At 74.0% G+C, this 54027-nt stretch carries 57 protein-coding genes and 1 pseudogene; 34 read left to right on the top strand and 24 right to left on the bottom strand.

Features of this window, described 5'->3' with window-relative positions:
• Positions 1 to 392: catalase (locus ACIP93_RS35485; RefSeq protein WP_401766132.1), on the bottom strand; the 392-nt coding region annotated here is incomplete at its 3' end.
• 280 nt (positions 393 to 672) lie between these two features.
• Here ACIP93_RS35485 and ACIP93_RS35490 point away from each other — a divergent pair.
• From ACIP93_RS35490 to ACIP93_RS35510, 5 genes are all read left to right on the top strand, one after another.
• Positions 673 to 1350, top strand: coding sequence for a DUF6328 family protein (locus ACIP93_RS35490; RefSeq protein WP_401766135.1), 678 nt, complete (start codon positions 673 to 675; stop codon positions 1348 to 1350).
• A complete protein-coding gene (locus tag ACIP93_RS35495) occupies positions 1347 to 1916 on the top strand; it encodes a TspO/MBR family protein (protein WP_401766138.1) in 570 nt (189 codons plus the stop codon). Before ACIP93_RS35490 ends, ACIP93_RS35495 begins: the two co-directional genes overlap by 4 nt.
• A gap of 56 nt (positions 1917 to 1972) precedes the next feature.
• Entirely contained in the window at positions 1973 to 2971 is a 999-nt protein-coding gene (locus tag ACIP93_RS35500; RefSeq protein WP_401766141.1) for an iron-containing redox enzyme family protein, read from the top strand.
• Between the two features lie 98 nt (positions 2972 to 3069).
• Positions 3070 to 3723: a HemK2/MTQ2 family protein methyltransferase gene (locus ACIP93_RS35505; RefSeq protein WP_401766144.1), complete on the top strand. Its 654-nt coding sequence runs from the start codon at positions 3070 to 3072 to the stop codon at positions 3721 to 3723.
• Complete coding sequence (locus tag ACIP93_RS35510) at positions 3704 to 3937, top strand: CDGSH iron-sulfur domain-containing protein (RefSeq protein WP_345227425.1); 234 nt, start codon at positions 3704 to 3706, stop codon at positions 3935 to 3937. The genes ACIP93_RS35505 and ACIP93_RS35510 overlap by 20 nt, the downstream gene beginning before the upstream one ends.
• 22 nt (positions 3938 to 3959) lie before the next feature.
• On the opposite strand, the gene gap is transcribed toward ACIP93_RS35510, so the two are convergent.
• Complete coding sequence (gap, locus tag ACIP93_RS35515; protein ID WP_401766147.1) at positions 3960 to 4955, bottom strand: type I glyceraldehyde-3-phosphate dehydrogenase; 996 nt, start codon at positions 4953 to 4955, stop codon at positions 3960 to 3962.
• Between the two features lie 107 nt (positions 4956 to 5062).
• Positions 5063 to 6028 carry a GlxA family transcriptional regulator gene (locus ACIP93_RS35520; protein ID WP_401766150.1) on the bottom strand — a complete coding sequence of 322 codons (966 nt, stop codon included), beginning with the start codon at positions 6026 to 6028 and terminating at the stop codon, positions 5063 to 5065.
• 375 nt (positions 6029 to 6403) lie between these two features.
• On the opposite strand from ACIP93_RS35520, the gene ACIP93_RS35525 reads away from it, so the two are divergent.
• Together ACIP93_RS35525 and ACIP93_RS35530 are read left to right on the top strand one after the other, a co-directional pair.
• A complete protein-coding gene (locus ACIP93_RS35525; protein WP_401766153.1) occupies positions 6404 to 6859 on the top strand; it encodes an OsmC family protein in 456 nt (151 codons plus the stop codon).
• 340 nt (positions 6860 to 7199) lie between these two features.
• Positions 7200 to 8270 carry a hypothetical protein gene (locus ACIP93_RS35530; protein WP_401766156.1) on the top strand — a complete coding sequence of 357 codons (1071 nt, stop codon included), beginning with the start codon at positions 7200 to 7202 and terminating at the stop codon, positions 8268 to 8270.
• Between the two features lie 152 nt (positions 8271 to 8422).
• Here ACIP93_RS35530 and ACIP93_RS35535 read toward each other — a convergent pair whose 3' ends face one another.
• The 3 genes from ACIP93_RS35535 to ACIP93_RS35545 form a co-directional block, all read right to left on the bottom strand.
• Positions 8423 to 8836, bottom strand: a complete 414-nt coding sequence (locus tag ACIP93_RS35535; RefSeq protein WP_401766157.1) for a DUF4190 domain-containing protein — start codon at positions 8834 to 8836, stop codon at positions 8423 to 8425.
• Between the two features lie 187 nt (positions 8837 to 9023).
• Positions 9024 to 9599: an aminoglycoside phosphotransferase family protein gene (locus ACIP93_RS35540; RefSeq protein ID WP_401766160.1), complete on the bottom strand. Its 576-nt coding sequence runs from the start codon at positions 9597 to 9599 to the stop codon at positions 9024 to 9026.
• A gap of 466 nt (positions 9600 to 10065) precedes the next feature.
• Positions 10066 to 10239, bottom strand: a complete 174-nt coding sequence (locus tag ACIP93_RS35545; protein ID WP_401766163.1) for a hypothetical protein — start codon at positions 10237 to 10239, stop codon at positions 10066 to 10068.
• Positions 10240 to 10428: 189 nt separating this feature from the next.
• On the opposite strand from ACIP93_RS35545, the gene ACIP93_RS35550 reads away from it, so the two are divergent.
• Together ACIP93_RS35550 and ACIP93_RS35555 are read left to right on the top strand one after the other, a co-directional pair.
• Positions 10429 to 11835 carry a tetratricopeptide repeat protein gene (locus ACIP93_RS35550; protein ID WP_401766165.1) on the top strand — a complete coding sequence of 469 codons (1407 nt, stop codon included), beginning with the start codon at positions 10429 to 10431 and terminating at the stop codon, positions 11833 to 11835.
• Positions 11829 to 12881 carry an aminoglycoside phosphotransferase family protein gene (locus ACIP93_RS35555; protein ID WP_401766167.1) on the top strand — a complete coding sequence of 351 codons (1053 nt, stop codon included), beginning with the start codon at positions 11829 to 11831 and terminating at the stop codon, positions 12879 to 12881. Before ACIP93_RS35550 ends, ACIP93_RS35555 begins: the two co-directional genes overlap by 7 nt.
• A 44-nt stretch (positions 12882 to 12925) precedes the next feature.
• Here the strand turns inward: ACIP93_RS35555 and ACIP93_RS35560 are convergent, their stop codons facing one another.
• The gene (locus ACIP93_RS35560) at positions 12926 to 13246 is read right to left on the bottom strand and encodes a hypothetical protein (RefSeq protein WP_345227446.1); all 321 of its coding nucleotides are present in this window, start codon (positions 13244 to 13246) and stop codon (positions 12926 to 12928) included.
• A 157-nt stretch (positions 13247 to 13403) separates the two neighbouring features.
• Here ACIP93_RS35560 and ACIP93_RS35565 point away from each other — a divergent pair, with 157 nt between their 5' ends.
• From ACIP93_RS35565 to ACIP93_RS35595, 7 genes are all read left to right on the top strand, one after another.
• A complete protein-coding gene (locus ACIP93_RS35565; RefSeq protein WP_401766169.1) occupies positions 13404 to 14966 on the top strand; it encodes a N,N-dimethylformamidase beta subunit family domain-containing protein in 1563 nt (520 codons plus the stop codon).
• 80 nt (positions 14967 to 15046) lie between these two features.
• Complete coding sequence (gvpJ, locus tag ACIP93_RS35570) at positions 15047 to 15451, top strand: gas vesicle protein GvpJ (RefSeq protein WP_401766319.1); 405 nt, start codon at positions 15047 to 15049, stop codon at positions 15449 to 15451.
• 151 nt (positions 15452 to 15602) lie between these two features.
• Positions 15603 to 17201: a hypothetical protein gene (locus ACIP93_RS35575; RefSeq protein WP_401766170.1), complete on the top strand. Its 1599-nt coding sequence runs from the start codon at positions 15603 to 15605 to the stop codon at positions 17199 to 17201.
• A 164-nt stretch (positions 17202 to 17365) separates the two neighbouring features.
• The gene (locus tag ACIP93_RS35580; protein ID WP_345227984.1) at positions 17366 to 17761 is read left to right on the top strand and encodes a RidA family protein; all 396 of its coding nucleotides are present in this window, start codon (positions 17366 to 17368) and stop codon (positions 17759 to 17761) included.
• A gap of 232 nt (positions 17762 to 17993) precedes the next feature.
• The gene (locus ACIP93_RS35585) at positions 17994 to 18767 is read left to right on the top strand and encodes a polysaccharide deacetylase family protein (protein ID WP_401766172.1); all 774 of its coding nucleotides are present in this window, start codon (positions 17994 to 17996) and stop codon (positions 18765 to 18767) included.
• A 44-nt stretch (positions 18768 to 18811) separates the two neighbouring features.
• Positions 18812 to 19339: a GNAT family N-acetyltransferase gene (locus ACIP93_RS35590; RefSeq protein ID WP_401766175.1), complete on the top strand. Its 528-nt coding sequence runs from the start codon at positions 18812 to 18814 to the stop codon at positions 19337 to 19339.
• An 83-nt stretch (positions 19340 to 19422) separates the two neighbouring features.
• Positions 19423 to 19731, top strand: a complete 309-nt coding sequence (locus ACIP93_RS35595) for a hypothetical protein (RefSeq protein ID WP_401766178.1) — start codon at positions 19423 to 19425, stop codon at positions 19729 to 19731.
• 20 nt (positions 19732 to 19751) lie between these two features.
• Here the strand turns inward: ACIP93_RS35595 and ACIP93_RS35600 are convergent, their stop codons facing one another.
• The 3 genes from ACIP93_RS35600 to ACIP93_RS35610 all read right to left on the bottom strand — a co-directional run bounded on the left by ACIP93_RS35600 (position 19752) and on the right by ACIP93_RS35610 (position 21609).
• A complete protein-coding gene (locus tag ACIP93_RS35600) occupies positions 19752 to 20855 on the bottom strand; it encodes a winged helix DNA-binding domain-containing protein (protein ID WP_401766181.1) in 1104 nt (367 codons plus the stop codon).
• A 73-nt stretch (positions 20856 to 20928) separates the two neighbouring features.
• Positions 20929 to 21198, bottom strand: a complete 270-nt coding sequence (locus tag ACIP93_RS35605) for a hypothetical protein (protein WP_380836853.1) — start codon at positions 21196 to 21198, stop codon at positions 20929 to 20931.
• Positions 21199 to 21300: 102 nt separating this feature from the next.
• Positions 21301 to 21609, bottom strand: coding sequence for an SCO0607 family lipoprotein (locus ACIP93_RS35610; RefSeq protein WP_401766184.1), 309 nt, complete (start codon positions 21607 to 21609; stop codon positions 21301 to 21303).
• 200 nt (positions 21610 to 21809) lie between these two features.
• Between ACIP93_RS35610 and ACIP93_RS35615 the strand changes: the two genes are divergently transcribed.
• Positions 21810 to 22307 carry an NUDIX hydrolase gene (locus tag ACIP93_RS35615; protein WP_345227469.1) on the top strand — a complete coding sequence of 166 codons (498 nt, stop codon included), beginning with the start codon at positions 21810 to 21812 and terminating at the stop codon, positions 22305 to 22307.
• 19 nt (positions 22308 to 22326) lie between these two features.
• Positions 22327 to 22887: a GNAT family N-acetyltransferase gene (locus ACIP93_RS35620; protein ID WP_401766187.1), complete on the top strand. Its 561-nt coding sequence runs from the start codon at positions 22327 to 22329 to the stop codon at positions 22885 to 22887.
• Positions 22888 to 22919: 32 nt separating this feature from the next.
• Here the strand turns inward: ACIP93_RS35620 and ACIP93_RS35625 are convergent, their stop codons facing one another.
• A complete protein-coding gene (locus ACIP93_RS35625; protein ID WP_345227474.1) occupies positions 22920 to 23492 on the bottom strand; it encodes a cupin domain-containing protein in 573 nt (190 codons plus the stop codon).
• A 225-nt stretch (positions 23493 to 23717) separates the two neighbouring features.
• Between ACIP93_RS35625 and ACIP93_RS35630 the strand changes: the two genes are divergently transcribed.
• Positions 23718 to 24872, top strand: a complete 1155-nt coding sequence (locus tag ACIP93_RS35630; protein WP_345227476.1) for an aryl-sulfate sulfotransferase — start codon at positions 23718 to 23720, stop codon at positions 24870 to 24872.
• On the top strand, positions 24869 to 26242 hold the full coding sequence (locus ACIP93_RS35635; protein ID WP_401766190.1) for a uracil-xanthine permease family protein: 1374 nt from the start codon (positions 24869 to 24871) through the stop codon (positions 26240 to 26242). The genes ACIP93_RS35630 and ACIP93_RS35635 overlap by 4 nt, the downstream gene beginning before the upstream one ends.
• A gap of 102 nt (positions 26243 to 26344) precedes the next feature.
• On the opposite strand, the gene ACIP93_RS35640 is transcribed toward ACIP93_RS35635, so the two are convergent.
• Complete coding sequence (locus ACIP93_RS35640) at positions 26345 to 26956, bottom strand: DoxX family protein (protein ID WP_345227481.1); 612 nt, start codon at positions 26954 to 26956, stop codon at positions 26345 to 26347.
• Positions 26957 to 27108: 152 nt separating this feature from the next.
• Between ACIP93_RS35640 and ACIP93_RS35645 the strand changes: the two genes are divergently transcribed.
• Together ACIP93_RS35645 and rph are read left to right on the top strand one after the other, a co-directional pair.
• Positions 27109 to 28101 (top strand): NAD-dependent epimerase/dehydratase family protein, encoded by a 993-nt coding sequence (locus ACIP93_RS35645; protein ID WP_401766193.1) that lies wholly within the window; start codon positions 27109 to 27111, stop codon positions 28099 to 28101.
• 162 nt (positions 28102 to 28263) lie between these two features.
• Positions 28264 to 30939 (top strand): rifamycin-inactivating phosphotransferase, encoded by a 2676-nt coding sequence (gene rph, locus ACIP93_RS35650; protein ID WP_401766196.1) that lies wholly within the window; start codon positions 28264 to 28266, stop codon positions 30937 to 30939.
• Positions 30940 to 30985: 46 nt separating this feature from the next.
• Here the strand turns inward: rph and ACIP93_RS35655 are convergent, their stop codons facing one another.
• Positions 30986 to 31504, bottom strand: coding sequence for a dihydrofolate reductase (locus tag ACIP93_RS35655; RefSeq protein WP_401766198.1), 519 nt, complete (start codon positions 31502 to 31504; stop codon positions 30986 to 30988).
• Positions 31501 to 32298 (bottom strand): thymidylate synthase, encoded by a 798-nt coding sequence (locus ACIP93_RS35660; protein ID WP_345227491.1) that lies wholly within the window; start codon positions 32296 to 32298, stop codon positions 31501 to 31503. Before ACIP93_RS35660 ends, ACIP93_RS35655 begins: the two co-directional genes overlap by 4 nt.
• A 276-nt stretch (positions 32299 to 32574) precedes the next feature.
• Between ACIP93_RS35660 and ACIP93_RS35665 the strand changes: the two genes are divergently transcribed.
• The 3 genes from ACIP93_RS35665 to ACIP93_RS35675 all read left to right on the top strand — a co-directional run bounded on the left by ACIP93_RS35665 (position 32575) and on the right by ACIP93_RS35675 (position 35463).
• Positions 32575 to 33624 carry an aldo/keto reductase gene (locus ACIP93_RS35665; RefSeq protein WP_345227493.1) on the top strand — a complete coding sequence of 350 codons (1050 nt, stop codon included), beginning with the start codon at positions 32575 to 32577 and terminating at the stop codon, positions 33622 to 33624.
• A gap of 101 nt (positions 33625 to 33725) precedes the next feature.
• Positions 33726 to 34457, top strand: a complete 732-nt coding sequence (locus tag ACIP93_RS35670; protein WP_401766202.1) for a PaaI family thioesterase — start codon at positions 33726 to 33728, stop codon at positions 34455 to 34457.
• Positions 34458 to 34776: 319 nt separating this feature from the next.
• Complete coding sequence (locus ACIP93_RS35675; RefSeq protein ID WP_401766204.1) at positions 34777 to 35463, top strand: 2-phosphosulfolactate phosphatase; 687 nt, start codon at positions 34777 to 34779, stop codon at positions 35461 to 35463.
• Between the two features lie 41 nt (positions 35464 to 35504).
• Here the strand turns inward: ACIP93_RS35675 and ACIP93_RS35680 are convergent, their stop codons facing one another.
• Complete coding sequence (locus ACIP93_RS35680; protein ID WP_401766207.1) at positions 35505 to 36626, bottom strand: alpha/beta fold hydrolase; 1122 nt, start codon at positions 36624 to 36626, stop codon at positions 35505 to 35507.
• Positions 36627 to 36737: 111 nt separating this feature from the next.
• On the opposite strand from ACIP93_RS35680, the gene ACIP93_RS35685 reads away from it, so the two are divergent.
• Positions 36738 to 37799 (top strand): ArsR/SmtB family transcription factor, encoded by a 1062-nt coding sequence (locus ACIP93_RS35685; protein WP_401766323.1) that lies wholly within the window; start codon positions 36738 to 36740, stop codon positions 37797 to 37799.
• Here the strand turns inward: ACIP93_RS35685 and ACIP93_RS35690 are convergent.
• On the bottom strand, positions 37796 to 39016 hold the full coding sequence (locus ACIP93_RS35690; RefSeq protein ID WP_401766210.1) for an MFS transporter: 1221 nt from the start codon (positions 39014 to 39016) through the stop codon (positions 37796 to 37798). The two genes, ACIP93_RS35685 and ACIP93_RS35690, sit on opposite strands and share 4 nt — an antisense overlap.
• Positions 39017 to 39132: 116 nt before the next feature.
• Here ACIP93_RS35690 and ACIP93_RS35695 point away from each other — a divergent pair, with 116 nt between their 5' ends.
• Complete coding sequence (locus ACIP93_RS35695) at positions 39133 to 39696, top strand: MarR family winged helix-turn-helix transcriptional regulator (protein WP_401766213.1); 564 nt, start codon at positions 39133 to 39135, stop codon at positions 39694 to 39696.
• Between the two features lie 476 nt (positions 39697 to 40172).
• Here the strand turns inward: ACIP93_RS35695 and ACIP93_RS35700 are convergent, their stop codons facing one another.
• A complete protein-coding gene (locus ACIP93_RS35700; RefSeq protein ID WP_401766214.1) occupies positions 40173 to 40886 on the bottom strand; it encodes a TetR/AcrR family transcriptional regulator in 714 nt (237 codons plus the stop codon).
• Between the two features lie 123 nt (positions 40887 to 41009).
• Here ACIP93_RS35700 and ACIP93_RS35705 point away from each other — a divergent pair, with 123 nt between their 5' ends.
• The 3 genes from ACIP93_RS35705 (at position 41010) to ACIP93_RS35715 (ending at position 44224) form a co-directional block, all read left to right on the top strand.
• Entirely contained in the window at positions 41010 to 41999 is a 990-nt protein-coding gene (locus ACIP93_RS35705; protein WP_401766217.1) for an alpha/beta fold hydrolase, read from the top strand.
• 57 nt (positions 42000 to 42056) lie between these two features.
• The gene (locus tag ACIP93_RS35710) at positions 42057 to 43154 is read left to right on the top strand and encodes an amidinotransferase (RefSeq protein ID WP_401766219.1); all 1098 of its coding nucleotides are present in this window, start codon (positions 42057 to 42059) and stop codon (positions 43152 to 43154) included.
• A gap of 83 nt (positions 43155 to 43237) precedes the next feature.
• Complete coding sequence (locus ACIP93_RS35715; RefSeq protein WP_401766222.1) at positions 43238 to 44224, top strand: DUF72 domain-containing protein; 987 nt, start codon at positions 43238 to 43240, stop codon at positions 44222 to 44224.
• A 113-nt stretch (positions 44225 to 44337) separates the two neighbouring features.
• Here the strand turns inward: ACIP93_RS35715 and ACIP93_RS35720 are convergent, their stop codons facing one another.
• Both ACIP93_RS35720 and ACIP93_RS35725 read right to left on the bottom strand, forming a co-directional pair.
• On the bottom strand, positions 44338 to 45600 hold the full coding sequence (locus ACIP93_RS35720) for an aromatic acid exporter family protein (RefSeq protein ID WP_401766224.1): 1263 nt from the start codon (positions 45598 to 45600) through the stop codon (positions 44338 to 44340).
• 249 nt (positions 45601 to 45849) lie between these two features.
• Positions 45850 to 46749 (bottom strand): LysR family transcriptional regulator, encoded by a 900-nt coding sequence (locus tag ACIP93_RS35725; protein ID WP_401766226.1) that lies wholly within the window; start codon positions 46747 to 46749, stop codon positions 45850 to 45852.
• A 142-nt stretch (positions 46750 to 46891) separates the two neighbouring features.
• On the opposite strand from ACIP93_RS35725, the gene ACIP93_RS35730 reads away from it, so the two are divergent.
• Positions 46892 to 47284 (top strand): VOC family protein, encoded by a 393-nt coding sequence (locus ACIP93_RS35730; RefSeq protein WP_401766229.1) that lies wholly within the window; start codon positions 46892 to 46894, stop codon positions 47282 to 47284.
• Between the two features lie 6 nt (positions 47285 to 47290).
• Here the strand turns inward: ACIP93_RS35730 and ACIP93_RS35735 are convergent, their stop codons facing one another.
• The 3 genes from ACIP93_RS35735 to ACIP93_RS35745 all read right to left on the bottom strand — a co-directional run bounded on the left by ACIP93_RS35735 (position 47291) and on the right by ACIP93_RS35745 (position 49981).
• A complete protein-coding gene (locus ACIP93_RS35735) occupies positions 47291 to 47842 on the bottom strand; it encodes a hemerythrin domain-containing protein (protein WP_401766232.1) in 552 nt (183 codons plus the stop codon).
• A 238-nt stretch (positions 47843 to 48080) separates the two neighbouring features.
• The gene (locus tag ACIP93_RS35740) at positions 48081 to 48542 is read right to left on the bottom strand and encodes a peptidylprolyl isomerase (protein WP_345227987.1); all 462 of its coding nucleotides are present in this window, start codon (positions 48540 to 48542) and stop codon (positions 48081 to 48083) included.
• A 1100-nt stretch (positions 48543 to 49642) separates the two neighbouring features.
• Complete coding sequence (locus ACIP93_RS35745) at positions 49643 to 49981, bottom strand: hypothetical protein (RefSeq protein ID WP_401766234.1); 339 nt, start codon at positions 49979 to 49981, stop codon at positions 49643 to 49645.
• Between the two features lie 137 nt (positions 49982 to 50118).
• Here ACIP93_RS35745 and ACIP93_RS35750 point away from each other — a divergent pair, with 137 nt between their 5' ends.
• Positions 50119 to 51231, top strand: coding sequence for an agmatine deiminase family protein (locus ACIP93_RS35750; RefSeq protein ID WP_401766326.1), 1113 nt, complete (start codon positions 50119 to 50121; stop codon positions 51229 to 51231).
• Positions 51232 to 51307: 76 nt separating this feature from the next.
• Here the strand turns inward: ACIP93_RS35750 and ACIP93_RS35755 are convergent, their stop codons facing one another.
• Positions 51308 to 51946 (bottom strand): nucleotidyltransferase domain-containing protein, encoded by a 639-nt coding sequence (locus ACIP93_RS35755; RefSeq protein WP_401766237.1) that lies wholly within the window; start codon positions 51944 to 51946, stop codon positions 51308 to 51310.
• A gap of 67 nt (positions 51947 to 52013) precedes the next feature.
• On the opposite strand from ACIP93_RS35755, the gene ACIP93_RS35760 reads away from it, so the two are divergent.
• A complete protein-coding gene (locus ACIP93_RS35760; protein ID WP_401766240.1) occupies positions 52014 to 52454 on the top strand; it encodes a hypothetical protein in 441 nt (146 codons plus the stop codon).
• Between the two features lie 231 nt (positions 52455 to 52685).
• A pseudogene (locus tag ACIP93_RS35765) lies at positions 52686 to 52847 on the top strand (IS5/IS1182 family transposase); the annotation flags it as partial.
• A 37-nt stretch (positions 52848 to 52884) separates the two neighbouring features.
• Here ACIP93_RS35765 and ACIP93_RS35770 read toward each other — a convergent pair.
• Positions 52885 to 53550 carry an MSMEG_1061 family FMN-dependent PPOX-type flavoprotein gene (locus ACIP93_RS35770; protein ID WP_401766242.1) on the bottom strand — a complete coding sequence of 222 codons (666 nt, stop codon included), beginning with the start codon at positions 53548 to 53550 and terminating at the stop codon, positions 52885 to 52887.
• Positions 53551 to 54027 lie beyond the last annotated feature (477 nt).

Consider the following 54027-nt stretch of genomic DNA (forward strand, 5'->3'; position numbering starts at 1 on the left):
TGCGCGGCCGCACCACGCGCATGCACCACACGCTCGGGGATGCGCTCGTGGTCGAAGTGGGTGATCTTCTCCCGCAGGTGGTGGTCCTGGAGCAGCACCGGGCCCCGCTCGCCCGCCTTCAGGGAGTGATCGGTGTCGTAGAGCCGGGCGCCCTGCGCGGTCGTCAGGTACGCCTCACGCTGCGCCACCACCTCCTGGTCGACCCCGGTCGCCTCACCCGTCGGGCTGACCGTCGCGGGACCCCGCTGGTCCGGCTTCGGCGGCAACGGCCCACGCACCTGCGTCGGCTCCTCCACCGGCACCGGCACCGGCGCCGGACGACCCGGAACGTCGGGACCGCCGCCCGTTCCGGGCCGCAGCGCGTCGACGATCTTCTCTGCGGTTTCCTTCACCGGATTGCCACGCGAGTGCTCATGGGGGCGGGACTCTTCCACTGCGATTCCTCCGGTCGTCTGGCTCCAGGTCCGGCGGCGGGGCGGAACCGGAATCCGGAACCGCCGCTCCCGGCCGCCGTGCGTGTCGCAGAGCCGAGTGCCCCGGGAGCGATACATAAACCGGATAGGCCGGTACGAAACCTCGGCCGCCCGGCGCCGCCACCGCCCTGCCACACCCACCGACCTGCATGAAAGCGCCCGGCCAGGGCATCCGGTCCCCCTGGATCGGGAGGGAACCATGACCATCACGGAGCAGTCGGCGGAGCGCGCCCGGGAGGACGCCCGGGACGCCCGGACCCCCCAGGCGGACGCCCGGGACACTCAGCCGGACGCGGCACGGTGCGGGTGCCGGCACCCTGCGGGACCGCAGCCCGCACAGCCGGCCGCGGCAGCCGGACCCGCCGAAGCCGCCGAACCGCCCGAGTCCGCCCGTGAACGCGTCAACCGGCGCTGGCACGAGATCCTCCAGGAGACCCGGGTGGCGCAGACCGGGGTGCAGATCCTGTTCGGGTTCCTGCTCAGCGTCGCGTTCACCCCGCTCTTCCGGGAGCTGGACACCTTCGACCGGGTCGTCTACGTCCTGACCGTGGTCCTGGGGGCGTCCGCCACCGGTTCCCTGATCGCGCCCGTGTCGATCCACCGCTTCCTGTCCGGCCAGCGTATGAAGGACGAAGTCGTCGAGGCGGCGGCCCGGTTGATGATCCTGGGCATGGTGCTGCTGGCTCTCACCATCGGCTGCACGCTCCTGCTGATACTGCGGCTCGTGGTTCCCGGCGTGCTCGCCGAGATCCTGGTCGGCGCGGTGATGCTCTGGTTCGGCTTCTGCTGGTTCGTGCTGCCGGTCCGGCTGCGCCGCAAGGCCGCCCGCCGCGTCCTGCGGGCCGAGAAGGCCCACCGTACGGAGGAAACCGGATGACCACAGCTGATGAGAGCGGACCGACCGCACCCACCGGGAGCGGAACGGCGCCGCCCGCCGGGACGCGCTCCCGCGCCTGGCCGGCCTACGCCATGACCGCGGCGGCGGTCACCGCGTGCGCCGTCGTCGGCGCGCGGGCGGTGGACGCCGACAGCGGCTGGTACCGGCGGCTCGACAAGCCGTCCTGGCAGCCGCCGTCCTGGACGTTCGGCGCGGTGTGGACGCCGCTGTACGCGTCGCTGGCCTGGGCGGGCGGCCGCGCCCTGCACCGGACGCAGGGTGCCGAACGCCGGCGCACCGCGCTGAGCCTGGGTGCCAACCTGATGCTGAACGCGGCCTGGAACCAGCTCTTCTTCCGCCGCCGCAGCCCCCGGGCCGGTCTGCTGGGCACGCTCGCCCTGGACCTGAGCAACGTGGAGCTGATCCGCCGCACCGCCCGCACGGACCCGGCCGCCGCCCGCGCCCTGCTGCCGTACGCGGCCTGGTGCGGTTTCGCGACCGCCCTGAACGCCTCGCTGGCCCGGCGCAATCCCGCCGGGGCCCGCCGGAATTCCGCCACGGACTGACCCGGACGCAGCAACCGCCGCGTTCCCCTCCGAGATCACGGGGTACTTCCACTCCCATGCCCATCGACTTCACCGGCCCCACCCTTCCCCCGGCCCGGGGGCCGCTCTCCGAAACCGTCCTCGGCCTGCTCCGGGGGGCGCCCCGGGCGCTCCCCCCGGTCGAGGAGGCCGACCCGTACGGCGACGACCTGCAACTCGCCCTCTACCTCTGCTACGAGCTCCACTACCGCGGGTTCGCGGGCGTCGACAGCGCCCTGGAGTGGGACCCGGACCTGCTGCGCCTGCGCGCCCTGCTGGAGGACCGCTTCCTGACGGCGCTGCGCACGGACGCGACCCGCGTCCGCGGCGTCGACGAGGCGGTCGGGGAACTCCTCGTCGAGCCCGTCAACGGCACCGGCGTCTCCCACCGCCTCCGCGAGAAGGGCGAGTTGTGGCAGCTGCGGGAGTACGCGGCGCAGCGCTCGCTCTACCACCTCAAGGAGGCCGACCCGCACGCCTGGGTGCTGCCCCGGCTGTGGGGGCGGGCGAAGGCGGGCATGGCGGCGGTGGAGTTCGACGAGTTCGGCGGCGGACGCGGTGAGCGCGTGCACGCCAAGCTGTTCGCCGACCTGATGGCCGACCTCGGTCTGAACACCGAGTACGGCCACTACCTGGACGCCGGGTGCGCGCAGGTGCTCGCCACCGTCAACCTGATGTCCCTCTTCGGCCTGCACCGGGCCCTGCGGGGTGCGCTCGTCGGGCACTTCGCCGCCGTGGAGATCACCTCTTCGCCGGGCTCGCGCCGCCTCGCGGAGGCCATGGCGCGCACGGGGGCGGGACCCGCGGCCGAGCACTTCTACTCCGAGCACGTGGAGGCGGACGCGGTGCACGAGCAGGTGGTGCGGCACGACGTGATCGCGGGGCTGCTGGAGGAGGAGCCGCACCTCGCGCCGGACGTCGTCTTCGGGATCGACGCGACCGGGTTCCTGGAGGACCGGCTCGGGGAGCACCTGCTGGCGTGCTGGGAAGCGGGCAGGTCGTCGCTCCGGGTGCCGCTGGAAGAGGCGCGCGGATGAGGCGGGCCGGGGAGATCGGGGGAGCCGGGGAGATCGGGGGAGCCGGGGGAATCGGGGAAACCACGGCAACCGGGAAAACCAGAAACAGAGGACCGCGCGTGAAGCTGCTCGCGCTGCCCGGGGTGTACGCCCCGCAGGCGGACACCGCCCTGCTGGCCGCCGCGCTGCGCCGGGAGGCCCTGCCGGCCGGGGCGCGGGTGCTCGACGTGTGCACCGGGACGGGCGCGTTGGCGCTGGCCGCGGCGCGGCTGGGGGCCGAGGTCACCGCCGTGGACGTGTCGCGGCGGGCGGCGTTCAATGCCCGGCTGAACGCCCGCCTGGCCGGGCTGCCGGTGCGGGTGCTGCGGGGCGACCTGCTGGCTCCGGCCGCCGACCGCACGTACGACCTGATCCTGAACAATCCGCCCTACGTTCCCGCGCCCCGGCCCGGGCTGCCCGCCCGCGGCAGGGCGCGGGCGTGGGACGCGGGCCTGGACGGGCGGCTGATCCTGGACCGCATGTGCCGGGAGGCTCCGACGCTGCTGAGGCCCGGCGGGGTGCTGCTGGTGGTGCAGAGCGCGCTCAGCGCCCCGGAGCGGACGCTCGGGATGCTGCGCGACGCCGGGCTGAAGGCGGCCACGGTGGAGCGGTCGTTCATCGGCTTCGGGCCCGTGCTGCGCGGCCGACGCGGGTACTTGACGGCCCAGGGGCTGGTCGGCCCCACGGACAACGAGGAAGAGCTGGTGGTCATCCGTGCCGAACGAACGCCCTGAGCCGAGCGGTGCCTCCTGCGGTACGGAGTCCTGCGCGGCCCGTGTCGCCGTCCAGCGGGTGGGCCCGTTGATGGTGGACGGGCCGGTGGAGGTCACCCTGGAGGACGGCAGCACGGTGCGCTCGGACCGCTTCCGGGTGGCGCTGTGCGTGTGCCACCGCAGCCGCCGCTATCCGTGGTGCGACACGAGCCACCGGCAGCGGACCCGGGAGTGAGCCCTGCCGCCGTTCCCCCGCGTCAGGCGGTGAGGAGTTCGAGCGTGTCGATGACGCGGTTCGAGAAGCCCCACTCGTTGTCGTACCAGGCGACCACCTTGACGTGCCGGCCGTCGACGCGGGTGAGGGCCGAGTCGAAGACGGACGAGGCGGGGTTGCCGGTGATGTCGGAGGAGACGAGCGGGTCCTCGGAGTACTCGAGCACCCCCGCCAACGGCCCCTGTGCGGCGGCGCGGTAGGCCTCCAGCACGTCGTCCCGCGTCACCTCGCGCGCCACCGTCGTATTCAGCTCCACGATCGAGCCGACCGGCACGGGCACGCGGATGGAGTCCCCCGACAGCTTCCCGTCGAGGTTCGGCAGCACCAGGCCGATCGCCTTGGCGGCGCCGGTCGTGGTCGGCACGATGTTGACGCCGGCGGCGCGGGCGCGGCGGGCGTCGCGGTGCGGGCCGTCCTGGAGGTTCTGCTCCTGGGTGTAGGCGTGCACGGTGGTCATGAACCCGTGCTCGATACCGGCGAGCCGGTCCAGTACGGAGGCGAGCGGCGCGAGCGCGTTGGTGGTGCAGGACGCGCTGGAGACGACCGTGTGGCGGGCGGGATCGTACGCGTCGGTGTTGACGCCGAACGCGAGCGTGACGTCCGCCCCCTCGGAGGGCGCGCTGACCAGCACCTTCTTGGCTCCGGCTGCGAGGTGGGCGCGGGCGGCCCCGGCGGAGGTGAACCGTCCGGTGGACTCCAGGACGACGTCCACACCGAGTTCGGCCCAGGGCAGCCGGGCCGGCTCGCGCTCGGCCAGCACCCTGATGCGCCGGCCGTCGACGACGAGGGTGTCGCCCTCGACGGTCACGGGCCGCCCGAGCCGCCCGGAGGTGCTGTCGAAGGCGAGCAGGCGGGCGAGGGCGGCGGGCTCGGTGAGGTCGTTGACGGCGACGATCTCCAGCGCGCTCTCCCGCTCCAGCAGGGCGCGCAGCACGTTGCGTCCGATGCGGCCGAATCCGTTGACGGCGATGCGGGTCATGGGTGAAGCCCCTTCTGGTCGCGGTTCTTTCGCCATCAGGTTCGCGCGCGACGCGCGGGGCGGACAGTGGCGCGGGCGCCATGGTTCGCGAGGATCCCGCCAGGGGTTCAGGTGCCGTGGGTGAAGGTGCGGCGGTACTCGCTCGGGGTGGTGCCGAGGATGCGCTGGAAGTGGAGGCGGAGGTTGGCTCCGGTGCCGAGGCCGGTGTCGGCGGCGATCTGCTCGACGGCGAGCTGGGAGCGTTCCAGCAGTTCGCGGGCGAGGTCGACGCGGGCGCGCAGCACCCACTGCATGGGGGTGCAGCCGGTCTCCTCGACGAAGCGGCGGGAGAAGGTGCGGGCCGAGACGCCCGCCCGCCGGGCGAGCGCGTCGAGGGTGAGGGGCTCGCCGAGATGGCGCAGCGCCCACTCCCGGGTGGCGGCGAACCGCTCGCCCAGCGGCTCCGGAACACCGCGCGGTACGTACTGGGCCTGGCCGCCGCTGCGATAGGGGGCGGCGACCAGGCGCCGGGCGGCGTGGTGGGAGGCGGCGACGCCGAGGTCGCCGCGCAGGACGTGCAGGCAGAGGTCGATGCCGGAGGCGGCGCCCGCCGACGTCAGCACGCTGCCCTCGTCCACGAACAGCACGTTCGGGTCGACCCGCACGAGGGGGTGCCGGGCCGCGAGGGCGCGGGTGTAGTGCCAGTGGGTGGTGGCGCGCCTGCCGTCCAGGAGGCCGGTGGCGGCGAGGGCGAAGGCGCCGGTGGAGATGGCGGCCAGCCGGGCCCCCCGCCCGTGGGCGGCGACCAGCGCGTCGACGACGTTCCCCGGCGGGTCCGCCCGGTCCGGCTGCCGGTACCCGGGAACGAAGACGAGATCGGCCCAGTCGAGCGCCTCCAGCCCGTGCGCGACGTGGTACGCGAGCCCGTCCCCGCCGGCTACGAGCCCCGGCGCGGCCCCGCAGACGCGCACCTCGTACGGCATGCTGGCACGGGTGGTGAAGACCTGGGCCGGAATGCCGACGTCGAGGGGCTTGGCCCCTTCGAGCACGAGGACGGCGACACGGTGCAGCACGGTCCGAGGGTACGGGGGCACGGGCGGGCCGCCGCCGAGGGGGGCGCGGCGCCCCGCCGCACGGGAATCCGCCGCCGCCCCTGCGGGGCGAAGGCGAACTCGGCGTACGGCGAGGCGGCGCCGTACGCGTAGTGGCACCCCGGCACCAGGTCGCGGAACACCCCGCGGGAAGCGGTCACCCGGTCGCTCCCCCCGCACACGCGGCGGGGCGTGGCACTCCCGTGGCCGGCGCCGGAGCAGATCCCTCCCCCCGCCGACACACGGCGAACCGGGCGCGCCTTAGCGGTACTTGTCCCGCCCGCCCCAGGTGTGCCCGTGTGACGCAGTCCTCGGACACACCCGGGGCGGCCGCGGCCCGGCGGGGACCGGGGGCGGGGTGGGGTTACCGTCAGCAGCATGACCGACAACGACAAGACCCTGCGTTCCGTCACCATCGAGCGCTCCGGCCCCGGCCGCTTCACCGTCACCAACGCGCGCGGCGGCAGCCTCAGCTTCGGCACCGGCGGGGACGCGGACTTCACACCCGTCGAGCTCTTCCTCGCCGCGCTCGGCGGCTGCACGGCCGTCGACGTGGAGTCCGCCACCGGGCGGCACACGGAGGCGACCGTCTTCTCCGTGGAGACCAGCGGCCACAAGGTCGCCGACGAGAGCGGCAACAGCATGCGGGACCTCCGGGTGGCCTTCGAGGTGGCGTTCCCGGAGGGGCCCGAGGGCGACCGCGCGCGGACGATCCTGCCCCGGGCGGTGAAGAGCTCGCACGACCGGCTCTGCACGGTCAGCCGCACCGTGGAGGCGGGCACCCCGGTCCGTACGAGCGTGAACGAGGACGGGGACGAAGGCGGGAACGCCTGAGGGCTGCCGCACGGGCGAGCCGACTTCCTTGCGCCTGGACCGACCTGACGTGCCGTCAGCCAGCGGTACGGTCCGTGGAGCGTTCCACCGATGCCCTCGCGGAGGCCGCGATGACCTCTGGACGTATCGCGGGACTTTCTTCCTGAATGTGACGTAAAGCACGGGTAATGGGCTGTACGCACTTTCCCAAAGGGGCGGGAGGGCGCAAGGAATTCGGCTCGGGACCTTTGGCTCAGGGCCTTCTTGCGGCGAATGCGCGCTTCGTTCCGGCCGGTGCACGATGAATTCCGGAAAGACCGTGCCGGGGAAAAGGCCCCGGCCGTGCAAGGAGGTTCCGCTCATGCGCAAGGCATTCACCGCTTCGGCCATCACCGTCGTCACGGCTGCGGCACTCGCCGTGCCCGTGGCCGCGTTCGCCGACGCTCCGGCCCCGTCGCCCGCGCCGGCCGTCACGGTGTCCTCGTCGCCGGACGACAGCCGGTCGGGCCGGCAGCAGGACGGGGACCAGAACGCCGTCCAGGCCGACAAGGCGCAGGTGACCCTCCGGCTCTCCTCCCCCCGGGACCGTGCCGGATTCCGCGCCGGGGAGAGCGTCACCATCACGGCGACCACCTCCGCCAACGCCTCCCGCGGCGTCACCGTGTCCTCCCCCGCCTTCGGCACCGCCCACCTCGCCGCGACCGACGCCTCGGGCACGTCCTGGTCCGGCACCGCCGTCGTCTCCCGGGACGCCGGCACAGGCACCCTCCCCGTGAAGTCCGTCGCGGACTTCGGCGACACGGGCGCGCAGACCTCCGCCCGCATCCTGGTGAACACGGTCGCGGCCCCCGCCCCCCGCCGGGCCTCCCTGAGCCTGTCGACGGACGGGGCCGGGCCGGGCGACCGGGTCCGCGTCACCATCGACAGCGGCGACCTGAAGGGCTCCGCCCGCGTCCGGTCCGGTGCCTTCGGCGGCACGGTGAACCTCACCCGCGACGCGGACTCCTCCCTCTGGCACGGCACGGCCACCGTCGCCGCGAACGCCAAGCCCGGCTACGACCGGGTGGACGGGTACGTCGGCGACCGGAAGATCGACTCGGTGAAGTTCGGCATCGCCGACGCCCCGCACCCGCGCACGACCCCGAACAAGCACCACGCCGTGGCCCCCGTGGACCACCGTGCCGGGACGCCCGTGCAGCACCACGCCGGGGCTCCCGTGCAGCGCCACGCCGTGGCCCCCGTGCACCGCTCCGCCGGAACGTCCGCCCGGGTCGAGGACCGCGCGGTCCCCCGGGGCGCCGTCAACGCGGGCGCCACGATCGCCCCCGCCCCGGGCGCCGACACGGGCCTCGTCGCGGGCGCGGCCGGCCTCTCCGCCGTCGTCCTGCTCGGCGGTACGGTCCTGTGGCGCCGGCGCGGCACCCAGAGCTGAGACCGGACCGGGCCCACGACCGCCGGAGCCGGCCGTCCGCAGTCGAGCGGGACCGTCGCGCACCGCGGCCGCCGAAAAAGGCCCTGCGCCGAGTCCCCCTGTACGTCGAGGCGTTCAGGGGGTACGAAGCGCAGGGCCTCCGGCGGCCTGGGTCAGTTGCCCACGTCCTTGTTGAACTTGTCCGCGCACGCGTCCTTCTCGCTCTGCGTGTCCGCCTGCTGCACACAGTCGTTGAGGTTCTTGAACTCCTCCGAGTTGAGGAGCGAGGCGCCGACCGCGATGATCACGCCGGAGGCGATGATGCCCAGGCCGCCGAGCACGGCGCCGATGATGGCCATCACGCCGTTCGGGGCGCGCCCGCCGCGTGCCTTCCGGGCGGCGATGATGCCGAAGATCACCGCGAGCAGACCCAGCAGGATTCCGCCGATGAGGGTGATGGAGGCGAAGAGGGACAGGATGCCGAGGACCAGGGCGGCGATGGCCAGCCCGTTCTTCTGCTGAGCCGGGGCGCCGTGGTGCGGCTGGCCGTAATCGTTGTTCTGCGGGGGGTGGTTGGGATAGGACATGCCGTCACTCGCTTCTGTTGTCAGGGAACATTTGTTATGTATGGCAACATTCCAGCAGAAAAGGGGCCTCCAAGGAAACCCGCCCGCCTTCGGCTCGCCTTCAGGACCGCACGTCTACCCCCGACGAGTACGGATAGACGCGAGCCGGCCCGTGGATTCCCCGGCGGGGGTCCCGCTTCGGGAGGAATCAGCGGGACAGGGCCAGGAGTTCGTCGAGTGCCGCCGGCGGGCCGCCGTGCGTGAGGTGGGCGACGGCCGCCATGGGTGCCACCACCCGGCTCCAGGCGTACAGCCGTTCACCGTCCAGGCCGCAGGCACTCGCCACCCGTCGGCAGCGGGCCTCGACGCCCTCGTCACCCGCCCCGGCGACCACGTAGTCGACGGCGTCGAAACAGGGGTCGCCCACACAGGCCTTGGGGTCGATCGCGACCAGGCCGCGCGAGGGGCCGCCGTCGAGCGCGTTGCCGAGGTGCAGGTCGCCGTGGAGCAGCACGGGCTCCTCCTGGCTGTCCAGCAGGGTTTCGCAGCGCCGTATCGCCCGCCGCCACGCGGTCCGGCCGACGCGGGCGCCGATCAGCGGCTCGGACAGCCGGCGTCCGATCCGGGCGAAGGACTCCTCGAACCGGCCCCGCAGGTCCAGCGGCCAGTGCGCGGGCGGCGCGACGGCGTGCAGATCGGCGAGCAACGCGGCCCACAGATCCGGGAGTTGATCCTGCGGCAGGTGTGCGGCCTCGGTGCCGGGCCGGACCTCCTCCAGCACCATGGCCCCGGCGGCGGCGTCGACGGCCAGGACGCCGGGCCACGCGGCCCGACGGGGCGAACAGGCGGAGCATGTCGGCCTGTCGGGTCAGCAGGGCGCGGTCCGGGCTGAGTTTGAGGACGGCGGGTGTTCCGTCGGTCCAGCGGCAGCGCAGCACGACCGAGGAGGCCCCGGCGGCGAACACCTCCCCCGGCACGAGTCCCCACCGCGAGGCCAGCCGGGCGGTCAGGGCCGGGACCGCGCCGGCCCAGCCCTCGGCCCCGGGGCCGTACCGCCCGACCAGGAGGGCGTCCACCTCGGCCATGTCCACGTTCGCGTCCGGTCGCATCCCGGCAGCTTGCACCGGTGGGGGCCGTCCGTCACCTGCTTTACCAGCGGTGGGCACAGGGGGCACGGGCGCGCGAAAGGGCGGGCCCCCGGGTGGTTGCCGGGGACCCGCCCTGCCCGTGGAAGGGGCGTACGCCGGGGGTCAGCGCGTGAAGGTGTCCTTGGCCTTCTCCTTGGCCTCCCGGGCCTCGCCCCGTGCCTCCAGAGCGGCGCCCTTGGCGGCCGTGGTGTCCTGGCCGGCCGCGTGGGCGGTCTTCTTGACGGCCTTGCCGACGACCTGTTCGGCCTTGGCCTTGGCCTTCTCTCCAGCGCTCATGATGTGGTCCTTCCTTCGTCGTTCGAACAACCGCCTGCCCTTGGCGTCCGGCGGGAAACGGGGCCCCGGCCGAAAAGAATTCCCCGGGCGAGCCGGCTCGCGGTGCCCGCGGTCCGGGCGGACGAGCCGCCTTGGGCGGCGCCCGGTCCGGGCAGGATTACCCCGCAGACCCACCCCCTGGGAGTTCCGATGACCCGCGACCGGCACCGCCACCGCCTCACCCACACCACCCCGGAGGCCGCCGAACACCTCGAACAGGCCCTGGACGCCCTCCTCTTCTTCCGCCCGGAGGTCGTCGGCCACACCGCCGACGCCCTCCGGGCGTCGCCCCGCTCCCCCGTCGCCCACGCCCTGAGCGCCTACCTCGCGGCCCTCGGCACCGAGGAGAAGGACGCCGCCGCGGCCCGCGGCCCGTACGCCCGGTTCCGTGCCGCCCTGGACGCGTCCGCCCTCACCCCGCGCGAGCGCCTGCACCTCGCCGCCGCCGGAGCCTGCCTCGACGGGGACCTGCACGGCGCCGCCCGCGTCCTGGACGAGCTGTCGGTCGGCTGGCCGTGCGACGCCCTGGCCCTGCTGGCGGGCCACCAGCTCGACTTCCTCATCGGCGACGCGGGCCGCCTGCGCGACCGGATCGGCGGGGCGCTGAGCGCCTGGGACGAGGAGGACCCCCACTACGGGCCCCTGCGCGGCATGTACGCCTTCGGCCTGGAGGAGTCCGGCCACTACGAACAGGCCGAGGAGGCCGGCCTGGACGCCCTCGCCCGCAACCCGCGGGACGTCTGGGGCGTGCACGGCGTGGCCCACACCTTCGAGATGCGCGGCAGGTTCGCCGAGGGCATCGGCTTCCTCGACGCGCGCGCCGCCGACTGGACGACCGGCAACTTCCTGACCGTGCACAACTGGTGGCACTACGCCCTGTTCGCACTGGAGGCGGACGACACCGCCCGCGTCCTGGACGTCTACGACAGCTCCGTCCACCCGCCGGACGCCCCGCCCCTGGCCATGCAACTCCTGGACGCCTCGGCCCTGTTGTGGCGCCTGCTGCTCGCGGGGCACGACGTGTCGGCCCGCTGGGAGCGCCTCGCGGGGGGCTGGGCGGGACGTGCGGACGGCCCGCACTACGCCTTCAACGACATGCACGTCGTGATGGCGTACGTGGGCGCGGGCCGCGTCGGCGACGCCGAGCGGCTGGTCGCCGACCGCCGCCGCTGGCTCGCCACCGCCCCCTCGTCCTCCAACCGCGCCATGACCGCCGCCGTCGGCCTCCCCGTGTGCGAGGCGCTCGTCGCGTACGGGACGGGCCGCGACCAGCGGGCGATCGACCTGCTCCTCCCCCTGCGCCACCGCCTGGCCTCCTTCGGCGGCAGCCACGCCCAGCGGGACGCCGTCCACAAGACCCTGCTGGAGGCGGCCCTGCGGGCCGGCCGCCACGACCTGGCCCGCACCCTGCTCAGCGAACGCATCGCGCTGCGTCCGTCCAGCCCGTACAACTGGCTCGCCCAGGCCCGCCTCGCCGACCGGCTCGGCCACCACGCGCAGGCGGCGACCGCCCGGCACCGGGCGCGGACGGGCTCCCGGGGCGTGCCGGGATGCTGAGCGACGAGGTCACCGAGGTCCTGCTCGCCGCCGTGGGCGCTCCCCGGCGGGCCGAGCTCCTGGACAGCAGCCCGCGTTCGCGCGTGTGGCGGGTGCGGCTGGCCGGCCGGCGGCTCGTGGTCGTCAAGCAGATCACCGACGGCGGGGACCCGGGCGCGGACGCGGACACGCGGTTCGCCCGGGAGGCCGCCGGGCTGCGCCTCGCGGGGCGGGCCGCCGCGCCCGCCGTGGCCCCGGCGGTGCTCGCGACGGACCCGGCCGCGCGCGTGCTGGTGCTGGAGCACGTGGCGGACCTCGGCAGGACCGACGACTGGCTGCCGGGGTACGCCGAGGCGCTGGCCCGGCTGCACGCCCTGACCGCTCCCGCCGACGCGGGCGCGCTCCCGGCCTGGTCGGGGCCCACGGCCACCGACGCGGAGTCCTTCCTCGCGCTGGCCAGGGCGCTCGACGTGCCGGTGCCGGACGCGGCGCCCGAGCAGCTCGCCGGTCTCCTGGACCGGCTGGACCCCGCTCCGTACCACGCGCTGCTGCACGGCGACCCCTGCCCCGGCAACGATCTGCGCACCGCCGACGGGGTCCGCTTCGTGGACTTCGAGCGGGCCGCGCTCGGCAACGGCCTGACCGAGCTCGCCTACTTCCGCATCGGGTTCCCCACCTGCTGGTGCGCCCTGTCGGTCACCGGGGCCCCGCTCGCGGAGGCGGAGGACGTCTACCGGTCCACCTGGCGCGACCGCACCGGGAAGGACGTGCCGGGGGACCTCGCCGACGCGTGCGCGGGCTGGCTGATCCAGGGCGACGCGCTCGTCGAGCGGGCTCAGCGCGGGACCGCCGACCAGCTCGCCCGGGTACCGGTCCAGGACTTCACCTGGGGCTGCGTCTCCGCGCGTGAGCGGCTCGTGCACCGGCTGGGCGCGGTCGCCGCCATGACCCGCGACCACGACCGCCTGCACGCCGTCGGCCGGCTCGGCTCCGCCCTGGCCGACCGGCTGCTGGAACTCCGGCCGCGCCCGCGTCCGCTTCCCGCCTGGGACGCCCGCCCCTGGTGAGGCGACGCGGTGTGCTCGCGGCGGCCCCGCCCGGCGGCGACGGCTCAGCCGTTCTCCCGTCCCGGCAGCGGCGCGCCGTCCAGGAAGGCGCGGTAGGCGTCGGCGGCGTCCGGTTCGATCCGCGTGGTGCGGGGGCCGTAGCGGGTGTCGGTGCGGTCGCGCTTCGGGCCGGACACCCAGAACTCCTCGCCGCTGACCGTGTCGTAGAAGTTCGCGCCGGACCCGCCTGCGGCCCGGCGCAGTGTCCTCCCGTGGAAGGAGGCCGTGCGCCAGGTCGTGGAGAAGTCGGCCCACCCGATCCAGGAGGGCCCGCGGTCGGTGTCGTGACCCGTCTTCAGCTGTACGAACACGATCCGTCGAGGCATACGGCCAGGGTCGCAGGGGCCGCGGCACCGCGCATCCGGATATCCGCGCGCCTCCCGGGCGGAGCCCTCCCGCGCCTCCCGCATGTCACGGCGGCCCCCGGCGCCCCGGTGGGTTAGAACTTGCCCTACCAATACGGACATTCGGGACGGTGTGGCAGTGCGGCACAACACGGAGGACAGCGGCGGCGGGCCCGGGCGGCGGGCGGTACTGGGGCTGGGCGCGGCAGCGCTCGCCGCCCTGCCGGGGACGGTGGCGCGCGCGGCGGCACGCGACGCACCGCCGCATCACCGGCAGGCGCTGGACGTGGCGGCCGAGAACGCCCTGCCGGGCGCGGCGGACTGGCGGATCACCCGGGCGGGGCCCGCGCGTGCCGTGGAGGGCTTCGCCGAGCGGGTCAGCGTGCTCGCGGGCGAGCCGCTGGGGCTGCGGGTCTCGACGACGGCGGCGGCGTACACCGTGTCCGCGTACCGGATGGGCTGGTACGGGGGACGGCGGGCCCGGCTCGTCCACCGCTCGGGGCCGCTGCCCGGCCTGCGCCAGCCCGCCGCGGCCATGGACGCCGCGACCCGCATGGCCCGCGCCCCCTGGCGGCGGACCGCCGAGCTCGACACCTCGGGCTGGCCCGAGGGCAGTTACCTGCTGCGCCTGGACACCACGGACGGACGGGCCCAGCGCTTCGTGCCCGTGACGGTCCGTTCGCCGGACGCGGCCGGCCGTACCGTGCTGGTGAGCGCGGTGGCGACCTGGCAGGCGTACAACCGGTGGGGCGGCGCGGACCTCTACCGGGGGAAGAGCGGCACGGCGGCGTCACGGGCGCTGCAGGTGTCCTTCGACCGCCCGTACGCGAACGCGCGGGGGGCCGGCCAGTTCCTCGTCTACGAGGCTCCGCTCGTCGCCCTCGCCGAGGAGCTGGGCCTGCCCCTGGCGTACACGACGGGCGTCGACCTGGCCCGCGACCCGCACGCCCTCGACGGGGCGGCGGCGGTGGTCTCGCTCGGCCACGACGAGTACTGGAGCCCCGAGCAGCGCCTGCACGTCACCCGCGCCCGCGACTCCGGGACCAACCTCGCCGTGCTCGGGGCGAACTGCTGCTACCGGCGGACCCGCTTCGAGGGCTCGCCGGTCGGCCCCGACCGGGTGGCCGTCTGCTACAAGGAGGACTACGCGCGGGACCCCGGCTTCCGGCGCGGCCTCCCCGCCACGAACGACTTCCGGCGCCTCCCGGACCCCGATCCGGAGAGCACGCTGCTCGGGGTGATCTACGCGGGTTATCCGGTGGACGCCCCGTACGTGGTGACCCGCCCGGAGCACTGGCTGCTGGCAGGCACGGGGGCCCGGGCGGGCGACGCGTTCCCGCACCTCGTCGGGGTGGAGTTCGACCGGGTGAACCTGGCCCATCCGACCCCGCGGCCGCTGGAGATCCTGTCCCGCTCCCCCGTGGTGTGCAAGGGCCGCCCCTCGTACGCGGACACCGCCTATCTGACGCTGCCCGGCGGGGCGGCCGTCTTCGCGACCGGCACCATGCGCTGGGTCGAGGCCCTGGACGCCACCGGCCCCGCCGGCGGCCGCGCCAACCACGGCCTGGACGCCCGCGCCGGACATTTCACCCGCACGGTCACCGCCAACGTCCTGCGCGCCTTCGCCCGGGGCCCGGCGGGGCGGGACCGGCCCGCCGAGGACAACGTGGCCGACCCGGTCCCGGGCGGCCCGACCCCGTAGCGGGGCGGCGCGGGCGCGGTGAACGCGCGAACCGCGGGCACATGAACCCGTACGAGGTCGAGGAGCAGGAGGCACGGGTCATGACGACGGCGATGACACCGCGGCAGGGCGGCGGCGGGGGCACGAGCGGGCTGTACGACGTACTGGAACTGATCCTGGACCGGGGGGTGGTGATCGACGCGTTCATCCGGGTGTCGCTGGTCGGCATCGAGATCCTGAAGATCGACATCCGGATCGTCGTGGCCAGTGTGGACACTTATCTGCGGTTCGCCGAGGCCTGCAACCGCCTCGATCTGGAGACCGGCGCCAAGAAGCCCGCGGGGCTGACCGAGCTCCTGGGTGGCACGTCCGGGTCGGGCGGCGGCAAGGGCACGTCCGGACCGCGCAGCGCGAAGGAGGGGGCCATGACGGGGGTCGCCAAGGGGTTCTCCGAGGTCCTCGGGCAGGTCCGGGAGAACCTGGAGAACGCCAACCCCCGCCGCTGAGGCGGATTCCGCTCCCGGCGGGTTGACGCTGCGTGGTCGGTTCGTCGCACGGTGCGGTCGCGAATGTTGGATGATGTCCCCCAGCGGTTCCGGATCCGCGTCTTCCGGGTTCCGGACCTTCGGTCAAGAAGCACGCAGGGAGGGGCAGTTCGTGGCGCAGGCCCATGTGGAGAGCGAGCGGGTGGCGGGACGGTCGTGGACCGTACGCCTGGATGCCGTGGGGCGCGACGTGGCGGCGGTGAAGGTGGCCTGCAGCCGTCCGGCCTGTGCGCCGCGGCAGTTGCCCTCGGCGGCCGAGGGGCGCGCCTACGCGAACGCGCACCTCACCGCGCACCTGCGGGCGGCGGGCGGCCCGCGCGCCCGGGCGGCCTGCGCGTGCCGCGCCGAGGGGTGCCAGGCGCACGCCGAGACCGGGCGGAACGCACTGGCTCCGCAGTGCGGCGGGGCGGTGGTGCTGGCGGTGGCGGTGGATCCGATGGGGCGCTGGTGGCGGGCCTGGGAGTGCTGCGCGCGGTGCGCGGCGGCGCATCCGACGGCGCGGGTGGTGGCGTCGGCCCAGGAACAGGCGCAGGGGCCGGGCCGGCAGCGGACGCGGGGACCGGGCGAGGCGCAGGCCGCCGCGCCCGGTGGCGCGGCGCCGATCGCGGGCGGGGTGGGCGCGCCGCTGTTCTCCGCCGCGGGGGCGTCCGTGCCGGGGGCGGGGCCGGCTCCGGGCGCGGGCCCCGGTGGGCCCGCGTACCGGGCGACCGCGCCGCGGCCGCGGCGGCCCCGGCGGCAGGGGAAGATCGCGCAGCGGCTGGTGCCGCACGACCTGCGGCCGGTGACCCTGCGGGACGAACTCATCGAGCTGGGCGACGCGTTCCGCGCCTACCAGAAGTCCGGCGAGCCCGACCTCGCCGCCCTGGCCGGGCTGCACGAGCGCAAGGCGCTCGCCTTCGTCGCCTGGGCGGACAGCACGGGCGACGGGAGCCTGCGCGCCGAGGCGCGGCGCGCGGAGCAGGCCGCGGCCACCGCCCGCACCCAGCACGCGCACCGCACCGGCGAGGGCCTCTCGGACGGCGTCGAGCGCCTGCTGAGCAGCCCGAACCACTGGACCCACGCACGGACGGTGCTCGCCCACGTACGGGACCACGCGCCGGTGCCGGGCCCGGAGGCCCGCCTGCTGACGCTGCTGCTCACCCTGCGCTCGGCCCGCACCGGCCACGGCAACGTCACCGGCCAGGACGTGACCGGCTGGCCGCTGGGCGACCCCGCGCGGGCCCTCCAGGACCTCGTCGACGCCGGGTGGATGCGGCTGCCCTCCACCGTGGAGGACTTGCTGACGTCCGCGCCGGAGAACCCCACCGGCATCCTGGTGCCGTCGCTGGTGCCCGCCGAGGGCGCGGCCGGGCCGTTCGGCTTCGGCAAGCTGGCGCGTACGAAGCTGTCCGGCTGGGCGCAGAAGGGCGTCGGCGACCGCAAGCTCCGCAAGAAGAAGACCCCGGCGGCGACGCGGCTGCTCGCGCTGGCCTGCGCGGCGCACAGCACCGCCGACGGGGGCCTGGGGGCGGATGGGGAGGGGCTGGAGGCGGCGGAGCTCGCGTCGCTGTGCGGCGTGGACGCCGGGCAACTGGGCGAGTTCCTGGACCAGTTGACCGCGTACGACTGGCTGGCGGAGGCGTCCCTGACCGAGGACCGGGTCCTGGGCCGGCTGTCCGAGCGGGTGCTCCCGTTCGGCTGCCCGCTGCTCCGGGAGGACGACGGGCTGTAGCCGCCGCCTCGTTCCACGTCGGCCGGAATACCTGACCAAGGATGTCGTACATGGGTTGAGAGGGTCATGACCGCGACGTCGACGGACGTACGCACTCCCGTGTTCCCCGTGGGGGCTTCCGCACGCCGGATGTCCGCACGCGTCGAAATGGAGCCGTCATGGCAATCGAGCGCACCCCCGTCAACCCGGTGGACTGGTCCCTGGAGCTGGGCTTCCACCAGGGCGAACTCGTCTCCGGCGAGACCCGCACCCTGTACGTGTCCGGGCAGACCGCGATGGACGCCGACGGCAGACCGCAGCACGAGGGCGACGTCGCGGCGCAGCTCGCCCTGAGCGTCGACAACCTGGAGGCGGTGCTCGCCGAGGCGGGCATGACCCTCGCGCATCTGGTCCGGCTGAACGTCTACAGCACCGACATCGACCGGCTCTTCCCGCACTACGGCGCGCTGGCGGGGCGGCTCGGGGCCGCCGGGGCGGCCCCGACGACCACGATGCTGGAGGTACGCCGACTGGCGGTCCCCGGGCAGGTGGTGGAGCTGGAGGGCACGGCCGTCGCGTAGCGCACGCCCCCCGTCAGCCACGGCTTTCCCGTCAGCCACGGCCCTCGCGTCGTCCACGGCCGTCCCGTTCAGCCACAGCCGCCCCTCGGGGACGGAACTCGTCCGCGGGTTGTCCCCGAACATCGGCGGAATTGTCCGTAATCCGTAACGGACGGATCCCTTAGCCGCCGCGCCTCGTCCTGCCCAGTGATCGCACGGCACGGACGAGGAACAGCGCGGACAAGGGGCGGACATGGGACGACACGACAGTGGACGGGGCTGGTACGGCAAGGCCGTCGGGGCGGCGCTCGGCGTGGCCCTGCTGGCGGGCGGCGCCTCGGTGTGGACGGCACAGGCCGGCACCGGGGCGCCGCCCGCGGCGAAGGCGCCGGCCACCGCCGCTCCCCGCACCCCCGCCCGGCCGGTCGACGCGAGCATCGCGCACGCCTCCGACGCGGGCCCGCGCGGCCTCAACCTCACCATCGACGACGGCCCCGACCCCACCTGGACCCCGCAGGTCCTGGAGCTGCTGCGCAAGCACCGGGTGAAGGCCACGTTCTGCATGGTCGGACCGCAGGCGAAGGCGTACCCCGACCTCGTGAAGAAGGTCGTGGCGGCCGGGCACCGGCTGTGCGACCACTCGGTGTCGCACGACACGGCCATGGACAAGAAGTCCCCGGCGTACCAGAAGCAGCAGATCCTCGACGCGGAACGCATGATCACCGAGGCGTCCGGCGGCGTGCGGCCGATGTACTACCGGGCGCCGGGCGGGGCGTTCACCCCGTACAGCCGGGGGCTGGCGGCCGACCGGGGCATGCGTCCCCTCGGCTGGAACGTGGACAGCAAGGACTTCCAGCGGCCGGGTGCGGCCACGATGGTGGAGACCGTCGGGCGCGAACTCCGCAACGGCCCGACGATCCTCTTCCACGACGCGGGCGGCGACCGTACCCAGACCGTCGCGGCACTGCGCAGGCTGCTGCCCCAACTCCTCTCCCAGGGTTACGAGTTCGGCTTCCCGGTCCGATGAGGCGGGTGCTCGCGCGCGCATGACCGAACGGTAGGTTGCCCGGCATGAACACACCGGACCCCTGGCTCCCCGAGCCCCTGCGGACCGAACGCCTGGTGCTCCGCGCGCCGCAGGCGCGGGACCGCGGAGCCTTCGTCGACCTGTTCTCCTCCCCGGAGGTGAACGCGTACGTCGGCGGCCCGCAGCCGCGCGAGGAGCTCGAACGCGCGATGCCCGAGGTGCCGGGCCGGCGCCCGGGCTGCTTCGTGGTCGAGCGCGACGGGGCGATGATCGGCCGACTCACCCTCCAACGGGACACGGGGCTCCTCCCGCAGGCCGCCGGGAGGACCGAACTCGGCTATCTATTCCTGCCGCGGGCGTGGGGACACGGGTACGCCGCCGAGGCGTGCCGGGCCGCACTCGACCGGTTCACCGCGGCGCACCCCGGCGAACCGGTGGTACTCGCCACCCAAACCGCCAACGTCCCCTCGATGCGCCTCGCCCGGAAACTGGGCTTCGTCGAGGCGGAACGGTTCGAGGCGTGGGGCGCCGAGCAGTGGTTCGGCGTCCGCCCCGCCCCCACGCCGCGCTGAGCCCCGGCCGCCGCCGGGGGCCCGGTGCGGGCGGATGTCCGTACCCGGGAACTTCCTTGCCCACCGCGCCCGTTCAGCCTCACATGACGAACGCGGTGTGGCAGGTGGCCGTTCTCGCCGGGCTCGCCGCGGCGATCTTCCTGGCGGACCGTGCCCTGCTCTGGATGGAGGGCCGGGGCTGGGTCCACTGGCGCAGGCGCAGGGGCCTGTCCGCGATGGGCGCGGACCTGCTGCGGGACCTGTCCCCCGCCGCGCAGACGCAGCGGCGCGAGCTGGAGCAGGAGCGCGTCCGCAAGAACGTGCGTCCGGCGGAGGAGCCGCCGTTCCAGGTGGACCTGGACGCGAAGGTGGTCCGCATCCGCGCCCGAGGGCCCGAGCGGCCACGGCGCTGAGGAGCAGTCGTCCGCCCGCGTCAGGGCGGCGTGAGGCGTGCCCGGTCGCTCTGCCCGTCGGAGAGGAAGGCGGCCAGGCGCTGCCCCTCCTCGGTCAGCGCGGTGCGGTCGGTGCGGGAGAGCCGGGTGAGCGGGGTGACCGTCACCGTGCCGTCCGCGTCCGTGATCCACGTCGCGGCGACCCGCCCGTCGACCAGGGCGACCCGGGTGCCCGCCACCGAGAGCCCCCGGTGGGCGTCGTCGATGATCCGGCTGCGGTCGTGGTAGCCGAGGACGGCGTTGTCGAACGCGGGCAGGAACCGTACCGGGGCCGGGGTGTCCGGGTCGGGGCGGGGCGCGTCGGGCAGGTCGAGGAGTTCGCGGCCGCGTTCGTCCCGGAAGGCGACGAGCTCGCCGCGTACGGCGGCCACCGCCGCCGGCAGTCCCGCGACACCGCACCAGGCCCGCAGGTCCGCGGAGGCCGCGGGTCCGTACGCGGCGAGGTAGCGGCGTACCAGCGTCTGCCCGACCGGGTCGTCGGCAGTGGCCGGCAGCGGGTCCGGGGCGCGGCCCAGCCAGAGGGAGAGCGGGAGGTTGCGGACGCCGGCCCGGGTGCGCCAGAGGCCGCGCGGGGGCAGTTGGGCCATCGGGACCAGGGCGGAGACCAGCAGCTCGCCCAGGGGGCGCACACCCGGTTCGGGCCAGCGGTCGACGAGGGCGCGGGAGAGTTCGGCCAGGGTGCGGGGCCGGCCGTCGGCCATGACCTCGCGGCCCGCCGCGGCGAGCTCCGCGAGGTCGATCCCGGCGAGCTCCCGGCGGTAGGCGGCGAGCACCTTCTGCTGGAGCATCGCGTCGTGGCGGGAGCGCCAGGCGAGGGCGTCGTCGGCGGTGACGAGGTGGACGGTGCGCCGCATCAGATGCGTACGGACGACCTGACGTTCCGTCAGCAGGCCGTCCAGTCGCGCGGGTCGGAACCCTTCGAGCCGTGACCAGAGCCCGATGAAGGGTTCCTGCGGCTCCTGGGCCTGGAGGCCGCCGAGGTGCTGCACGGCGTCCAGGGGCGACAGGTCGGAACGGCCGAGGAGGAGCTGGCGGGCGAGGGTCGCGCGGTTGAGCGCCCGGGCGTCGAGGAGGGCGGCGGTCATCGGGGCGGACTCCGTTCCTGACGGCGGAGGGCGGCTCCGCGCAGGATATCCGGGGCCGGGCCGGCCCGCCCCCTCAGGTGACGATCGCGAAGACCCACAGATGCGGGTCCGGGCCCGTCAGGATCACGTAGTGGACGATGGCGGCGGACGTCGTGATCACCCGCACCGTGTCGTCGAGCTCGTACTTGTCGGCCTGCGGCCACGACCACGGGTCGCCGCACGCCCGCAGCACGGCCGCGTGGATCTCCTCCTTGACCGGGGCCGGCAGGTCCCTGACGGTCCGTCCGACGTGCGCGGCAAACCGCGCCGGGATCGCCCTCACGTGCCGAAGTCCTCTGCTCATGTCCGTCGTTCCGGGTGCGGTGCGTCTCGTCGCGCCTCACCCTACGCGTGCCCCGGGACGCACGGCGCGGGGCCGGCGGGGCCGCCCGGCCGCTCCGCGCGGCTACTCCTGCGGGGCCGTGACGACACGGCCGTTCTCGTCGAGGGTGTGGGTCTGCCAGTACGTGTCCCACTCGTCGCCCACCCGCTCCGGCACCTTGCCCTCCGGGAAGCGGGCGTAGCCCTTCGGGGGTTCCTCGCCCTCGGGGGCGCAGGCCCGGCCGGTGGAGCCCACCGCCAGGACCGGGTACTCGTCGCCGCCGCAGCTGGCGTCCTGCGCCGAGCAGCCGGAGAGGGCGAGGACCGCCGCGGCGGAAGCCGTGACGAGGACGGCGCGGGCGGTACGGGAGTACCTGGCGTGGCGGAGGTGCACGGTGGGCTCCTTGCGGGTCGGCGACGGAGGTAAGCCTGACCCGTTCGCGGGGTGTCAACCCTCTCGCCCGCTCTCCCGTACGGCGCTCGTCGGCACGGGCGGGGACGACGGCGGGGGCGTTCACCGTAAGGGGTGATCAATTGGCCCTCCCCCAGAGGAAGTTCGGGCCCGGTCCGGCGCCGTGGGGAATACTGCGCAGCATGGACACGGCCGTACAGCAACAGCCCACGCACGAGGAATGGCTGGCCTCCATGGTCCGCACGACCTCCGCCGCCTCCGTGGTCTTCCACGACCCCGACCTGCGCCTGCTGCTCCTGCACGCCACGTACGAGGACGTCTGGCAGTTCCCCGGCGGAACGGTCGAGCACGGGCAGGACCCGTGGGAGGCGGCGGTCCGCGAGGTGGACGAGGAGACCGCGCACCAGCTCACCTGCGGCCCCGCCCTGCTGGGCGTCGACTGGTGCCGCCCGCGGGGCCTGGCCCCGTACGCGCAGTTCCTCTTCCGCGGCCCCGCGATCACCCGCGCCTCGTTCACCCCGGTGCTGTCCCCGGAGCACGACGACTGGGGCCTGCGCACGGTGGAGGAGTGGGAACCCCTGGTCGGCCCGCGGCAGACGGCGCGCCTCGCACTCGTACGGGAGGCGCTGCGCACCGGCGGAAGCCTGTACTTGCAGGACGGCGGCCCGGTGCCGTCCTGAGCGCGGTTACCGTGGCCGCGTGATCATTTCGACGTATGCCCTGCCCGGAGGGGTCGACCTGCGCCTCGCCGCCCTCGAGGACGCCGAGGCGCTCGCCGCGGCCGTGCGGGAGAACCGGGAGCACCTGAGCCCCTGGGAACCCCGTTGGCCGGAGAGCTACTTCACCGCCGAGGGCCAGGCGGCCCGGCTGCGGGACCGGCTCGCGCAGCACGAGGAGGGGAGGCTCGTACCGTGGCTGATGGTGCGGGAGGGGCGGGTGGTGGGTGCGGTGACGCTGTCGGGGATCGTGCGGGGGCCGTTCTGCAGCGCTTCCCTCGGGTACTGGGTGGCCGCCGGGCACCTGGGGCGGGGCCTGGCGAGCGCGGCGGTGCGGCACGTGTGCGAGACGGCGGGCGAGGCGCTCGGGCTGCACCGGGTCGAGGCGTCGACGGTGGTGCGCAACGTGCGGTCCCAGCGGGTGCTGGAGAAGTGCGGATTCGACCGGATCGGCACCGCGCCGCGCTACCTGCACATCGACGGGAGGTGGCAGGACAGCCATCTCTTCCAGCGCGTCCTGCACGACGAGCCGCCGGTGATGTAGGAGCCGTACGGTGAAAGGCTTCTGACGGTACGTCAGTACTGGTCGCCGTCCGCCACCGCCACCAGCAGCACGCGCGTGTCCGGGCTGGTGGCGCGCCAGCGGTGGCGCACGCCGCCCGCGAGGTACAGGGTGTCGCCGCGTTCCAGGACGAGGGTGCGGCCCTCGGCGTGGACCTCGGCGGTGCCGTCCGCGACGTACATCAACTCGTCGTTCTCGTGCAGGAATTCGCGGTCGGCCTGCTGCGGCCCGGTGAATTCGAGGGCGTGCAGCCGGCGGTTCCCGCGCACCAGGGGGCGCACTCCCGCGTTCCGGGCGAGGCCGGGATCGTCCTGGGCGCGGACGACGTGGAGCGGCGCGCGCGCGTCGTCGGCGGCGGCCATGAGCTGAACGGCGGTGCTCCGGAGGCCGTCGGCGATGCGTTGCAGGGAACGCATGCTGGGGCGGGCGCGCTCGTTCTCGACCTGGCTGAGGAAGGGCACGGAGAGGCCGCTGCGGTCGGCGAGGGCGGCCAGGGTCAGGTCCAGGGCGCGCCGCCGCCGGCGGACGGCCCCGCCGAGCCCACTGTGCGGCCCGCCGCCACGGCCCGGCGCGTCCGTCCCCGGCACACCCGCGTCCGGCTCCTCCCCCGCGCCCGTACCGCCCACATCCACGCTCCGTCCTGCCACGCCCCGCGCACCCGTTTCCGCCATGGTCGCCCGCCTTCCGCGGTCACCCTATGCGGGGTCGCGCGAGGCTTCGTGCTCCTGTCACACCGCTGACACACAACTCCCCTAGCGTCAAAGAAGTTCCACCTCGTCAAAGAAATTCTGACCCCATCGGAAGGGCCCGCCGTGACCACCGTCGACCAGAATCAGCGCCGCCGCCGCGGCACGGGGCTCATCGCTCTGGACCCCGACCGCGCCTTCCCCGGATACACCCTCTTCGCACCGCTGACCGACGGCGGGCGCGTCCACCTGATCGGCCTCGACGGCACCGAGGCGCACACCTGGAAGCTGCCGTACCGGGCCGGGCGGCACGCGCGGATCCTGCCCGGCGGGGACCTCGCCCACAACGGCGTGCTCCCCGGCCGGCAGGCCCTCTTCCCCATGTGGCACAAGTACCGGGGCGGAGTCATGGGCGTCTACGCCCCCGACGGCACTCCGCTGCGCGAGCACGTCGACCCCCTCCAGCACCACGACGCCCACCACCTCGACGACGGCGGCGTCCTCTACACCGCCGTCGAGCCCCTGACGGGCACGGACGCGGAAGCCGTGCGCGGCGGAGTGCCCGGTTCCGAGGCCGGGGGCGGGACGGTCTGGGCCGACACGATCGTCCAGCTCGACGCCGACGGCTCCCCGGTGTGGTCCTGGCGCGCCGCCGACCACCTGGACCGCGAGGCGTACGCCCTGCACCCCGACTACGCCCGCGAGCACTGGCCGCTCATCAACTCCGTGACCCCGCTCGCCGACGGCAACGTCCTGGCCAGCCTGCGCAGTTCCTCCGCCGTGATCGTCATCAGCCGCGAGACCGGCGAGGTCGTGTGGCGCACGGACCCGGGCACGGTCTCCCAGCAGCACCACCCCACCGAGCTCCCCGACGGCAACTTCCTCGTCTTCGACAACGGCGTCTTCCGCCCGGGCCACGACGTGCCGTACTCGCGGGTCATCGAGATCGACCGGACGACGCGGGAAGTGGTGTGGGAGTACCACGACCCCGCCAGGGAGTCCTTCTTCGCGCCGTTCATGGGCTCGGCCCAGCGCCTCCCGAACGGCAACACGCTCGTCGCCGACTCCCCCGCCGGGCGTCTCTTCGAGGTCACGCCGGACGGGCTGGTCGTCTGGGAGTACGTCGTCCCGTACTTCGGCGGGTACGCGGAGTCCGAGGTGCGCGGGCTCTTCCCGGCCGAGCCGAACGCGGTCTTCCGCGCGTACCGCTACGCGGCGGAGGAGCTGCCGTGGCTGGAGACGGCGCGGCCGGCGACGGCACCGCTGGAGACGGGCCGATGAGCAAGCCGCTCACCGGGGCCGCGGAGGCCCCGGGGGCCGGGCAGGCCCCGGAAGTCACGGCGGTCGACGAGCGGGTTCCCCTCGCCCGCCTGGCGCCGCTCGCCGTCCAGCACGTGCTCGCGATGGCCGCGGCCCCGATCTCCACCGTCTTCCTGACCTCCGCCGCCCTCCACCTCTCCCCCGCCCGCACGGCCTCCCTGCTCAGCGCCGTGCTCGTGCTCTGCGGGGCGGGCTCCCTGCTCCAGTCCCTCGGCGTGTGGAAGGTCGGCGCCCGGCTGCCCTTCGTGATGCTGCCCGGCGGGGCGGCGGCCGCGCTGTTCCTCCAGATCGCCGCCGACCACGGACCGGCGGTGGCCACGGGCTCGGTGTTCCTGGCGGCGCTGCTCCTGCTGGCGGTGGTACCGCTGTACGCGCGGATCGTACGGCTCTTCCCGCCCCTCGTCATGGGTGTGACGGTGCTGCTGATCGGGATCGCGATGGTGCGGGTGGCGGCGCAACTGGTCACCGGGCCCACCGGCCGGGCGCTCCCGGCGTCCGTCGTGCTGGCCGCTCTGACGGTGGCCGTCACCCTCGCCGCGTACCTCCTGCTGCGCGGGGTGTGGCGCCAGAGTGCCGTCCTCATCGGCATGACGGCGGGCACGGCGATCGCGGTGACCACGGGGCTGGGCGCCTTCACCCCGGCGGCGGGCGCCGGTTTCGCGCTCCCCGCCCTCCTGCCGTACGGAGCGCCGCGGTTCGACCTCCTGGCCGCCCTCCCGCTCCTGATCTTCAGCCTCACCACGCTCGCCGAGATCACCGGCCAGACCGTCCTGAACAGCGAGGCCTCGGGCCGGGCGGCCGCACCGGGGCGGGACGTGCCGAAGGTGGCGCGGGCGGACGCGGTGATGTCGTTGCTCGGCGGTCTGTGGGGCACGTCCCTCATGGTCACGAGCTCCGAGAACATCGGCATCAGCCGCCTCACGGGCGTGCGCAGCCGTTACGTCACGGCCGCGGCCGGCGCGCTGCTGGTGGCCGTCGGTCTGCTGGCCCCGGTGTCGCGGGCGGTGGCGGGCGTCCCGCCGGCGGTGGTGGGCGGCAGCGCCCTGGTCGTCTACGCCCTCATCGCGGTGATGGGCGTGCAGATGCTGGCCCGCGCGGACCTGGCGCGGCAGGGCCACTCGATGGTCGCGGCGTCGGCACTGGCGGCGGGCCTGCTGCCGGTGGTGGCTCCGCAGCTCTACGCGGGCTTTCCTTCCTGGGTACGGACCGTACTGGGCTCGGGGGTGGTGGCGGGAACCCTGACGGCGGTCCTGCTCCACGGCCTCTTCACGCTGACCGCCCGCTCCGGACGCGCCGCCGGAGGCGTCGGCGCCGGGCGGCCCTCCGGCTGACCCGGGGAGGGGTACCCGGCGCGCCCGGCGGCACGCCGGGGCCGCCCCGCCGCACGCCCCGGCCGCACGCCCCAGGCCGGACGCGCCCTGCCGTCCCGGGTGTTACGCGACCTTCTTGCGCACCGACCCCGCCGCCGCCTTCGCCCGCTTCTGCGCCGAGCCCGCCGCCGCCCGTGACCTGCCCTGCGCCGAGCGCAGCGAGCGGGCCCGCGCCGCGTCCGCCCGACGGACCGTCAGCTCGGCGCGCCGGCCCGCCCGTTCGGCGGCGCGCCGACCCGCCGTGGCCGACCTGCGGGCCCGCCACGCCATCGACGGCTTGCCGTGCGTGTCGGCGGCGGTGATCAGCAGCGCGCCCGCCAGCGAGAGGTTCTTGAGGAAGTGGTTGCGCTGCTCCGCCTTCGCCTCCGGGTCCTTCTCCTCCCAGAAGCGGTGTCCGGCCAGCGTGGTCGGCACCAGCGTGCCCGCCAGGGCCAGCGAGGCGAGCCGCGGGAAGCGCCCCAGGGCGAGCAGGGCGCCCGCGCCCACCTGCACGGCGGCGTTGATCCGTACCAGCTGCTCCGGGTCCGTCGGCAGCTTCGGCACCTTCCGCGCCAGCGGAAGCGCCACGGGCTCGGCGGCGGCGGCCGCCTTCTCCGGGTTCCGGAGGGTGCCGATTCCACCGCTGATGAATGTCGAGGCCAGCATGGGCCTTGCGATCCTCCTGATGAGTGCCATGCGGCACGGGTTCCCCGCCCCGTCGCCCGCCATGCACGAAGCGGGCAGATGTACGACAAACGCGCGGCAGGTGCGCGCCGACGGGCGCACGGCCGGTCCGCCGTGAGCGAACCCTCTGGGCATCGCCGGGTGACGAGTGTTGGCTGAACCGCATGGAGATCTTGGTTCTGGGCGGTACGGCATGGGTGGGCCGGGAGTTGTCCCGGCAGGCGATCGAACGCGGGCACACGGTGACCTGCCTGGCGCGCGGCGAGAGCGGCGAGGCGGCGAAGGGGGCGCGGCTGGTGGCGGCCGACCGCTCGGCCCCGGACGCGTACGCGCCGCTGCTGGACCGTACGTGGGACGCGGTGATGGAGGTGTCCTGGCAGCCCGGTTTCGTACGGGACGCGCTCGACGCGCTGAAGGGGCGGGCCCGGCACTGGACGTACGTGTCCTCGTGCAGCGCGTACGCCACGCACGGCGAGCACGGCGCCGACGAGTCGGCGGCCCTCCTGGCTCCGACGGAGCCGGAGGTGCGCGAGACGGGGCGCGAGCAGTACGGCGAGGCGAAGGTGGCGTGCGAGCAGGCGGCCGTGGCGGCGGTGGGCGACCGGCTGCTGATCGCGCGGGCGGGGCTGATCGGCGGTCCCGGCGACCACAGCGACCGTTCCGGCTACTGGGCAGCCCGCGCGGCGCGCGACCCCGGGGACCCGCTGCTGGTCCCGGACGAGCCGTCCCTGCCGACCCAGGTGATCGACGTGCGCGACCTCTGCGGCTGGCTGCTGGACGCCGCCGAGAAGGGCACGACGGGAACGTACAACGCGGTGGGTCCCGTGCTGCCGCTGGAGGAGTGGATCGAGCTGTCGCGTGCGGCGGGCGGGCACACCGGTCCGGTCGTCCGGGCGTCGTCGGACTGGCTGCGCGAGCAGGGGGTCGCGGAGTACATGGGCCCCGAGTCGCTGGCGCTGTGGATCGTCGCGCCCGGCTGGCGGGCCTTCTCCGACCGCAGTGGGGCCGCGGCCGTCGCCGCCGGGCTGCGCCACCGCCCGCGCACGGAACTGATCGCCGACACCCTCCGCTGGGAGCGCGAGCGGGGCCTGGACCGGGAGCGGCGCACCGGGCTGAGCGCGACCCGCGAACGCGAGCTCATCGACGCGCTGGGCTGACCGGGAACCGGAACGCCCCGGCGGCGGACACACGAAAGGTAGGGAGACCGCTCTCCCCGCCACAACCAAGGTATACCCCACCGGGGGTCTTGCCACAAGGCCCCCGGAATGCCGCAGAATCACCCGCCGAGGCCACCACCTGCGGAAATGAGAGCGGCACAGATGAGCGAGCAGTACGCCGGGCAGTCAACGGAGAAGCAGTGCGACGGGCAGCAGGACCACGGGCAGCAGGACCACGACAAGTATGTGCGGGACCTGCGCGCGACCGACGGCGCGCGGCTCGGGTCCGTCGGCGGCAAGGGCGCGCACCTGGCCACGCTGTCCCGCATCGAGGGCGTCCGCGTGCCGGACGGCTTCTGTGTGACGACGGAGGCCTTCCGGGACGTCGTCGCGCAGGCCCCGACGGTCCTCGCCCCGCTGGACGAGCTGGCGGCCGCGGCCGCCGACGACCAGGAGGCGGTACGCGCCCTCAGTGCCCGGGTCCGCCGGGCGGTCGAGGAGATCGCCCTGCCCCCGGCCCTCGTGCGGGAGGTCACCGAGGCCCTCGCCCGGCACGGCGCGCACGACGCCTACGCGGTCCGCTCCAGCGCGACGGCGGAGGACCTGCCCACGGCGTCCTTCGCCGGGCAGCAGGACACGTATCTGAACGTCGTGGGAGCCGAGGAGGTGCTGCGGCACGTCAGCCGCTGCTGGGCGTCGCTCTTCACGGAGCGGGCCGTGGCGTACCGCGGGCACCAGGGCATCGACCACCGGACGGTGCACATGGCGGTGGTCGTGCAGCGGATGGTCTTCCCGCAGGCCTCCGGCATCCTGTTCACCGCCGACCCCGTGACCGGGGACCGCAGGACCGCGACCGTGGACGCCGGTTTCGGCCTGGGCGAGGCCCTGGTGTCGGGCCTGGTGAACCCGGACGTGTTCGCGGTGCGGGACGGCGAGGTCACCGCCCGCACGATCGCCGCCAAGCAGCGGGCGATCGAGGCGCTGCCGGGCGGCGGCACCCGGGAGGTCGCGGTCGACGCCGGGCGGCAGGAGCAGCCCGCGCTCACCGACGCGCAGGCGGTGCGGCTGGTGGAGCTGGGCCGGCGCATCGAGGCGCACTTCGGACGCCCGCAGGACATCGAGTGGTGTCTGGTCGACGACGGCTTCCAGATCGTCCAGAGCCGTCCGATCACGACGCTCTTCCCGGTCCCCGAGGCCGCCGACCGGGGCAACCACGTGTACGTGTCCGTCGGCCACCAGCAGATGATGACCGACGCGATGAGGCCGCTGGGCTGGTCGATGTGGCAGCGCACGGCGATGGCGCCGATGCAGGAGGCGGGCGGGCGGCTGTTCGTCGACATCACCGCGCGCCTGGGCATCCCCTCGGTCCGCGACGGCCTCCTGGACCTGATGGGGAAGGGCGACCCGCTGGTCCGGGACGCGCTGGAGACCGTACTGGCGCGGGAGGGCTTCGTACCGGAACTGCCCGAACCGGAGCCCGCTCCCGGCCCGGCCGCCGGGACGCACGCCGCCCCCGAGCCGCTCGGGAACGACCCGGCGGTCGTCACGGCCCTGATCGCGCGCAGTGAGGCGTCCGTCGCCGAGCTGGAGGCGGCCGCCGGGTCGAAGGCGGGACCCGCGCTCTTCGACTTCCTGGACGAGGCCTTCGAGGAGCACAAGCGGGTGCTCAGCGACCCCTTGAGCATGCGGGCGATCATGGCGAGCCACGAGGCCACCTGGTGGCTCAACGAGAAACTGGAGGAGTGGCTCGGCGAGAAGAACGCCGCCGACACGCTCACCCTGTCCGCCCCCGACAACATCACCTCCGAGATGGGCCTGGACCTCCTGGACGTCGCGGACGTGATCCGTCCGCACCCGGAGGCGGTGGCGTACCTGCGCGGCGTCGAGGGCGACGACTTCCTGGACGGGCTGGCGGAGGTCCCGGGCGGGGCCGCGGCGCGGGACGCGATCGAGAAGTACCTCGACCGGTACGGGATGCGCTGCGCCGGCGAGATCGACATCACCCGCCCGCGCTGGCGGGAGCGCCCGGGCACGCTGGTGCCGGCGATCCTCGACAACGTGCGCAACTTCGGTCCCGGCGCGGCCGCGAAGCGCTTCGAGGAGGGCCGGCTGCGCGCGGAGCGCAAGGCGGACGAGGTGCTGGCACGCCTGCGGGAGCTGCCCGACGGCGAGGCGAAGGCGGCCGAGGCACGGCACATGATCGAACGGGTCCGGACGTTCATCGGCTACCGGGAGTACCCCAAGTACGGCGTCATCTGCCGCCTCTTCGCCTACAAGCGGGCCCTGCTGGCGGAGGCGGAGCGCCTCGCGGCGGCGGGCGTGCTGGCGGAGGCGGAGGACGCCTTCTACCTGACGTACGAGGAGTTCCGGGAGGCCGCCCGCTCCCGGCGGGTGGACCGGGACCTGGTCCTGCGGCGCAGGGAGGACTTCCGTACGTACACCGCCCTCACCCCGCCCCGGGTGCTGACCTCGGACGGCGAGGCGCTGAGCGGTGCCTACCGGCGCGACGACGTGCCCGAGGGCGCGCTGACGGGCCTCGCGGTGTCGGCCGGGACGGTGGAGGGGCGGGCCCGCGTCGTCCTGGACCTGGCGGACGCCGACCTGGCGGCGGGCGACATCCTGGTCACGTCCTTCACGGACCCGAGCTGGTCACCGCTGTTCGTCGGCATCGCGGGCCTGGTGACGGAGGTGGGCGGCCTGATGACGCACGGCGCGGTGATCGCGCGTGAGTACGGGCTGCCGGCGGTGGTGGGGGTGGCCGGGGCGACCCGGCTGATCAGGGACGGCCAGCGGATCCGCATCCACGGCACGGACGGCTACGTGGAGCTCCTGGACTGAACCGTCCCGGACCGGGCCGTCCGACAGCGGGACCGGGCCTCCCGCCTCAGGCGGTGGGGCGCGTGTACCGGCGGATGCGGTAGCGGAGCCCGGAGGTGGAGGTCTGCCAGTCCTGGTCCTCGGCGGCCCGCCACGCCGGGCCCGGCACGGGGGCGTAGGTGTCGCCGGCGACCGTGGCGTCGATCTCGGTCACCGAGAGCAGCGTGGCGTGCTCCAGGGCGGCCCGGTAGACCTCCCCGCCGCCGATCACCCACACCTCGGCCGCTTCCGGCTCCCGGGCCGCGAGTTCCAGGGCCTCGGCGACGGACCCGGCGCGCTCGGCGCCCTCGGCGGCCCAGTGCGGGTCGCGGGTGACGACGACGTTGCGCCGGCCGGACAGCGGGCGGAAGCGCGGGGGCAGCGAGTCCCAGGTCCTGCGCCCCATCACCACGGGGTGGCCGAGGGTGGTCGCCTTGAAGTGGGCCATGTCCTCGGGCAGCCGCCAGGGGATGGCGTTGTCCGCGCCGATGACGCCGTCGCGGGCCTGCGCCCAGATCAGTCCGACCCTGGTACCGGCGGTGCTCATACGGCGACCGGGGCCTTGATGGCCGGGTGGTGCCGGTAGCCGGCGACCTCCACGTCCGCGTAGGCGTAGTCGAAGAGCGAGTCGGCCTTGCGCAGCCGCAGCTCGGGGAAGTCGAAGGGGGTGCGCGAGAGCTGCTCGGTGACCTGCTCGACGTGGTTGTCGTAGATGTGGCAGTCGCCGCCGGTCCAGATGAAGTCCCCGGGCTCCAGGCCGACCTGCTGGGCCACCATGTGCGTGAGCAGGGCGTAGCTGGCGATGTTGAACGGGACGCCGAGGAAGAGGTCGGCGCTGCGCTGGTAGAGCTGGCAGGAGAGCCTGCCGTCGGCGACGTGGAACTGGAAGAAGGCGTGGCACGGGGCGAGCGCCATCTTGTCCAGCTCGGCGACGTTCCAGGCGGAGACGATCATCCGGCGGGAGTCGGGGTCGTTGCGCAGCGTGTCCAGGACACCGCTGATCTGGTCGATGTGGCTGCCGTCCGGGGTGGGCCAGGAGCGCCACTGGACGCCGTAGACCGGGCCGAGGTCGCCGTCGGCGTCGGCCCACTCGTCCCAGATGGTGACCTTGTTCTCCCGCAGCCAGCCGATGTTGGAGTCGCCGCGCAGGAACCACAGCAGCTCGTACACGATGGACCGCAGGTGCACCTTCTTGGTGGTGACCAGCGGGAACCCCTGCGAGAGGTCGTACCGCAACTGGTGCCCGAAGACACTCCGGGTACCGGTGCCCGTCCGGTCGGCCTTGGCCGTTCCGGAGGTGAGTGTCAGCCGCAAGAGGTCTTCGTACTGGTTGTCCGCCACAGTCCCGGAGTCTACTGATCCCTCCCGCGCACCCCGAAACCACGCCCGGCGGGGCACGCCGGACCGCACGGGCGGGGAGACCGTGCGGGCCCCCGGTGGATCAGGCCCGGGCCCCGCTGCCCGGCGGCGCCGGGGGCGGGCCGCCGGGCCGAGGGCTTGCGCTGGAGCGCGCTCCAGCTCCTAGGGTTCGTTCCCACGACCGGCCGCACGCGAGCGCCGGGCCGCCTTGCCGAACTCGAACCCGAACCCGAACCCGCATCTGCGAAAGGCACCGCCATGCGCTACCGCACCCTCGGCCGGACCGGCATCGAGGTCAGCACGCACTGCCTCGGCACGATGATGTTCCAGGCCGGCTTCAACGGGGATCACGAGGAGTGCGTACGGATCGTCCACGCCGCCCTCGACCACGGCGTCAACTTCCTGGACACCGCCGACATGTACGGGCAGGGCGAGTCCGAGGAGATCGTGGGCAAGGCGCTGCGCGGCCGGCGGGACGACGTCGTACTGGCCACGAAGGTGCACTTCCCGATGGGGGAGGGCCCCAACAGGGGCGGAAACTCACGGCGTTGGATACTCCAGGCCGTGGAGGGCAGCCTCAGCCGCCTGGGCACCGACCGGATCGACCTCTACCAGGTCCACTTCCCCGACCACACCACCGACATCGAGGAAACGCTCTCCGTCCTCACCGACCTCGTCCGCGCGGGCAAGATCCGGGCCTTCGGCTGCTCGAACTTCCAGCCGGACGAGATCGTCGAGGCCCACCACGTCTCCGAGCGCCGCGCCCTCGGCCGTTTCCGTACCGCGCAGCCGCCGTACTCGATCCTGGCGCGGGGCGTCGAGAGGTCGCTGCTGCCGGTGGCGGAGCGGTACGGGATGGGGGTGCTGGTGTGGAGTCCGCTGGCCTTCGGCTTCCTCACCGGCAAGCACCGCAAGGGGCGGGCGGTGGACCTGGACGCGGGGCGGGCCGCGTTCCGTCCGGGCAACTTCGACCCGTCCGTCGCCGCGAACGCGGCCAAGTACGAGGCCGTGGAGCAGCTCTCGGAGCTGGCGGCGGACCTCGGCTGCACGCTGCCCCAGCTCGCGGTGGCCTTCACGGTGGCGCACCCGGGGGTGACGTCGGCGATCCTGGGCCCCCGGACGATGGAGCAGCTCAAGGGCCTGCTGGAAGGGGCCCCGGTCGTCCTGGACGACGCGGCGCTCGACCGCATCGACGCGATCGTCCCGCCCGGGGCCGACCTGTACGACCCGGCGGCCTACCTGCCCCCGCGCTCCCTGTCCGTCCCGGCCCTGCGCCGCCGCCCGCCGGGGGAACGCGCGGCGGGCTGACGGCCGGGGTCCCACATCCGCTTCCGCGCCCCGTGGCCGGGTTGACGGAGCAGACGCGGCGTGATCGGCTTCCACCGCCCGTACGCCCCCCGAGGAGCCTCATGCCGCACCGGTCGACCGTCGTCATACCCCCGTACGCATACGGCCTGCCCGGCGTCGGCTTCGGCGGCTACGCGGCGGGACTGCTCGCGCGCCGCTTCGACGGCGGCCCCGTGAAGGTGAGCTTCCGGCGGCCGCTGCCCCTCGGCACGCCGGTGGAGGTGCGGGCCGGCGAGGAGGGAACGTACGAGATCGCCGACGGCGACGGCCCCTTCGCCCGCGCGCAGGCCGTCGCCGGCGTCCCCCTGCCGCCCCGCGTCCCGGCCTGGGAGGAGGCCCGGCGCGCCGAGAAGGAGCACTCGCCGGCCGACACCCCCTACTACACGCCCGACTGCTACGGCTGCGGCATGGACCGCGAACCCGGGCTGGGCCTGCGGCAGAACGTCTCCGCGCTGCCCGGGCACGACATGGTCGCCACGACCTGGCGGCCCGACCCCGAGCTGAGCCCCGGCAGCGCGTTCCTCCCCGCCGAACACGTGTGGGGGGCGCTCGACTGCCCCGCCGGGTGGACCTGCCACCTGTTCTCCGCCGCCCCGCGCGGCACGGTCACCGCGTACCTGGCAGCCGACGTGCGCCGGCCGGTCGTGCCCGGCGAGGAGTACGTGAGCTTCGCGTGGAAGGTCTCGCACGCGGGCCGCAAGTACGTGGCGGGCAGCGCCCTGGCCACCCGCGACGGCGAACTCTGCGCCCACGCGGAGTCCCTGTGGCTGAGCCCCGCCCCGCGCGCGGAATGACCGGCTCCCCATGGCCGGGGGAACCGGCCACGGACAGCCCGCGGGGGCGGTGCAGGAGGTGCCGGGGCGTCGCACACCGCAGACGCCGGGTGTGCGGGCGCTGCCGCGAGCACCCCGTCCGGGACGAGGTCGCCGACGAAGTCGTGGGAAGCGTGGTGGAGGGGGCCGTGGAGGGTGCCGTCCGGGCCGTCCTCCGCGCGATCTGGCACGGGGTGAAGGCCGTGCTCAGGGCGGTCTCCGACTGACGTGGGGCAGGCCCGCAGCACCACGCCTCCCCTGAACCGTCCCGGGCCGCGGACCCTCGGGGGAGAATGCCGCAATGGAACATCGGTTCGCAGGAATACCGGAACTGGCGGCTGCCCCCGTGCCCCGCGCCGCGGTGGTCGTCGACGTCATGCGCGCCTTCACCGTGGCCGCCTGGGCCTTCGAGCGGGGCGCCGAGAAGATCGTCCTCGCCGCCACCCCAAACGAGGCGCTGTCCCTCAGGAACGCCCACCCGGGCTGGCTCGCGCTGAAGGACGGGGCCCTCTCGGAGGGTTTCGACGCGGTCAACTCGCCCGCCCTGCTCCGGGAGCTGGACCTGGCCGGCCGCACCGTGGTCCAGAAGACGACGGCGGGAACGGTGGGCGCCCTAGCCGTGGCCGCGTCGCCGCTGGTCCTCTGCGCGGCCTTCGTGGTCGCGGAAGCGACGGCCCGGGTCCTGCGGGAACGCGGCGCGGACGAGGTGACCTACGTCGTCACCGGCGAGGACGGCCGCGCGGACGAGGACCTGGCGTGCGCCGAGTACATCGCCGCGCGTGCCGGGGGCGAAGAGGCCGAGGCGGGCCCGTACGTCCAGCGCGCCCGGGCCTCCCGAGCGGCCGACGAACTCACCACGGGCGTACGGAGCGGCTCGCACCCGCAGGACGTCGAGCTCTGCGTCCAGCCGGACCGCTTCCCCTTCGCGATGGAGGCCCGCCGGGAGGGCCCCCTCGTGGTCCTGCGCCCGGTCCTTCCTCGCGGGTGAGCGGACACCGCGTCAGCCGGGCTCGCCCCGCACCCCTTTCCTCACACCGGCAGGTGCCGTGCGAAGAACGACCGTACGAGGCGGGCTGCCGCGCGCGGATGGGCGGTGCCGACCATTCCCGTGCGCTGCCCGGCCGTCATGAGGCCCGCCCGGTGGAGCTGTGGCGCCAGCGCCGCGTAGTCGGTGAACGCCCAGTGGTTCGCGTGCGCGAGTTCGCGCCGGGCGGCGGGGCCGCCGTGCGCCAGGAGGGCGGACCAGGAGCGGTCGAAGCGGGCGTCGCGGAATCCGTCCGTGCCCGCGAGGAGCAGCGGGCGGCCGGGGCGTTGCCGGGCCACCGGGAGGAGTTCGCCGTCCAGGCCGTCGAGGTAGCCCTCCAGGTTCGCGGCGGCGGCGACCCGCCGGTCCTCGTGCAGGGCCTGGGCGACGGCGGTGCCGCCCGCGGAGTGCCCGTACAGTCCTACGTTCTCCAGGCGCAGTGCGTCGAGTACGAAGCGGAGGTCGGCGACCCGCGTTCCGATCAGGGTGCGGAACGTCGCCGCGTCCATGTCCGGGCGCAGCGCCGTGATCCGTACGCGGTCGGGGCGTCCGGGCCGTACGTCCGGGAACTCGACCTGGCCCGCGTCACCGGGGTGGTCGACCAGGACCACGGTCCAGCCGTGCGAGGCGAGTTCGGTCGCCAGAACGCTGCCCGTGGTGCGGGAATCGCCGCCCCCCGGGCTGTAGAGGAGGGTGGGGCGACGGCCGGGCAGCGGGGCCGCTCCGGTGCGGGCGTGGGTGAGGGTGGCGGCCCAGTCGACGCCGGCGGCGGGCAGGTACGGGTGGTGGATCAGGTGGGCGAGGCGGCCGAACCAGACGGCGGCCTCGGGGGTGAGCTGCGGCATCCGCGGGTGCCGTCCGGAGGGGCGGGCGGGGCGCAGGACGGTCACCATGAGCTCGCGCACGCCGATCTCCGGCGCCCACGGGTCGTTGCGCGTGCGGTCGACCAGGTGGCGGACCTCGGCGCCGACGGCGTGGGGTCCGGTGGGGGCGGGCAGGTCGAGTACGAGGTCCGGGGAAGCAGCCGCCGCTGCGGGCGGGTGGAGAGCGGCCGGTCCGAGGGACAGCGCTGTGGCGTCGCCGCCCGCGACGAAGGTGCGGCGGCCGGGTCCGGGAATGTCAGTCATGGAAGGCATCCTGGTGACGGGACCCGCCGTGGGACGAGGCTTGCGGCCAGGCCCGAAAGGCTTGCGCGCTGTGCCTTCGCCGGGCACAGCACGCGGAACGGGGGGATGCGCGTGCTCCGGATCCACTTCACGGCGGACGACTTCTCCCGCCTGCGGTTCGCCGCGCGCCCCGCCCCGGTGCCGGAGCTGCACGCGGCGCTGATGATGCTGGGGCCCCCGCCGATGGGCCCACTGGAGGAGCCGCTCAAGGGTCCGCTCAGGGATCCGCTCAGAGGTCCGTTCCGTGGTCCGCCGGGGGGTCCGCCGCCCGACCCCCTGTACGACCGCTGGCGGGCCAAGCACCTCCGCGCGCTGCCCGCGGCCGCCGCCCCTCTCGCCGACCTCGTCCCGGACGGCCGGCCGCCCGCCTTCCTCGACGTCGTCGGCGCGTCCCTGGACGAGGGCTGCGAGTTGATCAGATCCGCGCGCCCCGAGTTCGTACGGAAGGAGATCGAGCGGGCGTACGGCCACGGGCCCGTCCCCTCCTGGATTCGCGCCCTGCACGACGGCCGCCCCGAGGCCTGGCGGACCTGGGAGCGCGCCCAGCGGGCGGCGTACGAGTCCGTGCTGGCACCGGTCTGGCCGCTGGTCCAGGACCTGCACCGCGCCGAGTTCACCCGCCATGCCCTCATGCTCGCCGAGCAGGGCGCCGGGGCCGCGCTGACCGCCCTGGCACCGGGGTCCCGCCTGCGTGACGGCGTGTGGGAGTGGGACGGGAACGGCCCGGCCGAGGGGGTGCGGGACGTGCGGCTCGCCGGGCGCGGGCTGGTCCTGCTCCCGACGTTCCACTGGCGGCACGGCCCCCTCGTCCAAGACCTCCCCGACCGGCCCGAGCGGCCGGTCTCGCTCGCGTACCCGGCCGGTCCCGGCCTCCCGCTCCTCCCGGAGGCGGGTCTGCCGGACGAACCCCTCGCGGGCGTCCTGGGCCGCACCCGGCTGGCCCTCCTGCGCGCTCTCGACGAGCCGCACTCCACCACGGGCCTGGCCCGCCGCCTCCGCGTCAGCAACGCGACGGCCTCCGCCCACGCCTCGGCCCTGCGCGCGGCGGGCCTGCTGACGACCACCCGCACCGGCCTGTCGGTACGTCATGAGCGCACCTCACTCGGCGAGTTGCTGCTCGGCGGGACGCCCTAGCCGAGGACGAGCACGGCGGCGAGGGCCGGGCCGAGCGCGCCGCCGAGCTGGTAGCAGAGGACGAAGAGGCCGATGGCGGAGGGCCGTTGGGCCTCGGCGGCGTGCTGGGCGACGCGGACGGAGAGGACGGCGTTGCTGCCGGTGGCGACGAAGACCGCCGCGGCCGCGGCCAGGAGCAGGGCGGGCCCCCAGGTGACGAAGGCCGCCGTGAGGGGTGCGGCCGTGCCGAGGACGAGGAGGACCGCGAGGACCTTGCGGTGCCCGAGCCGGCTCGCGGCGGCGGCGAGCACCCAGGAGAGCAGCGAACCGGCGAGGAGGGCGACGAGCTGCCCCGTCCCGATGGCGGCGGTGCTCCAGCCGGTCCGGCCGCGGGCGATCGCCGGGAGCGCGAAGAGCAGGACGAAGTACGAGGTCGAGAAGACGAACGCGAGCAGGGCCGAGCCGGTGAAGACCCGGGACCGCAGCACGGCGGCCGGGGCGAAGCCGTCGGGGCGGCGCCGGACGTGCAGGGCCAGGGGGACGACGACCAGGGCGGCGGCGACCAGACCGGGCAGGGGAGCCGTGGGCAGCAGCACGAGGGCGGAGACGAGTGCCACGACGAGCCCGGCTCCGACGGCGTCGAACGCCGCAGCGCCACGTGCGGCGGCCGCGGCCTTTCCGGTGTGCCGCCACACGGCGGGCACGGCGAGCAGCGCCGCTGCCGAAAGGGCGAGCGGGGCACGCCAGTTGACGGCCTGCGCAAGCAGCGACCCGAGCAGCGGTCCCGCCGCTCCCAGCACGCCGAACCCGGCGGTGATGACGCCCATGCGCCGGGTCGACCCGGCCAGGTTCATGGCCACGGCCACCAGCCCGGCCCCCGCGGCGGCCTGAGCGGCACGGCCGAGCAGCACGAGCGGGAACCAGGGGGCGAGGACGACCAGCGCGGTGCCGCCGATCGCGGCGGCGCTGCTCGCGAGCAGGGTGACCCGCAGCCCCCGGTGCCGGACGAGGGCTCCGAGGAGGGGCGTGCCGACGGTCATGGCCCAGGCGAAGACGGTGACGATCCAGGCGACGTGAGCGGTCTCGGCGCTCAACGACCGAGCGATGTCCGGAAGGATCAGCACGGGTGCGTTGGCCCCGGTGGCAACGGGCGCGGCGAGAAGGGCGAGCCAGAGCGGGGAGGGGCGAGCGGGGCGGGTCTCGGTGCTGGAGTGGCGGGCGGGGGCGGTGGTGACCACGGGGACTCCCTGAGCATCCGTTCAAGGTTGATAATTTCAACGTTGAGATAAAAACACCGCCACTGGTTCAACGTCAAGTGTTTCAACGTTGAGATAATTCGGGATAGCCTGAAGCCATGGACAACGCGACCGCCGACCCCACCGACACCGCCACCGATGACGCCGATGACGCCACCACCGACTCCATCGACAGCATCATCGACCTCTGGACCCACGAGCGTCCCGACCTCACCGACGCCCTCTGGCCCGTCGAGGTCCTCGGCCGCCTCCAGCGCCTCGGTGTCGCCCTGGAGAAGGAGTTCCGCGCGTTCGCGGCCGAACGGGGCCTGGAGCTGGGCGAGTTCGACGTCCTGAGCACCCTCCAGCGCTCCGGCCCCCCGTACGAACTGACCGCCGGCGCGTTCCGCAAGGCCGCCATGGTCACCTCGGGGGCGATCACGAACCGCATCGACCGCATGGAGGCCAAGGGCCTGGTCGAACGGGTCCGGGGCACCGAGGACCGCCGTTCGGTGAAGATCCGCCTGACCGAGAAGGGTCACCGGATCACCCGCGACTACCTGACGGCCCACCTCGCCAATGAGGCCCGCATGCTCGCCCCCTTCGACCGCGAGGAGTGCGCGGACCTCGCCGACAAGCTGCGCCGCCTGCTGGTCTCCCTCGGCGACACCAGCATCACGTAGCACTCCGGGCGGGAACCCGCGCAGGCCCCGACCGGGGACTCAGGCCGCGACCCCCACGTTCGTCACGTACTCGCAACTCCCCCACTCCGACCAGAGGTCGACCACCCTGTCGCCCCAGGCCGCCTCAAGACCCCCGGGAGGCACGGCCGCGGGGTGTGGCGGCAGGCCGACCCCCGGCCGTCGCACGGGCGACCGCCCGGGGCGCGGGGGCCGGCGCCTCGGCCGGCTCGGCGTCCGCGCTCCCGCACTCGGCCGGGTCCAAGTGCTGGGCAAAGCCGTTGATGCACCGGCCGGCGGGGCGGCCGCACAGCACGCACGGCTCAGGCACGGCAAGGGCCTCGACGCCGTCCTCCACGGCCTCCGCGGGCTCCGGTTCCGACGCCTCCTCGGGCTCGGGCTCGGTGACGAGCTTCGCGCGGAGCCCGTCGAGCAGGTGCGCGTACCGCTTGCGCGTCTCCCCGACGGGATCGCCCCCCTCACCCCAACGGCCGAACCCGCGACACCCCGTCGCAGGCGAAGCCCGGAGCGAGGAGTCCGGTGAGGAGACGGCGCACCGTCTCCGTGAACAGCGCGGCGGGCTCCGCCTCCGGCGCGGACGAGAGCGCGTCCCGGAGGTGCGGACGCCCCTCCGCCGCCCGTGCCAGGTACGCCGCCTGCGCCGCGGCCCGCCCCGACGGCGCCTCCCCCGCCCGCAGCTCCGCCCGCGCGAACTGCGCGACCAGCGCGTGCAGCAGGGCGACGACCTGGAGCCTCGCCGGCCCGGGCAGCCCGGCCGGGGCCAGCGCCGCCAGCGCGTGCTCCAGGTGCGCCACCCCGTGGGGGCCCAGCCGCAGGGGCTCGGGGGGCAGGTCCGCGAGCCACGGGTGCCGCAGGTGGAGCGCCTTGACCCGAGCGGCGAGCGCGGCGAGGTCCGCCACCGCGTCGCCGGTCAGGGCGTCGTGCCCGACGTCCGCGACGACCGCGTCCGCCATGAGGTCGAGCAGGTCGTCGCGCCCGGCGACGTACCGGTAGAGGGAGGCCTGCCCGGTCCCCAGCGCCTGGGCGACCTGCCGCATGGAGACCGCCGCGAGCCCCTCCCGGTCCGCGAGACCGACCGCCGCCGCCGCGAGTTCGGCGCGGCTGCGCACGGCGGCGGGGCCGCGGGCGCCCCGTTCGGGGCGGTCCCAGACCGTGGTCGGCTCCTGTGTCACTGGCACTCCTCCTGGCGACTCCGGCCCTTCCGGAGGGGGCCCGAATGCCCTAGTCTAAAACTGCGAACGTCGATCGCAGTTAATGGCCGGATCGTCGTCGACCCCCGAGAAAGCAGGCCCGCCATGACTCCACCGCCCGCCTCCCCCTGGGGGCCCCTGCGCCGGGCCGTCAACGGGCCCGTCCGCATCGCCTTCGACGAGTGGACCGAGCCGACCGCCCGCCCCGCCACCGAACCCCTCCTCCTCGCCACCGGCCTCGGCGCCAACCGCTTCTGGGTGCCCGACGGGCTCTGCCGCCTCCTCGCCGCCCACGGCTTCACCGTCGTCCGCTACGACCAGCGCGACGGCGGCGAGTCCACCCACCTGCCGCCCACCGAGGCCCGCAACCCGATCGCGGCCCTGTTCGCCAAGCGGCAGACCGCGTACACGGCGGAGGACATGGCCGACGACGCCGTCGCCGTCCTCGACGAACTGGGCTGGGAGTCCGCCCACCTGTTCGGCGTCTCGCTCGGCGGCGCGATCGTGCAGCGCGTGGCCCTGCGCCACCCCGAACGGGTGCGCACACTCACCACCCTGGGCTCCGTCCCCGGTGACGTCGCGGGGCTCGGGGCCCTTCCGTACCTCAGGCTCCGCACTCTCGCGAAGTTCGCCCGGCTGAGGTTCCCGGACACCCGGGAGGGGGCGGTCGCGGCCGGCATTGAGATATCGCGCCTGCTCGCCTCGCCCCGCCGCCCCTTCGACGCGGCGGCCACCCGCAGGAGCGTCGAGGCCAACCCCGACGGCGGCGTGCACGACCAGCAGGCGCAGAGCCGGCAGATCGGGGCGCAGTGGCACGGCCCGTCGATCGACCGGATCGCCCGCCCGCTGCTCGTCCTGCACGGCGAGGACGATCCCCTGATCAAACCCCGTGCCGCCACGGCCATCGCCTCCCGGGTGCCGGGGGCGCGCCTGGTGCCGCTGCCCCGGGTCGGGCACGAGGTTCCGGAGCCCGCGTGGGAACGCGTCGTGACGGAGATCCGGGAGCTGGCGGCCCCGCACCGCCCCGAGGGCCCGCCGGGCGCCGCAGGGCAGACCGCGCCCCCTTCCCCGGGTGCCGTGGTTCACAAGGGATGACAGCTTCGCTACATTCGGTGATCCGCTTGCACGCTCCACGTCCGAAGGCGGTCGCCCGTGACGCAGCTCCCGAGCCCCGGTTCCCCGGTGAGTTCACACAACGAATGGGACCCCCTGGAGGAGATCGTCGTCGGCCGGCTCGACGGCGCGACGATCCCCTCGGACCACCCCGTGGTGCTCTGCAACATCCCGCCGTGGGCGGGCCGCATGCAGGCCAAGGCCGCCGGGTTCCGCTATCCGAAGCTGCTCGTCGAGCGCGCGCAGCAGGAACTCGACGGCTTCGTCGCCCTGCTGGAGTCCCTCGACGTCACGGTCCGACGTCCCGACGCCGTCGACCACAAGAAACGCTTCGCCACCCCCGACTGGTCGTCGCGCGGCTTCTGCAACACCTGCCCGCGCGACAGCATGCTCGTCGTCGGCGACGAGATCATCGAGACGCCGATGGCCTGGCCCTGCCGGTACTTCGAGACGCACTCCTACCGGACCGTCCTCAAGGACTACTTCCGCCGCGGCGCCCGCTGGACCTCCGCCCCCAGGCCCCAGCTCACCGACGAGCTCTTCGACCCGGACTTCACCGTGCCGAAGCCGGGCGAGCCGATGCGCTACCTGCTCACCGAGTTCGAACCGGTCTTCGACGCGGCGGACTTCGTACGGGCGGGCCGGGACCTGTTCGTGACGCGCAGCAACGTCACCAACGCCATGGGCATCGAGTGGCTGCGCCGCCACCTCGGCCCCGGCTACCGCATCCACGAGATCGAGAGCCGCTGCCGCACTCCCATGCACATCGACACCACGTTCTGCCTGCTCGGCCCCGGAAAGGTGCTGGTCAACCCGGAGTACATCGACGTGGACAAGCTGCCGGACGTGCTGCGCAACTGGGACGTCCTGATCGCCCCCGAGCCCGAGCCGATCCGGGACCCGCTGCTCAGGCTCACCTCGATGTGCGGGAAGTGGCTGAGCATGAACGTCCTGATGATCGACGAGAAGCGGGTGATCGCGGAACGCCATCACACGGGCATGCTGCGCGCGCTGGAGAGCTGGGGCCTGGAGCCCATCCCGTCCGACCTGCTGCACTACGCGCCGTTCGGCGGCTCCTTCCACTGCGCCACGCTCGACATCCGCCGGCGCGGCACCCTGGAGTCGTACGTCGACTGACGCGCCCGGTGCGGGGGCCGCTCGCGGCGGCGACTCCGTTTCGCCCGGGGCCGTACGAGGTACCCGTTGTCCCACACGGACCCGTGGAACCCCGTCCGGCCCCGGGAGGCGACATCAGCACTGCGAACGTCCATGTCGGAGCCTGTTCATGGACCGACCCCGCACTCGTCGCCAGCGGCTGGTACCCCCAGGGAGCCCGCGACGCCGAGGGGCGACTGCGTCACTACGCCTCGCGGTTCCCGCTGGTCGAGGTGGACAGCACCTTCTACGCGCTGCCCACCGAACGCGTGGCGAAGCTGTGGGTGGAGCGCACGCCGGACGACTTCGTCCTCGACGTGAAGGCGTTCGCCCTGTTCACGGGCCACAGCGCGCGCAGTTCGGCGCTGCCGCGCGAGCTGCGGCCGGCGGCCGGGGACCGCTCCCGGGTGCGCAGGCGGGACCTCGCGCCGGAGGTGCTGGACGAGCTGTGGCGGCTGTTCCACGCGGGGATCGCCCCGCTGCGGGAAGCCGGGCGGCTGGGGAGCGTGCTGTTCCAGTTCTCGCCGTGGTTGGCGCCGGACGCGCGGGCGCAGGCGCTGGTGGAGGAGTGCCGGGAGCGGGCGGGAGCGCCGCTGAGCGTGGAGTTCCGGCATCCCGGTTGGTTCGCGCCGCACCAGCTCCCGTACACCATCGACTTCCTGCGGGAACGGCAGATACCCCTGGTGGCCGTCGACACCGCGCAGGGACTGCCCTCGTCGCTGCCGCCGGTGGCGGAGGCCACCTCGGAGGAACTCGCGGTCGTACGGTTCCACGGCCGCAGCCCGCAGTGGGGCACCGGCAACAAGGAGGAGAGCTACCGGCACCGCTACACGCGGGAGGAGCTGAGCGCGTGGGTGCCGCGCGTGCAGGCGCTCGCGGAACGGGCGCAGCGGGTGCACGTGCTGTTCAACAACTGCTGCGCGACGGCCTCGGTGGAGGCGGCGGAGACGATGCGGGGCCTGCTGGGCCAGGAGGCGGAGGCAGGGCCGGAGCCGGGCGGGACCCCGCCGGACGACGGGACGGGCGGGGGCGACGCCGGGTTCCTGTGGTGACCGGGAGGACGCCGGGTACCTGCGGTGACCGGGGGGACGCCAGGTTCCTGTGGTGACCGGGGAGTGACGCCGAGGGCGGGACGGGGCCGGGGGCCCGGGCCCCCGGCGGGGGCTCATTCCTCCCGTGCCCAGCCCTGGAGCACGTCGCAGCAGTTCTGGCACTCCTCCATGAGCCGGGTCGCCTCCACCACCAGCACCCCGTACGGATGCGCGGGATCGGCGAGCGGAAGGCCCTGCCGGGAGGCCTCCTCGCTCAGGGCGCGCCGGCACTCCTGGGCCTTCTCGGCCAGGCCGCACAGTTGTTCGGCCTGCTCGGGCAGCCGGTCCTCGTCCAGTTCGCCCAGCACGTCGGTGAGCGCGGCGAGGGCGTCCAGGAAGTCCGCGTACCGGCGCAGGAAGGGCCGGTCGTCGCCCTCCACGACGCTGCCCTCGCTGTCGCCGTACCACTGGTCGAGGCTGCGGGTGAGCGAGGCGACCTGGTAGAGCGTGCGGACCAGGGCTTCGAGCACGGCGCTGTAACCGTCGAAGGAGACGTGCCGGCGGTGCCCGCGCAGCCGTCCGCGCGGGTTGAGGTGGACGCTCTCCTGCGCGGTGCGCAGCCCGGCGCGCGCCTCGTCGATCAGCCGGTCGGTACGTGCGGCACGCCGCCGCCACTGCGCGGCGCTCTCCTGCTGGGGCGCGCCTTCGCGCAGTTCGGGGACCATGTCGCTGAGCAGGGCGCGCAGCGTGTGGGCCAGGGTGTGGATGCTGTCCTCGGCGCTGCGGTGGCGCAACGGCGGTACGAGCACGATGTGCACGAGGGTGCCGACCACGCAGCCGATCGCCACGAGCGCGACGATCTGCGCGAGCTGGCCGATCCGGTCCGCGCTGTCGGCGGCGGCGACGTACGTGGAGAACGCGAAGAAGGCGGCCGTGGGCACCTGCGAGCCCTGCGAGCCCAGCACCGGCCAGCGGGCGATGGCGAGCGCGATGATCGCGACGAGGACGAAGGTCAGCAGGTCGGGGCCCGCGATGAAGCCGAGCGCGGCCTGCACGGCGACGCCCACGACGACCGCGCCGACGTACCGCAGCGACTGCACGACGGACTGGTAGACGGTCGTCTGCATGACCAGCACGGCGGAGAAGGGTGCGAAGGCAGGGGAGCGCGCGCCCATGACGTCGTACGCGATGAACCAGGCGAGGGTCGCCGCGACGACGCTCTTGGCGGCGAGCAGCAGGGTGTGCCGCTCGTGCCCGGAGTGGTGGAAGGCGCGGCGCAGCCAGCGCAGGGCGCGCGGAAGCACGCCCTCGCCGCCGCTGCCCGTTTCCTTCTCCTTCGCCGTGTTCGTCGTGCCGCGCCTGCCGCCGACCCGGCCGGCGGGCTCTTCGTCGTGCATCGTGTTCCTCTCGGGAGGTTCCGCCCGGGTTCTGCTCAGGCGTGCGGGGACGGTCGTCGACCCTGCCCACTGTCCTGATGTGTCGCGTACGCCCGTTTGTGCTTGCCCTATGCATCTTTCAGGTGCCCAGGGGCGGCCGGGCCAGTCATGCGGCCGGGGGCGTGCGACGAGCGTCACGCGGGGGCCCGTCACCGGGCGGTCCGGGCCGGTCTGGTCCGGTCCGGTCCTTGTCCGCCGCGCCGGAGCGCCCTACGCCCGCTCTGCGCCCTGCCCGGCGACGTCGGACGCGGCCCGGACGAACTCGCGGACACTCGGCGTGGTGTTGTCCGCCCGCCAGACCGGCCCCCGTTCGATCGGCGGGGCGTCGTGCAGGGGGACGTAGGCCACGTCCGGGCGGGGGTAGTAGTGCCGGGAGTGCTCGCCGACGGGCAGGACGCCGCGGCCCATCGCGACCAGGGTGAGCATTTCGGAGAAGGAACCTCCGGCCGGGCCCTTCGGCACGGGCCGGCCCGAGGGGGTGGCGTCCGGAGTACGGTCCCGCTTGAAGCCGGTCGAGGTCACCGCAGGGAACTGCACCACGGGGTGGTCGGCGAGCACTTCGAGCGACACCGATTCCTCGCGGGCGAGGGGGTGCCCGGCGGCGACGGCCAGCACGCGCCGCTCGGTGAGCAGGACGGGGCCGCGGGCCATGCCGTCGAAGGGGTACGAGGCGATCAGGACGTCGATCGAACCGTCGACCAGACTGGCACGGGAGTTGGCCAGTTGGACCTCGCGCACGTCCACCCGGCAGTCGGGGTGGCGCTCGCCGAAGAGCGCGACCACCTTCAGGAGCACGGGCGCGGTCCACTCGCCGAGAAAGGCGACGCGCAGCTCGCCGGAGACCCGGCGGCTCGCCCGGGCGGCCCGGCCGAGGGCCTCCTCCATCGCGGCGACCAGCGGCGTCAGGTCCTCGGCCAACCGCTGTCCGACCGGGGTGAGCCGGACCGTACGGCTGGTCCGCTCGAACAGCGGGCCGCCGACCCGCCGCTCCAGCTTCTTGATCACCTGGCTGACCCGGCCGGTCGTGACGCACAGACGCTCGGCGGTGCGGCCGAAGTGCAACTGCTCGGCGAGCGTCAGGAACGTCTCGATCTCCACGCGCTCCAGCACGGACCCTCCCCCGTTCGTTGAATCCTGCTCAACGGTCGTATGGCGATCCCGCCTTGATGGCGGGTGCTCCCGGGCGGATCGTAAGGGGTGTCACTCGCACACACGACGCACTCACTCACTCACTCACCCACTGGGGGACCCCATGGACCTGCGCATCAAGGCCTTCGACCACCTCGTCCTCAACGTCTCGGACGTCGAGAAGTCCCTCGACTTCTACGCCGGGCTGCTCGGCCTGGAGCCGGTGCGGGTCGAGGAGTGGCGCGCGGGCAAGGTCCCGTTCCCTTCGCTGCGCGTCACCGCCGAGACCATCATCGACCTCATGAGCCGTCCCCGCGGCGAATCCAACGTGGACCACATCTGCCTGACCGTGGAACCCCTGGACTGGGCGGAGTTCATCGCCTCGGGGGCCTTCACCGTCCTCGAAGGCCCCGTCGACCGGTTCGGCGCGCGCGGCACCGCCACGTCCGTGTACGTCCGGGACCCGGACGGCAACACGGTGGAGCTGCGCTGGTACCCCGAGGACGCGGCGGCCTGACCGCGCTCATTCGGCGAAGGGTCCCAGCACCTCCCCCGGGGTCGCCGACAGCTCCAGGGTTTCGAGCACGGTGAGCAACTGCCGCTCCTCGTACCGGAAGTGGTTCTCCATGATCGCACCGATGCCTTCGAGGTGCTGGTCGAGCTCCTCGGGCGGCGCGGCACGTTCGACCGCGGCCTGGAGGCCGCCGATCAGGTGGGCGATCAACGAGTGGTCCTGCTCCAGGGCGCGGAGCACCGGGCGCAGATCGGGGTACGCGGCGGCGATGGCCGGGAAGAGGGTGCGGTCCTCGCCCCGGTGATGTCGGTCGAGCGCGGAGCAGAAGCCGTGGCAGTACAGCAGGAGTTCCCGGGTGGCGGCCTCGCCGGGGGTGCCGTCCGCGAGGGAGGCGCGGGTCACCGCCAGTGCTTCGCGCAGTCGGTGGTGCACGCGGCGGAGTTCCTGGCTCCAGGCGGTGAGCCGGGCGGACTCGCGTTCCGCCGCCGCGCGCCCAGCCTTGTCGCTTGCGATCGCGTCGCTTGCGGTCACGTCGTAGTCGGTCACGTCGAATTCAGTCATGCTCGATCACGCTCAATTGCGCGAGAGCGAAGGGCGCGATGCGTACATCGGCGGTCTCCTTCGGTTCGGCGCCTCCATGCCTGACACGGTCTGCCACCGGCACGCGACGCTGGCCCGGACACTACCGTGCCGTCCGCCCCGATGGCCACCCCCTTTTCTCCCGCAGCAGTGGCCGGGAAGTGGCGGGGCCTCTCGTGCCGGCGGCCCCGCCTCGTACCGCGTCTCGTACCGCGTCCGCTCAGACGACCCCGGAGCTCGTGATGGTGACCGGGGCCTTGGTGGTGCCTTCCGGCGAGCCCTGGGCCTCGGCCTTGCGGACCACGTCCATGCCCTTGACGACCTTGCCGAAGACGACGTGCTTGCCGTCGAGCCAGGGGGTGGCCGCGGTGGTCACGAAGAACTGCGAACCATTGGTGTCGGGCCCGCTGTTGGCCATGGAGAGCGTGCCGGGATCGGTGTGCTTCAGGGAGAAGTCCTCGTCCTTGAAGGTGTCCCCGTAGATGCTGCGCCCGCCGGTGCCGTCGCCCGCGGTGAAGTCGCCGCCCTGGAGCATGAACTGGGGGATGATCCGGTGGAAGGTCGAGCCCTTGTAGCCGTAGCCCTTCTCGCCGGTGGCCAGGGCGCGGAAGTTGGCGGCGGTCTTCGGGGCGACGTCGTCACGCAGGGCGAATTCGATACGCCCGGCGGGCTTGCCGTCGATGGCGACGTCGAAGAAGACGTTCTTGCCGGGGGCGGCGGGCTTGCCGGACGTGGATTCGTCGGCGGCGGGCGCGTCAGCGCTGGTGCAGCCGGTGAGGAGCGAGGTCGCCAGAGCGGCGGAGGCGAGGAGTACCGAGCGACGGCGCACGTGTGCGGGCCTTCCATCTGGAGGGAGTAGGAGCGGTACATGTTCTCCCGGACCCGGGCAGTGTCCGAAATGACATCACATCGGCCACCCGGACGGGTACGGGGCTCCAGACCGCCCGGACGGGTACGGGACCCGCCCCGGACGGGTACGGGGGCCCGGCCGCCCGAACGGGTACAACAGGGACCCGGAAACCCGGATGGGCCCAGGGACCTTCGGCCCACCCGGCCGGGACCGGACCAACAGGGCACCGAACGGACACGGGCTCTGGGCCCCGGACGGATACGAGGCCCCGGGCCCCGGACGGGCCCAGGGACCTCCAGCCCACCCGGCCGGAAGCGGATCAACAGGCCGTCGGACGGACACGGGCTCCGCCTCCTCGAACGGGTGCCGAGGCCCGAGACAGCCGAACAGATTCAGGGGCCTCCAGCCTGCCCGACCGGAACCGGACCAACAGGCCCCCCAGACGGACCCGGGGTCCCGGACCCCCGGACGGGTACGGAGGCCCGGACACCCGGACGGTCCCGGGACCCCCAGGCCACCCCGACGGACACGGGCCCCGGGGCGCCCGGCCGGGCCCCGATCTCCAAGCCCCCCGATATACACAGGGCTTCAGAGCCACCCGGACGAGCAAGGGCCCCCAGCGTCCACGAACGACCCCGGCCTCCCACACTCCCCCCCCCACACGATCCTCCGACCCCAGCGATGAGTCCGAGCCACGCACCACGGCCCGCCCACGCAGAGCCGAAGCCTCCGACCGCACCGCACCGCAACGGCCCCAGCCGCGGGCCGCCCGCCGGAATCGGAGCCCCCAGCCACACGAAACCAACCCCAGCCACGAGCCGCCTCGTCGGAGCCACCGACCGCACAGAACCGGCCTACGCCCCGGCGTAGACCGCACACCGGAAGCCGGTCCCGGTCCTGGTCACCGAAGGGGGACCCGGCAGGGCCCCCGGTCAGCCCCGCCCTCCCCCGTATTCGGCCTTCAGCGCCAGTTGCCGCAGCAGGTCACCGGACGAGGTGTCGGTGCGCCCCGCGTCATGCACCTCCGCCAACTGGTGGAAGACGAAGGCGAACACGCTCACCAGCCGCGCGGTGGACCTGCGCAATTCCCGCTCCTCCTCCTCGGACAGCCCGGACGGCAGCGCTCCCTCCAGGAGTTCGGCCACCAACTCGCCGACCACACGCCCGTCGGCGGGCTCGTGCCCGTGCGGATCGCGGTGGATGTCCCGGAACCACTCGCCGCTCTGCGTCAGCACGCCGATCACCCTGGAGAGCATCTCTTGTTCCCTCATGGTCCGGAGCGTACGGCGATGTCGCGCGTGCCGTCGTCCTCCGCGCGATCTCGCGGGATAGCCTTGCCCGCCCACGATCGGAGCCCCCTGTGTCCCACCACGTCCCTGGTACGGATCCGACTTCCCACCGCACGCCCCTGCGCCCGTTCGCCGCACCCGAAAACGGCAGCGGCATCGACCGCACCCCCGGCGCCTCCGCCCGCGACACCACGGCCGCCGAGCCCTCCCCGCGGACCGGACGACGCCGTTACGGCGCGGAATGGGAAAGTCACGCCCGCACGTTCATGTCCTGGCCCGCGCTCGCCTCCGTCTGGGAGGGCGACCTCCCCCGCGCCCGCGAGGACATCGCCCGTGTCGCGCGGGCGGTCGGCGAGTACGAGCCGGTGGTCGTGCTGGCCCGCCCCGACCAGCAGGCGGCGGCCCAGAAGGCGTGCGGCCGGCAGGTCGAGGTCGTCCCGCTCCCGGTCGACGACCTCTGGGCGCGCGACACGGTCCCGGTCTTCGTGGAGGAGGACGGCAGGGTCACCGGCGTCGACCTCAACTTCAACGGCTGGGGCGACAAGCAGGAGCACACCAACGACGCCAAGGTGGGCCGTACCCTCCTCGCCACGTACGGCGTCCCACGCGTCCAGGCCCCCTTCGTTGCCGAGGGCGGTTCCTTCGAGACCGACGGCGAAGGCACCCTCCTCGTCACCGAGAGCTCCCTCGTCAACGACAACCGCAATCGCGGCAAGGACCGGGACCAGATCGAGAGCGAGCTGATCGCGACCCTCGGCGTCGAGAAGGTCGTCTGGCTGGCGGGCGTGCGCGGCCAGGACATCACCGACGCGCATGTGGACGGTCTCGTACGGTTCACCGCCCCCGGTGTCGTCCTCCTGGACCAGCCCTTCCCGGGCACGCCCCCCGACTCATGGTCCCAAGCGGCCGACCAGGCCCGCTCGGTCCTGAGCAGAGCCACCGACGCCCGCGGCCGGACATTCGAGATCGTCGACCTTCCGCAGCCCGACCTGGACCGGGTCACCGGCGAGGGCGACGACTTCGTGGCGACGTACGCCAACTTCTACGTCGCCAACGGCTCCGTCTTCCTCCCCCGCTTCGGCGACCGCACGGCCGACGACCGCGCGAAGGGCATCCTGCGGGACCACTTCCCGCAGCGCGAGATCGTGCAGGTGAGGATCGACACCGTCGCCGCGGGCGGCGGCGGAATCCACTGTTCCACCCACGACCAGCCGGGCGAGCCCCCCGCCTGACCGCGCCACGCCCGGCACCCCGGGCTTCCGGAAGTAAACGTTCCGCGCACATGACCTCCCACGATCACCGCCGCGCTCACCCCTCCAGTCGCACCAGCCACGGATGCCCGGGATGCACGAGTTCCAGCCACCCGCGCAGGGTCTGCCGCCGCGCCCGTCCCAGCAGGGGCAGCACCCCGTCGAAGTCCGCCTGGTCCTTGGCCCGTACCGCCTTCGCCTTGAAGAGCAGCACCAACTCCGGCACCAGATACGGAATCCCGTCCTCCGTCCGCTCGACGACCGCCTCGTACGGCAGCCGCAGGCGCGCGTCCCGCCGGCAGATCCACGTCCCGCCCTCGTGCGACTCCCGGAACACGTCGAAGCGGAACCGCCCACTCGCCGGATCCCGGAACCAGGTCTGATGCGTGACCGCCAGCACCTCGGTCCCCGCGCCCTCCCAGACCCGCCCGCTGCCCACCGCATCGCACGCCAGCTCGGGGAAGCACGCCCGTACCTCCGCGAACCCGGCGGCGGGCACCGCGATCTCCAGGTCCCCGTGCGCCCGCGTCCGCTCCCCCCGGAACAGGTCCAGCGCCCACCCGGCCGCGACGTACCACGGAGTCCCCACCCCGCTCAGCCGCGCCGCGACCTGCCCGGGCCGCCATGCGTCCGCCCACCGGGCATCGATCTCGTCGTCGTCGAACACGGCGCCACCGGGCGGCAGAATCACACTCATCGCCCCAACCTACGGCCGCCGTACCCCCACACGGCACGGCCTTCCACGACCTGGGAACGTGATGAGAATGCCTCGTACGCAACGCTCGCTCCTGATCCTGAGCCTCCTGCTCGTTTCCACGCAGATCGCGTTCACCGCCGTCTACTTCTTCTGGTTCGTCCCCACGTTCTCCGGTGGAATCGGACCCGCCGAGGAACCTCACCCGTCCATGGCGTCCAGCAACCGGACGACACTGCTCTCGCTGCTGGCAGGCGGCGTCATCGTGGCACTCGACTGGTGGGGCTGCCGGGGAATCCTCCGCTCCCTGCGCCATCACGTCCCGGCCGCCCGCCCGCTCACCGCCGCCTGCACGGCCCAACTGCTCCTCACCGCCTGCGCCGTCGCGGCGCAGTGGCTCCTCCCCATGACCGCCTGCCTGCTGGCCTTCGCCCTGCTGACGGCATGCCTCTGGTACGACCGACGGGGGTGCACACCGGCCACTCCGAACCCGCACGCGGCAAGGAGCTGACCGATTTCAGCAGGCCCCAACCCCGAACCGGCCCCGGTCACGGATGATGCATCCGCGCCCCCCCTTCACCACCTTGTCCACCGCCCTCTTCGGGTGGAGCCCAACAGCCTGCGCTTCGCCTGGTGTGCTGACTCGCCGGTTCCAGAGGTGCTCCGTTCGGAGGGCATGCAACAGTCAGGGCTGCCGCCCGAGTGGGGTGGCAGCCCTGAACTGTTGGCCATGAGTGGCTGGGGCCCAGGCTTACGCGGCTTCGGTGGATGCGGTGCACGCTGGTCCGTAAAGCGTGCGTTCGCCCACCCGCACTGGTTCCGCCGCCTGCGGGTCCGCTGGGAGATCCGCGACGACATCCACGAAGCCTTCCTGGCCCTCGGATGCGCCCTCATCTGCTGGTGACGCCTGAACTCATCACGAGAGGAGTGCCTGTCCGCATTCACTCGTAACGCAGGCGCAGTGACTCCCGTTCGGCCTGCTCGATCTCGTCGACGGTAAGGCCCGGCAGGTTGAGCTGGGCCTGCGTCACCTCAGCGCTGGTCGGCTGGGCCTCAGGCGGCACCCACCGCTCCGGTTGCCAGGCGCTGGAGCGCATCAGCGACTTCGGACAGTGCGGATAGGCTTGCTCGACATGCACCACCATCGCCGTGACCGGCGGTTTTCCAACGGGCGTGAGGTGGGCCAGCAGTTCCGGGCGCGCCGTGACGCACGCGCGGCCATTGACGCGCAGCGTGGTCGGGCGGCCGGGAATGAGGAAGATCAGCCCGACGCGCCCTGTCTGCAGCACGTTGTGCATGGTGTCGAGCCGCTTGTTGCCGGTGGCGTCGGGGATGACCAGAGTCCGCTCGTCGAGCACCGAGACGAACCCGGCCGGGCCGCCACGCGGCGTCACGTCCGCCCGGCCTTCGAGGTCTGCACTGCCGATGAACACCAGCGAGGAACAGCCGATCAACGCCCGGGCCTCCTCGGTCAGGCAATCGATCTCCTTGCGGAGCGAGTTCGGGTTCGGCTGCGGGTAGAGCTCGCGCAGTTGGTCCGGGCTGGTGAGGGCGTCCGCCTGGAGGGACTCGAAGAGCGAGCCGGCGAACCCAGTGTCGATCATCATACGGATGACCCTAGAAGGCGACCGAGGCGGTGCGCGGGTCGGCGAGGGATCTCGCCCGCGTTGACCGGTCGCCATTGCTCGGCGCACTCGGAGAACGCGGCAGTGCACTGCCAGCCCGTACCGATGCGGATCTGTCGAGCAGGCACCCGCCGGGACGGTGCGGCGTTCGCCTCGGCTCTCTCTGCCGCGCCGTGCTGAGGACCTCGGCCAGCGCGTGACTGAGGCACAGGTCAGTGCGGACGGAGCAGGTCGGTTGTTCGAGCTGTCCATTCTGTGAGGGGTTCTTACTGCTGACCGGTTGGTCGCAGCTCTTCAGGCCGAAGGAGTCCGTGTTGTTGAGCGGCCCGGCCGGCATACCCACAACCCGAACGCGTGGGGCCCGTGGTGTCCGACGCACGGGGTGGTGATCCACCACACCGTCACGTCCAGCACGAACAGCGCGGTCAGTATCTGCGAGAACGGCTACTCGGGCTTGCC

The sequence above is a fragment of the Streptomyces sp. NPDC088745 genome, from assembly GCF_044751045.1.
Lineage (GTDB): Bacteria > Actinomycetota > Actinomycetes > Streptomycetales > Streptomycetaceae > Streptomyces > Streptomyces cremeus.

What these genes read in the sequence shown, in the direction of transcription:
- ACIP93_RS35590 (WP_401766175.1), top strand. Translation starts at nt 18,812, where the DNA reads ATGAACACACCGGACCCCTGGCTCCCCGAGCCCCTGCGGACCGAACGC.
- ACIP93_RS35615 (WP_345227469.1), top strand. Translation starts at nt 21,810, where the DNA reads ATGGACACGGCCGTACAGCAACAGCCCACGCACGAGGAATGGCTGGCC.
- gvpJ (WP_401766319.1), top strand. Translation starts at nt 15,047, where the DNA reads ATGACGACGGCGATGACACCGCGGCAGGGCGGCGGCGGGGGCACGAGC.
- ACIP93_RS35540 (WP_401766160.1), bottom strand. Translation starts at nt 9,599, where the DNA reads ATGGTGCTGGAGGAGGTCCGGCCCGGCACCGAGGCCGCACACCTGCCG.
- ACIP93_RS35735 (WP_401766232.1), bottom strand. Translation starts at nt 47,842, where the DNA reads ATGACTGAATTCGACGTGACCGACTACGACGTGACCGCAAGCGACGCG.
- ACIP93_RS35555 (WP_401766167.1), top strand. Translation starts at nt 11,829, where the DNA reads ATGCTGAGCGACGAGGTCACCGAGGTCCTGCTCGCCGCCGTGGGCGCT.
- ACIP93_RS35645 (WP_401766193.1), top strand. Translation starts at nt 27,109, where the DNA reads ATGGAGATCTTGGTTCTGGGCGGTACGGCATGGGTGGGCCGGGAGTTG.
- ACIP93_RS35530 (WP_401766156.1), top strand. Translation starts at nt 7,200, where the DNA reads ATGCGCAAGGCATTCACCGCTTCGGCCATCACCGTCGTCACGGCTGCG.
- rph (WP_401766196.1), top strand. Translation starts at nt 28,264, where the DNA reads ATGAGCGAGCAGTACGCCGGGCAGTCAACGGAGAAGCAGTGCGACGGG.
- ACIP93_RS35500 (WP_401766141.1), top strand. Translation starts at nt 1,973, where the DNA reads ATGCCCATCGACTTCACCGGCCCCACCCTTCCCCCGGCCCGGGGGCCG.
- ACIP93_RS35675 (WP_401766204.1), top strand. Translation starts at nt 34,777, where the DNA reads ATGGAACATCGGTTCGCAGGAATACCGGAACTGGCGGCTGCCCCCGTG.
- ACIP93_RS35495 (WP_401766138.1), top strand. Translation starts at nt 1,347, where the DNA reads ATGACCACAGCTGATGAGAGCGGACCGACCGCACCCACCGGGAGCGGA.
- ACIP93_RS35695 (WP_401766213.1), top strand. Translation starts at nt 39,133, where the DNA reads ATGGACAACGCGACCGCCGACCCCACCGACACCGCCACCGATGACGCC.
- ACIP93_RS35770 (WP_401766242.1), bottom strand. Translation starts at nt 53,550, where the DNA reads ATGATGATCGACACTGGGTTCGCCGGCTCGCTCTTCGAGTCCCTCCAG.
- ACIP93_RS35605 (WP_380836853.1), bottom strand. Translation starts at nt 21,198, where the DNA reads ATGAGCAGAGGACTTCGGCACGTGAGGGCGATCCCGGCGCGGTTTGCC.
- ACIP93_RS35585 (WP_401766172.1), top strand. Translation starts at nt 17,994, where the DNA reads ATGGGACGACACGACAGTGGACGGGGCTGGTACGGCAAGGCCGTCGGG.
- ACIP93_RS35560 (WP_345227446.1), bottom strand. Translation starts at nt 13,246, where the DNA reads ATGCCTCGACGGATCGTGTTCGTACAGCTGAAGACGGGTCACGACACC.
- ACIP93_RS35745 (WP_401766234.1), bottom strand. Translation starts at nt 49,981, where the DNA reads ATGAGGGAACAAGAGATGCTCTCCAGGGTGATCGGCGTGCTGACGCAG.
- ACIP93_RS35600 (WP_401766181.1), bottom strand. Translation starts at nt 20,855, where the DNA reads ATGACCGCCGCCCTCCTCGACGCCCGGGCGCTCAACCGCGCGACCCTC.
- ACIP93_RS35550 (WP_401766165.1), top strand. Translation starts at nt 10,429, where the DNA reads ATGACCCGCGACCGGCACCGCCACCGCCTCACCCACACCACCCCGGAG.
- ACIP93_RS35705 (WP_401766217.1), top strand. Translation starts at nt 41,010, where the DNA reads ATGACTCCACCGCCCGCCTCCCCCTGGGGGCCCCTGCGCCGGGCCGTC.
- ACIP93_RS35655 (WP_401766198.1), bottom strand. Translation starts at nt 31,504, where the DNA reads ATGAGCACCGCCGGTACCAGGGTCGGACTGATCTGGGCGCAGGCCCGC.
- ACIP93_RS35760 (WP_401766240.1), top strand. Translation starts at nt 52,014, where the DNA reads ATGCCTCGTACGCAACGCTCGCTCCTGATCCTGAGCCTCCTGCTCGTT.
- ACIP93_RS35680 (WP_401766207.1), bottom strand. Translation starts at nt 36,626, where the DNA reads ATGACTGACATTCCCGGACCCGGCCGCCGCACCTTCGTCGCGGGCGGC.
- ACIP93_RS35730 (WP_401766229.1), top strand. Translation starts at nt 46,892, where the DNA reads ATGGACCTGCGCATCAAGGCCTTCGACCACCTCGTCCTCAACGTCTCG.
- ACIP93_RS35635 (WP_401766190.1), top strand. Translation starts at nt 24,869, where the DNA reads ATGAGCAAGCCGCTCACCGGGGCCGCGGAGGCCCCGGGGGCCGGGCAG.
- ACIP93_RS35720 (WP_401766224.1), bottom strand. Translation starts at nt 45,600, where the DNA reads ATGCACGACGAAGAGCCCGCCGGCCGGGTCGGCGGCAGGCGCGGCACG.
- ACIP93_RS35545 (WP_401766163.1), bottom strand. Translation starts at nt 10,239, where the DNA reads ATGAGCGCTGGAGAGAAGGCCAAGGCCAAGGCCGAACAGGTCGTCGGC.
- ACIP93_RS35595 (WP_401766178.1), top strand. Translation starts at nt 19,423, where the DNA reads ATGACGAACGCGGTGTGGCAGGTGGCCGTTCTCGCCGGGCTCGCCGCG.
- ACIP93_RS35640 (WP_345227481.1), bottom strand. Translation starts at nt 26,956, where the DNA reads ATGGCACTCATCAGGAGGATCGCAAGGCCCATGCTGGCCTCGACATTC.
- ACIP93_RS35490 (WP_401766135.1), top strand. Translation starts at nt 673, where the DNA reads ATGACCATCACGGAGCAGTCGGCGGAGCGCGCCCGGGAGGACGCCCGG.
- ACIP93_RS35525 (WP_401766153.1), top strand. Translation starts at nt 6,404, where the DNA reads ATGACCGACAACGACAAGACCCTGCGTTCCGTCACCATCGAGCGCTCC.
- gap (WP_401766147.1), bottom strand. Translation starts at nt 4,955, where the DNA reads ATGACCCGCATCGCCGTCAACGGATTCGGCCGCATCGGACGCAACGTG.
- ACIP93_RS35755 (WP_401766237.1), bottom strand. Translation starts at nt 51,946, where the DNA reads ATGAGTGTGATTCTGCCGCCCGGTGGCGCCGTGTTCGACGACGACGAG.
- ACIP93_RS35670 (WP_401766202.1), top strand. Translation starts at nt 33,726, where the DNA reads ATGCCGCACCGGTCGACCGTCGTCATACCCCCGTACGCATACGGCCTG.
- ACIP93_RS35535 (WP_401766157.1), bottom strand. Translation starts at nt 8,836, where the DNA reads ATGTCCTATCCCAACCACCCCCCGCAGAACAACGATTACGGCCAGCCG.
- ACIP93_RS35665 (WP_345227493.1), top strand. Translation starts at nt 32,575, where the DNA reads ATGCGCTACCGCACCCTCGGCCGGACCGGCATCGAGGTCAGCACGCAC.